54 protein-coding genes and 2 pseudogenes are annotated in these 48,061 nt (G+C 62.0%); 28 read left to right on the top strand and 28 right to left on the bottom strand.

Annotated features, from left to right (window positions below):
• Window positions 1–249 precede the first annotated feature (249 nt).
• The gene (locus VGP39_RS07450; protein ID WP_327567461.1) at window positions 250–615 is read left to right on the top strand and encodes a ComEA family DNA-binding protein; all 366 of its coding nucleotides are present in this window, start codon (window positions 250–252) and stop codon (window positions 613–615) included.
• Between the two features lie 147 nt (window positions 616–762).
• On the opposite strand, the gene VGP39_RS07445 is transcribed toward VGP39_RS07450, so the two are convergent.
• Window positions 763–1,365, bottom strand: a complete 603-nt coding sequence (locus tag VGP39_RS07445; RefSeq protein ID WP_327567460.1) for a septation protein A — start codon at window positions 1,363–1,365, stop codon at window positions 763–765.
• A 1-nt stretch (window position 1,366) separates the two neighbouring features.
• Entirely contained in the window at window positions 1,367–2,311 is a 945-nt protein-coding gene (gene ftsY, locus VGP39_RS07440; RefSeq protein WP_327567459.1) for a signal recognition particle-docking protein FtsY, read from the bottom strand.
• A 28-nt stretch (window positions 2,312–2,339) separates the two neighbouring features.
• Here ftsY and VGP39_RS07435 point away from each other — a divergent pair, with 28 nt between their 5' ends.
• The gene (locus VGP39_RS07435) at window positions 2,340–3,098 is read left to right on the top strand and encodes an RNA pseudouridine synthase (RefSeq protein WP_327567458.1); all 759 of its coding nucleotides are present in this window, start codon (window positions 2,340–2,342) and stop codon (window positions 3,096–3,098) included.
• A 24-nt stretch (window positions 3,099–3,122) separates the two neighbouring features.
• Here VGP39_RS07435 and VGP39_RS07430 read toward each other — a convergent pair.
• The 4 genes and pseudogenes from VGP39_RS07430 to dapF form a co-directional block, all read right to left on the bottom strand.
• Window positions 3,123–3,835 (bottom strand): annotated as a pseudogene (locus tag VGP39_RS07430) (nucleotidyl transferase AbiEii/AbiGii toxin family protein).
• Between the two features lie 109 nt (window positions 3,836–3,944).
• Window positions 3,945–4,523, bottom strand: a complete 579-nt coding sequence (locus VGP39_RS07425; RefSeq protein WP_327567457.1) for a type IV toxin-antitoxin system AbiEi family antitoxin — start codon at window positions 4,521–4,523, stop codon at window positions 3,945–3,947.
• Window positions 4,524–4,815: 292 nt separating this feature from the next.
• The gene (gene mtaB, locus VGP39_RS07420; protein ID WP_327567456.1) at window positions 4,816–6,084 is read right to left on the bottom strand and encodes a tRNA (N(6)-L-threonylcarbamoyladenosine(37)-C(2))-methylthiotransferase MtaB; all 1,269 of its coding nucleotides are present in this window, start codon (window positions 6,082–6,084) and stop codon (window positions 4,816–4,818) included.
• Between the two features lies 1 nt (window position 6,085).
• Entirely contained in the window at window positions 6,086–6,973 is an 888-nt protein-coding gene (dapF, locus tag VGP39_RS07415) for a diaminopimelate epimerase (protein ID WP_327567455.1), read from the bottom strand.
• Between the two features lie 253 nt (window positions 6,974–7,226).
• On the opposite strand from dapF, the gene VGP39_RS07410 reads away from it, so the two are divergent.
• Window positions 7,227–7,931 (top strand): GyrI-like domain-containing protein, encoded by a 705-nt coding sequence (locus tag VGP39_RS07410; protein ID WP_327567454.1) that lies wholly within the window; start codon window positions 7,227–7,229, stop codon window positions 7,929–7,931.
• 6 nt (window positions 7,932–7,937) lie between these two features.
• Entirely contained in the window at window positions 7,938–8,642 is a 705-nt protein-coding gene (locus tag VGP39_RS07405; protein ID WP_327567453.1) for an SIMPL domain-containing protein, read from the top strand.
• A gap of 177 nt (window positions 8,643–8,819) precedes the next feature.
• Here VGP39_RS07405 and VGP39_RS07400 read toward each other — a convergent pair whose 3' ends face one another.
• Window positions 8,820–9,884 (bottom strand): MBL fold metallo-hydrolase, encoded by a 1,065-nt coding sequence (locus VGP39_RS07400; protein ID WP_327567452.1) that lies wholly within the window; start codon window positions 9,882–9,884, stop codon window positions 8,820–8,822.
• A 76-nt stretch (window positions 9,885–9,960) separates the two neighbouring features.
• On the opposite strand from VGP39_RS07400, the gene VGP39_RS07395 reads away from it, so the two are divergent.
• Window positions 9,961–10,311 carry a DUF6614 family protein gene (locus VGP39_RS07395; RefSeq protein ID WP_327567451.1) on the top strand — a complete coding sequence of 117 codons (351 nt, stop codon included), beginning with the start codon at window positions 9,961–9,963 and terminating at the stop codon, window positions 10,309–10,311.
• A 7-nt stretch (window positions 10,312–10,318) separates the two neighbouring features.
• Here VGP39_RS07395 and VGP39_RS07390 read toward each other — a convergent pair whose 3' ends face one another.
• Complete coding sequence (locus VGP39_RS07390) at window positions 10,319–10,726, bottom strand: type II toxin-antitoxin system VapC family toxin (RefSeq protein WP_327567450.1); 408 nt, start codon at window positions 10,724–10,726, stop codon at window positions 10,319–10,321.
• A gap of 1 nt (window position 10,727) precedes the next feature.
• Window positions 10,728–10,973 (bottom strand): type II toxin-antitoxin system prevent-host-death family antitoxin, encoded by a 246-nt coding sequence (locus VGP39_RS07385; RefSeq protein ID WP_327567449.1) that lies wholly within the window; start codon window positions 10,971–10,973, stop codon window positions 10,728–10,730.
• Between the two features lie 330 nt (window positions 10,974–11,303).
• Between VGP39_RS07385 and ffh the strand changes: the two genes are divergently transcribed.
• The 8 genes from ffh to VGP39_RS07345 all read left to right on the top strand — a co-directional run bounded on the left by ffh (window position 11,304) and on the right by VGP39_RS07345 (window position 18,021).
• Complete coding sequence (gene ffh / locus VGP39_RS07380) at window positions 11,304–12,854, top strand: signal recognition particle protein (protein WP_327567448.1); 1,551 nt, start codon at window positions 11,304–11,306, stop codon at window positions 12,852–12,854.
• A gap of 62 nt (window positions 12,855–12,916) precedes the next feature.
• On the top strand, window positions 12,917–13,252 hold the full coding sequence (gene rpsP, locus VGP39_RS07375) for a 30S ribosomal protein S16 (RefSeq protein WP_327567447.1): 336 nt from the start codon (window positions 12,917–12,919) through the stop codon (window positions 13,250–13,252).
• Between the two features lie 15 nt (window positions 13,253–13,267).
• A complete protein-coding gene (rimM, locus tag VGP39_RS07370) occupies window positions 13,268–13,795 on the top strand; it encodes a ribosome maturation factor RimM (protein ID WP_327567446.1) in 528 nt (175 codons plus the stop codon).
• 1 nt (window position 13,796) lies between these two features.
• Window positions 13,797–14,522, top strand: coding sequence for a tRNA (guanosine(37)-N1)-methyltransferase TrmD (gene trmD / locus VGP39_RS07365; RefSeq protein WP_327567445.1), 726 nt, complete (start codon window positions 13,797–13,799; stop codon window positions 14,520–14,522).
• Between the two features lie 113 nt (window positions 14,523–14,635).
• On the top strand, window positions 14,636–15,025 hold the full coding sequence (rplS, locus tag VGP39_RS07360) for a 50S ribosomal protein L19 (RefSeq protein WP_327567444.1): 390 nt from the start codon (window positions 14,636–14,638) through the stop codon (window positions 15,023–15,025).
• A gap of 386 nt (window positions 15,026–15,411) precedes the next feature.
• On the top strand, window positions 15,412–16,827 hold the full coding sequence (leuC, locus tag VGP39_RS07355) for a 3-isopropylmalate dehydratase large subunit (protein WP_327567443.1): 1,416 nt from the start codon (window positions 15,412–15,414) through the stop codon (window positions 16,825–16,827).
• 652 nt (window positions 16,828–17,479) lie between these two features.
• Window positions 17,480–17,758, top strand: a complete 279-nt coding sequence (locus tag VGP39_RS07350; RefSeq protein ID WP_327567442.1) for a type II toxin-antitoxin system prevent-host-death family antitoxin — start codon at window positions 17,480–17,482, stop codon at window positions 17,756–17,758.
• Complete coding sequence (locus VGP39_RS07345; protein WP_327567441.1) at window positions 17,755–18,021, top strand: Txe/YoeB family addiction module toxin; 267 nt, start codon at window positions 17,755–17,757, stop codon at window positions 18,019–18,021. Before VGP39_RS07350 ends, VGP39_RS07345 begins: the two co-directional genes overlap by 4 nt.
• Window positions 18,022–18,320: 299 nt before the next feature.
• Here VGP39_RS07345 and VGP39_RS07340 read toward each other — a convergent pair whose 3' ends face one another.
• The 5 genes from VGP39_RS07340 to VGP39_RS07320 form a co-directional block, all read right to left on the bottom strand.
• Complete coding sequence (locus VGP39_RS07340; RefSeq protein ID WP_327567440.1) at window positions 18,321–18,872, bottom strand: hypothetical protein; 552 nt, start codon at window positions 18,870–18,872, stop codon at window positions 18,321–18,323.
• Window positions 18,869–19,282 (bottom strand): hypothetical protein, encoded by a 414-nt coding sequence (locus tag VGP39_RS07335; protein WP_327567439.1) that lies wholly within the window; start codon window positions 19,280–19,282, stop codon window positions 18,869–18,871. The genes VGP39_RS07340 and VGP39_RS07335 overlap by 4 nt, the downstream gene beginning before the upstream one ends.
• Window positions 19,283–20,234: 952 nt before the next feature.
• A complete protein-coding gene (locus VGP39_RS07330; RefSeq protein ID WP_327567438.1) occupies window positions 20,235–20,396 on the bottom strand; it encodes a hypothetical protein in 162 nt (53 codons plus the stop codon).
• 740 nt (window positions 20,397–21,136) lie between these two features.
• Window positions 21,137–22,009: a class I SAM-dependent methyltransferase gene (locus tag VGP39_RS07325; protein ID WP_327567437.1), complete on the bottom strand. Its 873-nt coding sequence runs from the start codon at window positions 22,007–22,009 to the stop codon at window positions 21,137–21,139.
• Entirely contained in the window at window positions 22,006–22,986 is a 981-nt protein-coding gene (locus VGP39_RS07320; protein WP_327567436.1) for a Bug family tripartite tricarboxylate transporter substrate binding protein, read from the bottom strand. Before VGP39_RS07320 ends, VGP39_RS07325 begins: the two co-directional genes overlap by 4 nt.
• Before the next feature lie 90 nt (window positions 22,987–23,076).
• Between VGP39_RS07320 and VGP39_RS07315 the strand changes: the two genes are divergently transcribed.
• Window positions 23,077–24,018: a LysR family transcriptional regulator gene (locus VGP39_RS07315; protein WP_327567435.1), complete on the top strand. Its 942-nt coding sequence runs from the start codon at window positions 23,077–23,079 to the stop codon at window positions 24,016–24,018.
• A gap of 405 nt (window positions 24,019–24,423) precedes the next feature.
• On the opposite strand, the gene VGP39_RS07310 is transcribed toward VGP39_RS07315, so the two are convergent.
• From VGP39_RS07310 to VGP39_RS07290, 5 genes are all read right to left on the bottom strand, one after another.
• Window positions 24,424–24,939 carry a hypothetical protein gene (locus tag VGP39_RS07310; RefSeq protein ID WP_327567434.1) on the bottom strand — a complete coding sequence of 172 codons (516 nt, stop codon included), beginning with the start codon at window positions 24,937–24,939 and terminating at the stop codon, window positions 24,424–24,426.
• A 96-nt stretch (window positions 24,940–25,035) separates the two neighbouring features.
• The gene (locus VGP39_RS07305) at window positions 25,036–26,175 is read right to left on the bottom strand and encodes a hypothetical protein (RefSeq protein WP_327567433.1); all 1,140 of its coding nucleotides are present in this window, start codon (window positions 26,173–26,175) and stop codon (window positions 25,036–25,038) included.
• A 201-nt stretch (window positions 26,176–26,376) separates the two neighbouring features.
• A complete protein-coding gene (locus VGP39_RS07300; RefSeq protein WP_327567432.1) occupies window positions 26,377–27,129 on the bottom strand; it encodes an SDR family oxidoreductase in 753 nt (250 codons plus the stop codon).
• Between the two features lie 74 nt (window positions 27,130–27,203).
• A complete protein-coding gene (locus VGP39_RS07295) occupies window positions 27,204–27,803 on the bottom strand; it encodes a thiamine pyrophosphate-dependent enzyme (protein WP_327567431.1) in 600 nt (199 codons plus the stop codon).
• Complete coding sequence (locus VGP39_RS07290) at window positions 27,800–28,366, bottom strand: thiamine pyrophosphate-binding protein (protein ID WP_327567463.1); 567 nt, start codon at window positions 28,364–28,366, stop codon at window positions 27,800–27,802. The genes VGP39_RS07295 and VGP39_RS07290 overlap by 4 nt, the downstream gene beginning before the upstream one ends.
• A 559-nt stretch (window positions 28,367–28,925) precedes the next feature.
• On the opposite strand from VGP39_RS07290, the gene VGP39_RS07285 reads away from it, so the two are divergent.
• Together VGP39_RS07285 and VGP39_RS07280 are read left to right on the top strand one after the other, a co-directional pair.
• The gene (locus VGP39_RS07285) at window positions 28,926–29,768 is read left to right on the top strand and encodes a tripartite tricarboxylate transporter substrate binding protein (RefSeq protein WP_327567430.1); all 843 of its coding nucleotides are present in this window, start codon (window positions 28,926–28,928) and stop codon (window positions 29,766–29,768) included.
• Between the two features lie 288 nt (window positions 29,769–30,056).
• On the top strand, window positions 30,057–31,034 hold the full coding sequence (locus tag VGP39_RS07280) for a tripartite tricarboxylate transporter substrate binding protein (protein WP_327567429.1): 978 nt from the start codon (window positions 30,057–30,059) through the stop codon (window positions 31,032–31,034).
• Window positions 31,035–31,163: 129 nt separating this feature from the next.
• Here the strand turns inward: VGP39_RS07280 and VGP39_RS07275 are convergent, their stop codons facing one another.
• The 6 genes and pseudogenes from VGP39_RS07275 to VGP39_RS07250 all read right to left on the bottom strand — a co-directional run bounded on the left by VGP39_RS07275 (window position 31,164) and on the right by VGP39_RS07250 (window position 35,466).
• Complete coding sequence (locus VGP39_RS07275; protein ID WP_422652985.1) at window positions 31,164–32,447, bottom strand: efflux RND transporter periplasmic adaptor subunit; 1,284 nt, start codon at window positions 32,445–32,447, stop codon at window positions 31,164–31,166.
• Window positions 32,430–34,201, bottom strand: a pseudogene (locus VGP39_RS28125) (FUSC family protein); the annotation flags it as partial. The gene VGP39_RS07275 and the pseudogene VGP39_RS28125, both read right to left, overlap by 18 nt.
• A gap of 109 nt (window positions 34,202–34,310) precedes the next feature.
• Window positions 34,311–34,451: a hypothetical protein gene (locus VGP39_RS07265; protein ID WP_327567427.1), complete on the bottom strand. Its 141-nt coding sequence runs from the start codon at window positions 34,449–34,451 to the stop codon at window positions 34,311–34,313.
• Window positions 34,448–34,642 (bottom strand): hypothetical protein, encoded by a 195-nt coding sequence (locus VGP39_RS07260; RefSeq protein ID WP_327567426.1) that lies wholly within the window; start codon window positions 34,640–34,642, stop codon window positions 34,448–34,450. The genes VGP39_RS07265 and VGP39_RS07260 overlap by 4 nt, the downstream gene beginning before the upstream one ends.
• A 13-nt stretch (window positions 34,643–34,655) precedes the next feature.
• Window positions 34,656–35,129: a hypothetical protein gene (locus VGP39_RS07255; RefSeq protein WP_327567425.1), complete on the bottom strand. Its 474-nt coding sequence runs from the start codon at window positions 35,127–35,129 to the stop codon at window positions 34,656–34,658.
• A gap of 10 nt (window positions 35,130–35,139) precedes the next feature.
• A complete protein-coding gene (locus tag VGP39_RS07250) occupies window positions 35,140–35,466 on the bottom strand; it encodes a hypothetical protein (RefSeq protein WP_327567424.1) in 327 nt (108 codons plus the stop codon).
• Window positions 35,467–35,568: 102 nt separating this feature from the next.
• On the opposite strand from VGP39_RS07250, the gene VGP39_RS07245 reads away from it, so the two are divergent.
• Window positions 35,569–36,501 carry a LysR family transcriptional regulator gene (locus VGP39_RS07245; RefSeq protein ID WP_327567423.1) on the top strand — a complete coding sequence of 311 codons (933 nt, stop codon included), beginning with the start codon at window positions 35,569–35,571 and terminating at the stop codon, window positions 36,499–36,501.
• 130 nt (window positions 36,502–36,631) lie between these two features.
• On the opposite strand, the gene VGP39_RS07240 is transcribed toward VGP39_RS07245, so the two are convergent.
• The gene (locus tag VGP39_RS07240) at window positions 36,632–37,312 is read right to left on the bottom strand and encodes an ankyrin repeat domain-containing protein (protein ID WP_327567422.1); all 681 of its coding nucleotides are present in this window, start codon (window positions 37,310–37,312) and stop codon (window positions 36,632–36,634) included.
• A 328-nt stretch (window positions 37,313–37,640) separates the two neighbouring features.
• On the opposite strand from VGP39_RS07240, the gene VGP39_RS07235 reads away from it, so the two are divergent.
• From VGP39_RS07235 to VGP39_RS07190, 10 genes are all read left to right on the top strand, one after another.
• Window positions 37,641–38,828 carry an ABC transporter substrate-binding protein gene (locus VGP39_RS07235; RefSeq protein ID WP_327567421.1) on the top strand — a complete coding sequence of 396 codons (1,188 nt, stop codon included), beginning with the start codon at window positions 37,641–37,643 and terminating at the stop codon, window positions 38,826–38,828.
• A gap of 233 nt (window positions 38,829–39,061) precedes the next feature.
• The gene (locus tag VGP39_RS07230; RefSeq protein WP_327567420.1) at window positions 39,062–39,856 is read left to right on the top strand and encodes an IclR family transcriptional regulator; all 795 of its coding nucleotides are present in this window, start codon (window positions 39,062–39,064) and stop codon (window positions 39,854–39,856) included.
• A 3-nt stretch (window positions 39,857–39,859) separates the two neighbouring features.
• Complete coding sequence (locus VGP39_RS07225) at window positions 39,860–40,744, top strand: branched-chain amino acid ABC transporter permease (protein WP_327567419.1); 885 nt, start codon at window positions 39,860–39,862, stop codon at window positions 40,742–40,744.
• Window positions 40,741–41,718 (top strand): branched-chain amino acid ABC transporter permease, encoded by a 978-nt coding sequence (locus VGP39_RS07220; RefSeq protein ID WP_327567418.1) that lies wholly within the window; start codon window positions 40,741–40,743, stop codon window positions 41,716–41,718. The genes VGP39_RS07225 and VGP39_RS07220 overlap by 4 nt, the downstream gene beginning before the upstream one ends.
• Window positions 41,711–42,451 (top strand): ABC transporter ATP-binding protein, encoded by a 741-nt coding sequence (locus VGP39_RS07215; RefSeq protein ID WP_327567417.1) that lies wholly within the window; start codon window positions 41,711–41,713, stop codon window positions 42,449–42,451. Before VGP39_RS07220 ends, VGP39_RS07215 begins: the two co-directional genes overlap by 8 nt.
• Window positions 42,448–43,170 (top strand): ABC transporter ATP-binding protein, encoded by a 723-nt coding sequence (locus VGP39_RS07210; protein WP_327567416.1) that lies wholly within the window; start codon window positions 42,448–42,450, stop codon window positions 43,168–43,170. Before VGP39_RS07215 ends, VGP39_RS07210 begins: the two co-directional genes overlap by 4 nt.
• 41 nt (window positions 43,171–43,211) lie before the next feature.
• Complete coding sequence (locus VGP39_RS07205) at window positions 43,212–43,430, top strand: 4-oxalocrotonate tautomerase family protein (RefSeq protein ID WP_327567415.1); 219 nt, start codon at window positions 43,212–43,214, stop codon at window positions 43,428–43,430.
• Window positions 43,427–44,320 carry an SMP-30/gluconolactonase/LRE family protein gene (locus VGP39_RS07200; protein WP_327567414.1) on the top strand — a complete coding sequence of 298 codons (894 nt, stop codon included), beginning with the start codon at window positions 43,427–43,429 and terminating at the stop codon, window positions 44,318–44,320. The genes VGP39_RS07205 and VGP39_RS07200 overlap by 4 nt, the downstream gene beginning before the upstream one ends.
• A 136-nt stretch (window positions 44,321–44,456) precedes the next feature.
• A complete protein-coding gene (locus VGP39_RS07195) occupies window positions 44,457–44,729 on the top strand; it encodes an AraC family ligand binding domain-containing protein (protein WP_327567413.1) in 273 nt (90 codons plus the stop codon).
• A gap of 378 nt (window positions 44,730–45,107) precedes the next feature.
• Entirely contained in the window at window positions 45,108–45,251 is a 144-nt protein-coding gene (locus VGP39_RS07190; protein ID WP_327567412.1) for a hypothetical protein, read from the top strand.
• A gap of 112 nt (window positions 45,252–45,363) precedes the next feature.
• Here the strand turns inward: VGP39_RS07190 and VGP39_RS07185 are convergent, their stop codons facing one another.
• Window positions 45,364–46,239, bottom strand: a complete 876-nt coding sequence (locus tag VGP39_RS07185) for an NAD(P)-dependent oxidoreductase (RefSeq protein ID WP_327567411.1) — start codon at window positions 46,237–46,239, stop codon at window positions 45,364–45,366.
• A gap of 120 nt (window positions 46,240–46,359) precedes the next feature.
• Window positions 46,360–46,782, bottom strand: a complete 423-nt coding sequence (locus VGP39_RS07180; RefSeq protein WP_327567410.1) for a VOC family protein — start codon at window positions 46,780–46,782, stop codon at window positions 46,360–46,362.
• 415 nt (window positions 46,783–47,197) lie between these two features.
• Here VGP39_RS07180 and VGP39_RS07175 point away from each other — a divergent pair.
• Window positions 47,198–48,061, top strand: an 864-nt coding sequence (locus VGP39_RS07175) for an IS110 family transposase (RefSeq protein WP_327567409.1), incomplete at its 3' end; no start/stop codon positions are given.

Below are 48,061 nucleotides of genomic sequence, written 5' to 3'. Positions count from 1 at the left end.
CCCCGCGCAGGCGGGGACCCATACGCCGTGTCGCCGATGTTCTGGTTTGCGTCAGTGGCCTTGTTGAATGACCTCCCTGCAATCATAACTGCCGGTGGTTATGGGTCCCCGCCTTCGCGGGGACGACACTGGGGAGGCGCTCCAAATAATCTTGCGCTTTTATCTGCCGTTCATTTCGCGGCCATGGCGCCGCCACGAATTCGAAGCTAGTTTTAACGCGTACTTAAACCGTCCTTGGAGGGACACCCAATGCGTCATTTCACGCTCGCTTCACTTGCCGCCACCGCGCTCACCCTCGGCCTGCTGACGGCTGCACCGTCGATGGCCCAGACCGCCCAGCCCGCCGCCAAGTCCGACAAGATGGCCCCGGCGCCGAAAGCTCCGGCCGCCACCGAATCAAAGATGGCCCCGGCGCCCAAGGCGGAATTGCTCGACATCAACTCAGCGACATCAGAGCAGCTCGACGCGCTGCCGGGCGTCGGCAAGGCCTACTCGGCGAAAATCATCGCCGGCCGTCCGTACAAGGGCAAGGACGAACTGGTGAGCAAGAGCATCGTCCCGCAGAAGACCTACGACGGCATCAAGGACAAGATCATCGCCAAGCAGAAGAGCTGAGCTTCGCGCCCCGGACGCAGCGCAGCGCGTAGCCCTTCGCGGAGCGGTGCGCTGCAGAGCCGGGGCCGTCACAAGCCGCAGCATCCGTAACTGCCCCGGCCCTGCGCAGCGGCATGAAGAATGCCGCAGCGCGTCCGGGACACGAGACTACCCCTTCCTCACATCCCCCGCTTCCGCCTCGCTCTGCTCGAGCGTCGCCGGCTCCAGGTGATAGCGCTTGACCAGCGGCATCTGCGTGACCGCGAACAGCATGGTCAGCGGCACCATGCCGAACACCTTGAAATTCACCCAGAAGTCCGTGCTCTGGGTGCGCCAGATGATTTCGTTCAGCACCGCCATGGCGAAAAACCAGAACGCCCAGCGCAAGGTGAGTGTCCGCCAGCCCAGCGGCGTCAGGTTGAACATCTGGTCGAACATGATTGCGATGAAGGAACGGCCGAACAGCAATCCGCCGCCGAGGATCGCCGCGAACAGCGCGTAGACGATGGTCGGCTTCATCTTGATGAAAGTCTCGTCGTGCAGCACCAGCGTCAGTGTGCCGAACACGATGACGACGACGGCGGTGACGATGGCCATCATCGGCACATGGCGCGTCACCACATAAGACGCCACCATCGCAATAACCACCGCCACCATGAACGCGCCGGTGGCGACGAACAGGTTGGCCTTGGCGTTGGCGAAAAAGAAAATCAGCAGCGGGCCGAGTTCGGTCGCCAGCTTGAACAGCGGATGCGGTAGTTTTCTATCCATATCAGCTTTCAATCCCTGCAATCGCTTTCGCAAACTCCCGCGCGGTGAACGGCGCCAGATCGTCGATCCCCTCGCCGACCCCGATGAAGTGCACCGGCAGTTTGTGCTTCTCGGCCAGCGCCACCAGGATGCCGCCGCGCGCGGTGCCGTCGAGCTTTGTCATGACAAGGCCGGTGACGCCCGCTGTACGGGCAAAGGCCTCGACTTGCGATAACGCATTTTGTCCCACCGTGGCATCGAGCACCAGCAGCACCGCGTGCGGCGCCGATGCATGGACCTTCCTGATGACGCGCACGACCTTTTCGAGCTCATTCATCAGCTCGGCCTTGTTCTGCAGCCTCCCTGCGGTGTCGATCAGCAGCACGTCGAGCTTTCCCTCGCGCGCCGATGTCAGCGCATTGAAGGCAAGGCTCGCGGAATCCGACCCCTGCGCGCCGGCGATCACCGGCGATCTGGTGCGCTCGCCCCATATTTTCAGCTGCTCGATCGCGGCGGCGCGAAAGGTGTCACCCGCTGCGAGCATGACCTTGCGGCCCTCCGCACTCAGCTTGGCCGCGAGCTTGCCGATCGTAGTGGTCTTGCCGGAGCCGTTGACCCCGACCACGAGAATTACGAACGGCTTTTGCGCGGAATCGATGACCAGCGGCTTTGCCACCGGCGCCAGCACCTTTTCCACTTCGGTTGCGACCACGGTTTTCACGTCATCGGCCGAAATCGCCTTGTCGTAGCGGCCAACGCCTACCGCCGCCGATATCCGCGCCGCGACTTCGGTGCCAAGATCGGCGCGCAGCAGCACGTCCTCGATATCCTCGAGCATGGCGCGGTCGAGCTTGCGTTTTGTCACCAGGTCGGCGACCGCCGTCCCCAGCGAAGTCGAGGTGCGCTTCAGGCCGCTGGACAGCCGCCGCCACCAGCTAAATTTGGGTTGTTCCGAGGTGTCGTTCATGTCGGGGGTGTGTTAGCCGTTTCACGCCATGAGCGAAAGTCACAACGAACGCGTCGAAATACCCCAGCTCACGGCCGAAGAAATTCAGTCGCGCGTGCTCCATCGCGACGGGCTGATGCTGGTGATCAACAAGCCCGCAGGGCTGCCGGTGCATCGCGGTCCCAAGGGCGGCGCCAATCTGGAGGCATCGTTCGAGAGCTTGCGATTCGGCCTGCCGCGCCCGCCGGTCCTCGCGCACCGGCTCGATCGCGACACCTCGGGCTGCCTGGTGCTGGGCCGGCACCGCAAGGCCACCGCGTCGCTCGGGCTGCTGTTCAAACACGGCAAAATTTCCAAGACCTACTGGGCGGTGGTCGAAGGCGGTCCCGCCGAGGACGAAGGCACCATCGACATGCCACTCGGCCGCCTCAACGCCGAGCGCGGCTGGTGGCAGAAGCCGGACCCGGAAGGGCAGAGCGCGTCCACCCGCTGGAAGGTGCTGGGGCGCGGCGGCGGTCTCAGCTGGCTGGCGCTGGAACCGGTCACCGGCCGCACCCATCAATTGCGCGTGCATGCTGCGGCGATGGGCTGGCCGATCGTCGGCGACAACATCTACGGCACGCAGGCAAGTTTACGCCGCCTGCGCAATGAACAATTTATCCCGCGCCTCGGCGAACCGAGCCTGCATCTGCATTCCCGCGCGATCGGGATTCCGATTTCGAAGAACAAGGAACCGGTGCATGTGGTCGCGCCGGCGCCGCCGCATCTGCATGAGCGGCTCAAGGCGTGCGGGTGGAACGGGGAGTAGCTTTTTTTACCCTTTTCCCTGCTGTTATTCTGGAATCCGCTGGATCAATGCCTTGGTAATCCGTCGCGCTGCTTCAGTCATATTCCATGCATATCCATTCGCAAGCAACGGACTGATATCGGCGGTAAATTGCGGGTCCGCAAGCTTCTTCTGAATATTTTGTTCGTACAGCACTCGCGTTATTCGATGACCATCATGCTTCATGTAGCCAAGGAATGTTTCGACAATCCGACCGGGATCAACATCGGCATGCCCCAGAGCCGTTGCGAGATCAAACAGATCACGACTCTTCTTGCGCTGATACAGGCGCGCATTTTTGTCCCGAGCAATTCATCAAGCTCGTATGTCGGGATTCGGCATTTTCCTTCGAACCAGCGTGAGGAAACCTCGAAAGGAACGTGCTTGTATCCCTGTACTGCAAAGTGTTCGCGCGTATTGGTTTCGACTTTCAGCCGCATACCGATGGGTGGCGTATCTTCCGAAGCGAAGCGATATACGAATGTTACCCGTCCTTCTGTCTGCTTCCATCGAGGCGCGCCAAGCCAGGGATCGAGAACGGAATGCAGGGCTTCCATTACCGGGCCGGCCGGCTCCGGGCGCATCTGGACGAGGTCAATATCTTCGGAGTAACGGGCGGGAGGTTTAATATAAAGTTTGTACAGCGCCGTCCCGCCCCTGAAGGCGAGCGATTGAGCAAGCACGGGATTTGAGAACAGCTCCACCAATGCACGGCACATGACAAGGTCCTGCTCAACCTGGACGTCCTGCACCCAGGGGGCTTGCGGACGCCACGAGGTTATGTAATCGCGCGGAATCACAATTCGGGCTCTATCTCCGCGTTGACAATCAGTTTCCAGGCATTTTTCGCATCGCTTCATTTATTTTCGCGGCTGGCAACAGGACTGCCGCCTGTCGTGCGTTTTTCTGCACATAGGATTTGAGCGGGCCTGCACGGTCCTCTTCGCCGAGCTTTTCAAGCAAATAGCCTAACCTCTGCCCCCACGGCACCGGCGCGTTCTGTGCCGCTATTGCGAGTTTCTTGGGATCAAGCTTTTCCGCAAGCTCGCTCAAGATCGTTGCGGCCTGATCGAGACCGCCGACGTGTCCGGGATAGCCCACCAGATCAACCGCCGTCGCCTCCGGCGTTGAAACCTTGACGGTGCCACGCGGCGTATTGAAGTTTTGAACCGGGATGCTGTCGATGTTCTTGCGCACAATGAAGGTTACGCGGACGGCCCCGCTGACGATCGCGCGCCGGCTTTTCGCAACCATGACCTGGAATTCCTGCGGGCGGTGATGCGCGGCGCCGTGATACTGCGCGGCCGACAACAGCCCTGCGTAGTAAGTGAGACCGAGCCGCTGCATCAACGCAGGAATAAACTGGTCGGCTGGAAGTGACTTCAAAGACCGGTATTCCGGCGGCACGATGACATAGAAGCCGCGTGCCGGCGATGCGATGAGTTGCTGCTTGGCCAGGCGGTTGAGTGCCAGCTTTGCGGCGGCTGGCGAAACGCCTAGCGCCTCCTGCGCGTCGAGAGAGCTAAAGTCATAGCGGCCGCCCCCTGCGAGTCGGGCGATGTAGTCTCGGGCACGAAGGCGATTTGCGGAATTCATAGGCGTAAAGTATCGATTTTCAATACTTTACGCAATCATTTTATAATTTATCGGTCTGGCTCAAACGGGCCCGCGAATTCGAGACGGAGAAGAAAGAGCCCCTTCACACCATCAACCGCGCGCCATCATGCCCAGTCATCACCAGCGTCCGCACCGCGCCCGGTGTCTCGCCCGCAATCCTCACCGGTATGAAATGTTCGGTGCGGCCTTGGGAAGCGCTCTCGATCAGCACCTGCCGCACCGAACCGACCTCCGTCGCCAGCCGCCGCTGCAGCGCCGCTTCGCCGGCCGCGCGCAGGCGTTTCGCACGCTCCTTGATCACACCGCCCTGCACTTGCGGCATCCGCGCCGCCGGGGTGCCGGGCCGCGGCGAATAAGGAAACACGTGCAGGAACGTTAGATCGCACGCCTCGACCAAGTCCTGCGAGCGCGCGAACATCGCCTCGGTTTCGGTCGGAAATCCCGCGATGATGTCGGCGCCGAACGCGATGTCCGGCCGCAGCCGCCGGACCTGCGCGCAGAATTCGATGGCGTCGCTTCGCGAATGCCGTCGCTTCATTCGCTTCAAAACAAGATCGTCGCCGGATTGCAGCGACAGATGCAGATGCGGCATCAGGCGTTCGTCATCGGCGATGACATCGAGCAGATCGCGGTCGACCTCGATCGAATCGATCGACGATATCCGCAAGCGTCTTAGCTCCGGCACATGGCGAAGAATCTGTTTGGTCAGCGCGCCGAGTTTCGGTGTGCCCGGCAGATCGGCGCCGTAGCTGGTGAGATCGACGCCGGTCAGCACGAGCTCGGCGTGGCCGCGCTCCACCAGCGCGCGTACCTGATCGACCACTGCGCCCATCGGCACCGAGCGCGAATTGCCGCGGCCGTAGGGAATGATGCAGAAGGTGCAGCGATGATCGCAGCCGTTCTGCACCTGCACGAAAGCGCGAGGCAGCCCGCCCTGAAATCCTTCCAGCAGATGCGGCGCCATTTCGCGCACGGCCATGATATCGGCCACCGCGATTTTTTCGCTGCCGGCGATACCGAAAGGCGATGCATCGAACGCCGCGCGCGAATCCCGCCAGGCCTTGCTACGCATCTTCTCTTCATTGCCGACGACGCGATCGACCTCCACCATCTCGGCAAACATGTCCGGCTGGGTCTGCGCCGCGCAGCCGGTGACGACGATGCGCGCCCGCGGCCGCTCGCGTTTCAGCCGGCGGATCGACTGCCGCGCCTGCGCCACCGCTTCATTGGTGACCGCGCAGCTGTTGATGACGATGGTATCGGCAAGGCCCGCGTTCTCCGCCTCGCGCCGGATCACTTCGGACTCGAAGGCATTGAGACGGCAGCCGAAGGTGACGACGTCGACGCTCATCTTACGCGCGATTTTCTTCTAAAGGCCGCGCAAACAGCGCCGGATCGAAACGGCCTTCATATTCGAACGTCGCAGTCCCAGTCATCAGCACATGATCGTCGCTCTCGCGCCATTCGATGCCGAGATCGCCGCCCGGGAGGGTGATTGTGACCGTGCGGTTGGTGCGCTTCAGCCGCGCCGCGGCCACCGCTACGGCGCAGGCCGCCGAACCGCAGGCTTTTGTCAGCCCCGCGCCGCGCTCCCAGGTGCGGATCGTGACATGATCGCGGTCAACGATGTGCGCCAGCGTGATATTGGCGCGCTCCGGAAAGATCGGATGATTTTCCAGCAGCGGCCCGAAGCGTGCAAGGTCGTAAGCATTCACATCATCGACCCAGAAGATCGCATGCGGATTGCCCATGTTGAGCACGGATGGCGAGTCCAGCACCGGCGCGTCGATCGGGCCAATCTGCAGTTCGATATATCGCGTGTCGCGAAACTCTTCCGCCAGCGGAATATCCTTCCAGCCGAATTTCGGCGGGCCCATGTCGACGGTATAGAGATCGGGCGAGGGTCCCTGCCAGCAATTCAAGAGACCAGCCCTGGTCTCGAAGGTGACGGCGGTCTGGCCGGTTTTCTCGAACAGCTGGCGCACCACGCAGCGCATGCCGTTGCCGCAGGCGCCGGCTTCCGAGCCGTCATTGTTGTAGATGCGGATGAAGGCTTCGGTGCCGTGCAGCCGCGGCGGGTGCAGCACCATCAGCTGATCGTAGTGTACGCCAGAAGGCTGAGCCACCGCGCGGGCCTCATCGGCCGTGACGGGCACGGACGAGTCGCGCAGATCGACCACGACGATCTCGTTGCCGATGCCGTTCATCTTGCTGAAGCTGTGATTTGCGAGCGCGCTCATGGCCTTTTTCCTGCCGTGTTATATGGCGAATGACGGCGGAATACTCAACCGTCATCCTTGAGGAGCCGCGCGCTTGCGCGGCGTCTCGACGGATGGCCGCAAGCACCGTCCTTGTGGCCATCCTTCGAGGCTCGCCCTGAGAAGGGCGAGCTCTGGATGACGGCGGGGTTACCGGGAATGCGGCTATGACGTATGGCATGGGACGAATGCCACGCCGGCGTGTTAGCCTGCCGGCGCTATGGAGAGCTTCCGAATGAATTACCGCCGTTTCTTTGGTCTGGCCCCGGTCGTACTCGCCCTCGCGCTGATTTCAGCGGGTGCTTTCGCGCAATCGCCCACAACCCCGACGCCGGCGGCGCCTGCAGCGCCAGCGCCCGAAACCCCTGCCCCAATAGCGCCCGCTCCGGCCGCGCCTGTGACCCCCGCTCCGGCACCCCCGCCACCGGCCGCGGAAGCCCCGGCGATCCCGTCCGCGGCTCCCGCGCCGGTCCAAACTGCCGATCCATTCGGCGAGGAAATCACCCTGACCGCGAAAACGGCGGTGGTCCTGAAAGGCAGCGCCAACTGGGATTCGGCATTCGAGACGCTGATCGACTCGTTCAAGAAGATCTCTGCGCTGCTCGACAAGCAGGGCATCAAGCCATCCGGCAATTCGATGATCGTCTACACCTCGACCGACGACAACGGTTTTACGTTCCAGGCGGAAATTCCGGTCGACCAGGAGCCGAAGAATCTCCCCAAGGACATCAGCATCGGCAAATCCCCCGACGGCAAGGCCCTGAAATTCGTCCATCGCGGCTCCTACGACAACATGGACAACACCTACGAGGCGATCACCAATCATCTCGACGACAAGAAGCTGGAAGCGAAGGACACTTTCATCGAGGAATACATCACCGACCCGCTGAAGACCGCGGAGGACAAGCTGGTGATCAACGTCTATGTGCCGTTGAAGTAGGACGAGATGAACCATCGCGCTATTTTGGTCATCGTGGCGCTCGCAGGCGGACTGCTCGGCGCGCCCGCGCTGGCCCAGCTCACACCGCCAGCGGCGATTTCCGTCACCGGCGAGGCAACCGTGTCGGTGCCGCCCGATCTCGCTCAGATCGACGGCGGCGTAACCACCGAAGCCAGGACCGCGCGCGAAGCCAGCGACACCAACAACGCCGCGATGGGCAAGGTGCTGCTGGCGCTGAAGGGCGCCGGGATCGACGAGAAGGATTTTCAAACCTCGCGGCTGTCGCTGCAGCCGCAATACGCGCCTAACCGCAGCGGCCCCAATGCCGTCGTCGGCTACCGTGCCAGCAACCGCGTGACCATCCGGCTGCGCGACGTCACCCAGGTCGCAAGCGTAGTCGATGTGCTGGTCGCCGCCGGCGCCAACGACCTCGGCGGCATCAATTTCATGGTGTCGGCCGCCTCAAAACTGCTCGACGATGCCCGCGAGCAGGCGATCGCCGACGCGCGCCGCAAGGCCGAGATTTATGCCAAGGCTGCCGGCGTCACGCTCGGCTCGCCCGTCAGTATTTCGGAAGAGGGCCTACCCGGCCCGATGCCATATCGCAAGATGTCCGCCGGCATGGCAGCGTCGGCGCCGGTGGCGCCGGGCGAAGAAACGCTACGCGTCGCCGTCAACGTGTCCTGGGCCATCAAGCCTGCGGGGCAGTGAGTCGTGTCCCGGACGCGCTGCGGCATTCTTCATGCCGCTGCGCGGAGCCGGGACCGCCAAAAACGCTGGAGTATGGCACCGGCTCTGCAGCGCACCGCTTCGCAAGGGCTGAGCCCGTGCTCGGGCCGCGCAACGCGCGGACCCGAGTGCGCTGCGCCGCGTCCGGGGCACGGGTCGTTAAATCTCCACCACCTGCCCCGGCTTCAGCACGACGAAACGCTCGCGTGGAATCTTGGCCGCCTCAAGCGCCTCACCCAGCGCGGTGACCGGCGCGTCGATCGCCTCGTCGGTCAGTTGAAACGTACCGTGATGGTTCGCCAGCGCCTGCGCCGCGCCGCAGTCGGCCAGCGCCTTGACTGCATCCGACGGATTCATGTGCTGGTCCCGCATGAACCAGCGCGGTTCGTAAGCGCCGATCGGCAGGATCGCCAGCCGCAGCGGGCCGTGGGCCTCGGCGGCGCGGCGGAAATGCTTGCCGTCGCCGTAGCCGGAATCGCAGACGATGTAGATTTGTCCCGCCGGGGTCTCCAGCACAAAACTCGCCCATAGTGATCTGTTGCGGTCGAACAGTCCGCGCGCCGACCAGTGTCGCGTCGGTACCAGTGTCACCGCGACGCCGTTTCCGAGTTCAATACGATGGTGCCAGTCGAACGCCTCGGCGCGGATCGCGCCGTCGGCGCTGCGCATGGTGGCGTCGTTGCCCAGCGGCGTGATCACGCGGGGCGAGAATTTCGTGTTCAGTCTTGAGAGCGTGGCGACGTCGAGATGATCGTAATGGCCATGGGACACCAGCACCGTATCGATCCGCGGCAGCGCGTCGAATGCGATGCCCGGCGCGTTGTGCCGCTTGGGACCGGCGAAGGTGAACGGCGAGACGCGGTCCGACCATACCGGATCGATCAGGATGTTCATCCCTGATGTCTGGACCAGCCAGCTTGCGTGACCGACGAACGCCAGCCGCACCTTGTCCCCCGTAACGCGCGGCGGCGGCGTGTCGGCGTAGGGGCTCGGCACCCACTCCGGCCACGGCTGGCGCTGCCGGTCAGGACCGAACTGCCAGCGCAGCAGTTCACCGAGACTTTTCGGCGGCGAGCCGTCGGGATCGAAAAAATGCCTGCCGTCGAAATGATCCGACACCGGGCCTTCATAATTTCGCATGCGGGAAGCCCAAAAGGCCGACAGTCCAGCGGCCGCCGCAAGGCCGGCGATCAGAGAGAAAAGCCGGCGGCGGGTGAGGGACACGGAGCGGGCCACAAATCGGGTGGGAGAGCAGGAAGGATAGGCTGTATATCTAACGTGAATTCAAATGGGATTGGCGATGGATATTTACAACGCGTGGTTCGACCTCAAACCCGGCGTATCCGATATGGAATTTTCCGACCGGCTCAAAGCCTACATGGGCGGCCTGGAGAACGATGGCCTGATGCAGGGCTGGCGGCTGATGCGGCGCAAGCTGGGCTTGAGCGCAGCCCCCATCGGCGAATTCCATTTGATGATGGAATTTACCGGCATGGCCCAGCTCGATCAGGCGTTTAACCGGGTCGGCAGCCGGCGCGAGCCGGTCGAGAGCGTCCATTTTGGCGTCAATTCGCTGGTCCAGAACGTGCAGTTCGCGCTGTATCGGGATTTTCCGGATTCCGTGCGGCATCGGGGGGACGAAAAGTTTTAAACGCGGATCAATCGCCGATCAGCGGCACACCCTCAGCTGCCGCGGCGCGGGTAAGCGCCTTGTCCAAGGTCGCAAGCGCGATTCCGTTGCGGACCGCTACTTCCAGGTAACATGCATCATAGAAGCTAAGTCGGTGATTGTGTGCAATCCGGAAGACGGCTTCCTCCGCGGGAATCGCGTCGAGATCGATCGATGCGGTTCTCGCGTGGGCGAGAAAGGCATGTACGCGTTCGACAGTCAGAAGCTGACGGCGCGTTCCTGTAACCATCACATTGCGAATCTCGAACCACCAGACGAGAGGCACGATTGCATGTTCATCGCGGAGAAGGAGTTCAGCTGCGATATCGGCGATGCGATCAGTCTCATCCTGAAAGAGCCAGCAAAGGGTGACGGAAGCATCGAGGACGAATGGCACGCTAGAAGCGCCGACCTTCGTCGCGCCACTGCAGAATTTCTTCCACGGTAGCGCCGGGAGCCGTCTTTCTTAGCTCCAGAATGTCCTTGATAGCCTCACGGGCTCTTTGCCGTTTTGCTTCCTCGTCGGGAGTGATACGCGCTACGATCCTGCCGTGACGCGTAATCGCGATCGTCTCGCCCCGCTCGACCTGATCGAGCAATTCGGAGAATTTGGCCTTGGCTTCGGAGGCTTGGATATGTTTCATATAATTGACCGGTCAATTTGATCGGTCAATCATAGGCGTTCAGGGCGAGCATTTCAAGCGCTCTCTGAAAAAGTAAGTCGGTATTGACTTACTTTGGCTGTGGCGTATGTCACCGTCATCTCGGAAAGACGTTCTTTTCGACCCGCCGCCTGGTCCTTGAGACCGGAGGTCAACGCCCGACAGCGCGATGCGCCCTCGGGCGCAAACGCGTTTGGAATTCCTCATCCTGAGGAGCCGCGAAGCGGCGTCTCGAAGGATGGGATAAAACAATCCACCCTTCGAGACGCATGCTGCGCATGCTCCTCAGGGTGAGGCAGCAGGAAAAGCGACGTGTTCGACAATCTGTCGGAAAAGCTTGGTGGCATTCTCGATCGGCTGACGCGGCGCGGGGCGCTGACCGAAGCCGACGTCGACGCCGCCATGCGCGAGGTGCGCCGCGCGCTGCTGGAGGCCGACGTCTCGCTCGACGTGGTCAGAAGCTTTACCGAAAAAGTCCGCGAACAGGCGATCGGCGCCACCGTGGTCAAGTCGGTCACTCCCGGCCAGATGGTGGTGAAGATCGTCCATGACGAGCTGATCGCCACGCTCGGCTCCGACGGGCAGGCCATCGACCTCAACGCCGTGCCGCCGGTCGCGATCATGATGGTCGGCCTGCAGGGCTCCGGCAAAACCACCACCACCGCGAAACTCGGCCGCCGGCTGACCCAGCGCGACAAGCGCAAGGTGCTGATGGCCTCGCTCGACATCTATCGTCCCGCGGCGATGGAGCAACTCGCGGTGCTCGGCCGCGATGTCGAGGTCGATACGCTCCCCATCGTGGCCGGTCAGAAGCCGGCGCAGATCGCAAGGCGCGCGCTGGAAGCCGCAAAACTCGGCGGTTACGACGTGGTGCTGCTCGATACCGCCGGCCGCACCACGCTCGACGAAGAGATGATGGCGGAAGCCGCCGAGATCAAAACCGCCGCCAGTCCGCACGAAGTGCTGCTGGTGGCGGATGCGCTCACCGGCCAGGACGCGGTCAATCTCGCGCGCGCGTTCGACGAGCGCGTTGGCCTGACCGGCATCGTGCTCACGCGCGTCGACGGCGATGGCCGCGGCGGCGCGGCGCTGTCGATGCGCGCGGTAACCGGCAAGCCCATAAAACTGATCGGCACCGGCGAAAAGACTGACGCGCTGGAAGATTTTCACCCTGATCGAATCGCCGGGCGCATTCTCGGCATGGGCGATGTGGTCTCGCTGGTCGAAAAAGCCGCCGCGCATATCGATGCCGAAAAAGCCGCGCGCACCGCCGAGCGCATGCGCAAGGGTCAGTTCGACCTCAACGACATGCGCGAGCAACTCCTGCAGATGGCCAATATGGGCGGCATCAGCGGGCTGATGGGCATGATGCCCGGCATTGCCAAAATGAAGAACCAGATCGCCAATGCCGGGCTGGACGATAGAATCTTGAAGCGCCAGGTCGCGGTGATCGATTCGATGACACGGCAGGAGCGCAAGAACCCCGATATCCTCAAGGCGAGCCGCAAGAAGCGCATCGCCGCGGGCTCCGGGCAAAAGGTCGAGGAAGTCAACAAGCTGCTGAAAATGCACCGCAACATGGCCGACATGATGAAGGCGATGGGATCGGGCAAGCGCGGCCCGATGGCCGGCATCGCACAGGCGATGGGGTTTGGCGGCGGCATGCCGTCGCCGGAACAGATGAAGGCGCTCGCCGAGAAGATGCCGGGCGGACTGCCGCAAGGCGGCATGCCCTCGCTGCCGAAAGATTTGCCCGCCGGTTTGCGACCGGGCCTGCCGAATTTGCCCGGCCTTACCGGGCTCAGCGGCAAGCCAACCCTGCCGGGCCTCGGCGGCTTTCCCGGACTGGGTAAGAAGAAATAATCGCGATCAATTCACTCACACTCGAACACACCTCTGCGAACACATCTTTGAAGGAGAACTCAATGTCAGTCGTTATCCGCCTCGCGCGCGCGGGCACCAAGAAGCGTCCGGTCTACCACGTCGTCGTCGCCGACTCCCGCTATCCGCGCGACGGCCGCTTCATCGAGCGGCTTGGCCATTTCAATCCGCTGCTGCCGAAGGACAATGAAGCGCGGCTGAAGCTCGACCTCGACAAGGTCAAGGCATGGATGGCCAAGGGCGCGCAGCCGTCGGATCGCGTCGCGCGTTTCCTCGATGCCGCCGGCGTCAAGAAGCGCGAAGCCCGCAACAACCCGGAAAAGGCCGTGCCGCGCAAGGAGCGCAAGGCCAACGCCGAAGCCGCCGCCAAGTCGGCATAAGCGCGACGCGCGGCGATGCCAGCGCAAATCTGCGTCGCCCGCATTGGTGCTGCGCATGGCGTGCGCGGCGCGGTAAAGCTGTGGACCTTCACTGAAGACCCAGTCGCCGTGAAGCGCTACGGTCCGCTCGCAACCAAAGACGGCGCGCGGCAGTTCGAAGTGACGCACGCCCGCGTAGCGAAAGGCCATCTGGTAGCGACGCTGAAAGGCGTCGCTACCCGCGAAGACGCCGAGCGGTTGAACGGCGTCGAACTCTACATCGCGCGCGAAAGATTGCCGGCGACCGACACGGACGAATATTACCACGCCGATCTGATCGGTCTTGCTGCGGTGAATTCCACCAGCGAGCCGATCGGCCGGGTCATCGCCATCCATAATTTCGGCGCCGGCGACATCATCGAAATCGCGCCGCCGAAGGGTGCGACCTTGCTGTTGCCGTTCACCAACGCCGTGGTGCCGACGGTCGATCTCGCGAGTGGCCGCGTGGTGATCGAATTGCCCACGGAAATTGAGGGCGACGATCCGGCCAACGCGGACTCCTGAAATGACCTGGCGCGTGACCGTGCTGACGCTGTTTCCGGAAATGTTTCCGGGCCCCCTTGGCGTGAGCCTTGCGGGCAAGGCACTGGCGTCCGGGCTATGGGCGCTGGAGGCGCGGGATATCCGCCACTCGGCCACCGACCGCCACCGCAGTGTTGACGACACCCCGGCCGGCGGCGGGCTTGGCATGGTGCTGCGCGCGGACGTGCTGGCGGCAGCCATCGATGCATCCGACGTCGCCCCGGATCGTCCCCGCCTCCTGATGAGCCCGCGCGGTCGGCCATTGACCCAGTCGCGGGTGATGGAACTCGCGGCCGGGCTGGGGCCCTTGATCGTCTGCGGGCGTTTTGAGGGGGTCGACCAGCGCGTGATAGAGGCCCGCCGGCTCGAGGAAGTCTCGCTCGGGGATTATGTGCTGTCCGGCGGTGAAATCGCCGCCATGGCGCTGTTGGACGCCTGTATTCGGCTGCTGCCGGGTGTGATGGGAAAGCTCGCCTCCGGAGCCGACGAGAGCTTCTCCGACGGACTACTGGAATACCCGCAATATACCCGCCCTCAGGCGTTCGAGGGCCGGCCAATTCCGGACATCCTGCTGTCGGGGGACCACGCCCGGGTCGCCGCCTGGCGCCTGGCCGAGGCTGAAGCCCTGACAAAGGCCCGGCGGCCGGACCTGTGGGCCGCAGCGGCAAAGGCCCGCCAAAAACGCCCAAAAAACACGACGGACGGGTGACAACGCTCCGCCTTTGCCGTATACGAGCGCCAAATCCGCGCAATGGCAGGATAAATGGACGACCGCGTTAGCTCGCGCCTTGAGGGCCGCGGCGCGCCGATGGAGATTTTACCATGAACCTCATTCAACAGCTCGAAAAAGAGCAATTCGACAAACTGTCCGCGGGCAAGGAAATTCCGGAGTTCGGTCCCGGCGACACCGTGATCGTCAACGTCAAGGTGGTCGAGGGCGACCGCTCGCGCGTGCAGGCCTATGAGGGCGTCTGCATCGGCCGTTCCGGCGGCGGCCTCAATGAGAGTTTTACGGTGCGCAAGATTTCCTACGGCGAGGGCGTCGAGCGCGTATTCCCGGTGATGTCGCCGATGATCGATTCGATCAAGGTGGTGCGCCGCGGCAAGGTGCGCCGCGCCAAACTTTATTACCTGCGCAACCTGCGCGGCAAGTCGGCCCGCATCGTCGAGAAGAAGACCGACCGCGCGCAGACCGCCGCCGTCGGCGAGTAATTTCGCACCGCGAGGCGATGACCGAAAAGCGCGGGCTCACCCCGCGCTTTTTTTGTTGCCCCAGCGAAAACCGTCATCCTGAGGTGCTCGCCGTTCACGGCGAGCCTCGAAGGATGGGCCACAAGCGCCTGCGGCCATCCTTCGAGACGCCGCTCCTCACGGTGACGGGGTGGTGTGCATTGTCGCGGGCGTGCGACGTGCTATATGGATGGAATGGTTCCAGACCGCCCGATCACCACGGCACGCATCGTGCTCGACGACCGCAGCCGCCTGCCATGGCGGTTCTTCGGGCGGCTGACGACGGCTGCGCTTGACGCCTGATTTGACGTGCCCGCGCCGGCGCGCGGATTCGCATCTTCATTCAAAATGATTCAAGGCCCAACACCATGTCCGATTCAAAGTCGCCATCCACGCTGTACGACAAGATCTGGCACGACCATCTGGTGCACGAAGCCGATGACGGCACCTGCCTGCTCTATATCGATCGTCACCTCGTCCACGAGGTGACCTCGCCGCAGGCGTTCGAAGGTCTGCGCGCGACCGGGCGAAAAGTCCACGCGCCGGAGAAGACGCTGGCGGTGGTCGACCACAACATCCCGACCACTGACCGCTCCAAACCAAATCCGGATCCCGAGAGCATCGAGCAGATGCGGGTGATGGCCGAAAACGCCCGCGAATTCGGCATTACCTATTACGACGAGCACGACAAGCGGCAGGGCATCGTGCACATCATCGGCCCCGAGCAGGGGTTCACGCTGCCCGGCACCACCATCGTCTGCGGCGACAGCCATACCTCCACGCATGGCGCGTTCGGCGCGCTGGCGCACGGCATCGGCACTAGCGAAGTCGAACACGTGCTGGCGACGCAGACGCTAATCCAGAAAAAGGCGAAGAACATGCGCGCCACCGTCGACGGCAAACTGCCCGACGGCGTCACCGCGAAAGACATCATCCTCGCCATCATCGGCGAGATCGGCACCGCCGGCGGCACCGGCCATGTGCTGGAATATGCCGGCGAGGCGATCCGCGCGCTGTCGATGGAAGGCCGCATGACGGTGTGCAACATGTCGATCGAGGGCGGCGCGCGCGCAGGCCTGATCGCGCCGGACGAGAAGGCGTTCGCGTTTCTAAAGGGCCGTCCGATGTCCCCGAAGGGCGAGGCCTGGGACGCCGCGATGCGCTACTGGGAAACGCTGCGCAGCGACGACGGCGCGCATTTCGATTCTGAGATCAGGTTAGATGCGGCAAAGCTGCCGCCGATCGTGACCTGGGGCACGAGCCCCGAGGACGTGGTGTCGATATCAGGCGTCGTGCCGGATCCCGACCAGATTCCCGACGAGGCAAAGCGGCTCTCGAAACATCGCGCGCTGCACTACATGGGGCTGATCGCCGGCACGAAAATTACCGATATAAAACTCGACCGCATCTTCATCGGCTCCTGCACCAACGGCCGCATCGAAGACCTTCGCGCGGTGGCCAAAGTGGTCGACGGCAAGACCGTCAACGGCAACCTCAATGCGATGATCGTGCCGGGCTCGGGTCTGGTGAAAGCGCAGGCCGAAGAAGAAGGACTCGACAAGATTTTCATCAAGGCCGGATTCGAATGGCGCGAGCCCGGCTGCTCGATGTGCTTAGCGATGAATCCCGACAAGCTCTCGCCGGAAGAACGCTGCGCCTCGACCTCGAACCGCAATTTCGAGGGCCGCCAGGGATTCAAAGGCCGCACCCATCTGGTGTCGCCGGCGATGGCGGCGGCGGCGGCGATCGCCGGGCATTTTGTCGATATCCGCGAGTGGCGGTAGTTTTTGTTGGACGTGGAATCGGTCGCCAGCTGAAGGGCTTAAGCCGCATGGCGGCGTGACCGCGCGCGAACACGCGGGTCTTGCGGCAGCGTTGCGGCACTTGCGGCGGGATTGCGGCGCCGGGCGCCATTTCGCAGCTTCGCGGAGCGCCGGCCCGGGGGAAAAAGCGTTGCTTGAGGCGCTTAGGCCGCGTGAGCAGGCGAGCATGCCGCTGCGAGGTGAAATCCAGCGTCGATTCAAGCGCTTGATTGTGATGCGCGCGTCGCCGCAGCACGGGGCCCGCGCGAAATCCGACGCCCGGTGAGCCACTTACATTGGGTTGTCCACGCTGGCCGCGCTTTCAACATTAACCTCATGCGATCTCGTTGCGACGAACCGAAGGCAAAACTGCGGCGCGTTTTTTTCATGCGGCAAGAGCCGGCTTTTTCGCGGCGAATGCGTGGCGGCGGCCGATGCCGCGGTCGCCGCGGATAAGCGGCAAAATTTCCGCAGATTTGCCACGCGGCGGTAAGGTTGGAGCCGGGGTTCGGACCAATAACCAACGAGCATTGCTATCCCCACAGTCCTCTGGGGATGAAGTGACTGCGGGCGAGCTTCTATTGACAAATATCCGTACGCGTACATATTATTGTACATATCGAGGAACCCCGCCATGGCTCACGTCTCCTACAGCGAACTTCGCAACAACCTCGCCTTCTGCATGGAAAAGGTGTGCGACGACCGCGCGCCGCTGGTGGTGACCCGGCAGAATGCGCGCAGCGTCGTGATCATGTCGGAGGAGGACTACGACGGCCTGATGGAAACCGTCCACCTGCTCAAGAGCCCGGCCAACGCCGCGCGGCTGTTGCGATCGATCAAGGATGCGGATCGCGGTAAGCTGAAAAAGCGCGAGATCGTCGAGCCCGGGAAGGCCGGCTCAAAGCGGAAATGAAGATCGCCTGGACCGAAGATGCCTGGCAGGACTACCTGCATTGGCAGCAGCGCGACGAAAAAATCCTCGCCGCCATCAACGAGCTGATCAAGGACATCAAGCGCAATCCCTTCAAGGGCCTCGGCAAACCGGAGCCCCTCAAACACGCGCTGCAGGGCTGGTGGTCGCGCCGCATCTCAGGCGAACACCGTCTGGTCTATCGCGTTTCCGGAAAGGGCGGGGAGCAGCAGATCGAGGTCGTGCAGTGCAGGTATCACTATTAAAGCGCTGCAACAACATCGCCAGAATTGTGAATTATCCTCTTCAAGGTACGCTAGAAAGAATTGAGCATCCACAAAATGGAGCTTTTGCTCGAAAATTGCTGCACGGCAGGAGCTAGCATTCAGCTACATTACAAAATAGAGTCGATCGACCACGTTTTTTAAGAACAACAGGCCGGAAAAGTCTCCTCCCGTATAGAGGTATTGGAGTTGAACAAAGACAACCCGTTCCTCGACCGCGACCATGAATCCCAACACGTTCAGCGTTGCGTCGGTCTCAGCACCATCAACAATAACTTTTCCTAGGCGGTGACTTGCTTCGAACGATGCGATACCCGTGCCTGATCCATCTTTAGATTTCGAAGCGTCCCTGTTTCAACATAATCTAAGGTGAGCGCTTGATAAGCTCGATCTAAAGGAGTGCCGCCTTTCCTTAATGTCTCAAACCAATTTTTCTCTTTCGGCCTCGTGAGTTCAAACGTCGAAACATACACGCCGTTTTGTATTCTTTTGGTAATCGGAAATGCCGTTTTTAGTCGTTCATCGAATCGATCCGACAATTGCGCGGAGAATCGGTCCGCTTGCTCTACCGTTGTTCCGGTAAGCGCCATGGTCTGATTTATCTGCGCTTCGAAGAGCCTACTTAGTAGATCCTTGTCTGAAAACGGATTGATATCCATTCTCGCGCCTCTAATCTCAGAGTTTGCATTTAGAACAACGGCGTGGCTTTTCTTTTCTCGAATAGCGAAAATAGGATGCGATTTTAGTCCCGCAGTCACAAATGGCTTGTATGCAGCAACGACAATCTGCATTGCAGGAAGGTCGCCGAGGGTGATGGTTTCAAATGAATTCAACCTTCCGGCAACCAGGTGTCATCCGGCGGTTGAATTAACGCAACGCCCAACTCTCCATCAACAGCATAGTTATTCCTATCCAACCTATCCAATTCGGCGCTCGATACTCGCTGGTCACCGGCTGAAATGGAAACATTTACTCGTTCGCCCAACACACCTTTCTGTGCAGAAATTGTTTGGCTGGCCCGCGTTTCGGCCAGTATTCCGTCGCGCATTCCTGGTACGTATGCATTAAGCATGAAAAACATCGCGATAAACATCGCCGCGGCGCCCCGGAATTGGCTGCCCCTATTCTTAACCGCTGCGGTGCCTTTCAATAAGCGCAAGACAATCCACGCGCCTAGGATCGACACGACGAAGAACGCCATTTGAATTGCGACGGCTTCAAGGGTCGCATCAAACTTCGACATAAATCTTAGCCTCGATCGAGTGGACCATGTGGTGACCCAGGTAAGCTGCCCTTTATCGCGGATCGAACGTCATTGTGTAGGGGCATCTTGGAGAACTATGTAACACCGAACTTATACTTTTTTAACGCGACGACGTCGGCTTCCGATGTCGTGCGTTCTATCCTGCTAGGTCAGTATTACGAATGATCCTGCCAAATGGCGATTATGCCTAGCGTCGGCGTTTTAACAATGCTTGCCCTACGCGCGGCACGGGCCGGATCACGCGCGTGACAACAAAAGAGTTGGGGTCATTCACGTATACACCAAGTTCCGCCTCGAACGTCTGTTTGTAAGTAAGCTCTGCATCGAGTGCGTCGCCAGAGCCGAGAAGGTGTTCGCGCCTGTCCAATTGGTCTAAAAAATCCTTGTCAGCAATGGGCGCTGAAATTGGCACACCATTCCATTCGAATGACCATTTGCGCTTGGCGTGATTCAGCCATGCTTTCAGTATGACGAGGCGGGCGCGTTCTTTTCTTGACCGTTCTTGGGGTTGTTCTTCGATAATCGGAGTTACAACAAGGGGAAAATCTGTCCGAGGAATAGTGATGAGGGGGCGAGGACTCCAATACTACCTGTGATTCCAAACTCGGTGATATGGGGGTGGGCTTCCAAAGCTTCGAAGGTCTTCTTCAACCCTTCTGAACAGTCGGATTTTTCTTCGCATTCTCGGTTGCGTCATGGACTGTGCGAGGAACGATGATTGTATCGTTGCCGTGCTTGATGATAATTTCTGTCGTGATGATTTGTGGCTTTGGGTCGGCGCCTTTCAAGGTGGCATCATAGATGACATTCGAGACAACGTTCCAAAGGATGGTACCTGCTATGCCGGAGAGCACTCCGCCTGTAGAACCCTTCTTGAGTTTTCGAATAACGGTGCGGTAGCTGCTGGGGCCGGTCGTCTCGACGATTATCTCTATTCCTGCCCGGGATCGATCGTTGCGTTGACGGCGTATGCGGTGTCTGCAAAACCGATCAGGGCATTTGCCAATGTATAGGCGTCGATCGTGCCTTCGGGGCCGCCGAAGTGCAGAACGATAGTCTCTTCGTGAAATTCGTCGAGTCGGATAACTGCCATGGATACCCCAGTGTGGTACCGCTTCTCCGACAAAGCCATAGGATAGATTGAGCACAGCGAAAACCAACTCTTTGCCGCGGGACCGAAGATGGGTTTCGCTGTACTCAAGCGCCTCAGTTAGCGGCCTCTACCCTTCCCTTGCCGTCGCACCTCTCGCACCGCGCCGCGTAGATTTTGCGGCCGGGCTCCTTAGGCTGCTTTACTGGCGGAAACCCGGTCCCCTTGCATACCGGGCATTTGTGCTCAGGCGACTTCGCGAGAAACGTCGGCATTTGATCCCTCTCAACACCTTAACGGTAGTAGGCCACTTTGGGTCGACCACTAATCGGCGGTTGTAGATTGCAAACCGCCGATTGGCCGCCTTTTACTCCTTTGCTACAAAAGGTGCTGTCCTGTTTTGACCTCAGCCCGTAGGGCGATCGCTTTATTGCGCCGCTTCGAGCCTCGTCTCGACAGTCGATGTGTTGCAAGCCTCCCGACGGCGCAATGCGCTTCGCTTATTGCGCCCTACGTGCTTCGGCGAGCCTCGAAGGATGGGCAACGAGCGCGGTGCCCGTGGCCGATCCTTCGAGACGCCGCGCAAGCGCGCGGCTCCTCAGGATGACGGTTGAGGATGTGGCAGCCCGTAAGGCGCAATCGCTTTATTGCGCCGCTTTTAGCGCTCGCGGCAGTCGACTTGCTGCAAGCGGCTGAGACGGCGCAATGCGCTTCGCTTATTGCGCCCTACAGGCTAATCGCTTCTACCTCGCCTTGCGCGCCACCATTGCGACCGGGGCGATTTTTCCCGTCGAGATGCCTTCGATCATGTTCTTGATCTGGGCCTGACGTCTTTCACCCATCAGCGTGTGCAGACCCAGCGGCATGGCATCGCCGGCTGCCTCGGCGCGCGATCGCAGATCGTCGAAGTAGGAAAGCGCAAATTCCCGTCGATTGCGTTCCGACAGGATATCGAACCCTGCAAGTTGCAATGCACGCCTGTATCCTTGCGCGGTATCGACCGCGCTCGATTCACGTGTGGTGGCCCATGGCACGGGGAAAGACAGATCGCCGTCGGCCGTCCGCATGACGTCGTACACGGCAAACCGCGATCCGGGGCGCAGAACGCGGGCGGCTTCGAGGAAGAGGTTTTCCTTGTCCCCGATGTTCATGCCGACATGGATCATATAGGCCGCGCTGAACGCCGAGTCCGGAAAGGGCGTCGAAAGCGCTGTCGATTGGTAAAGCTTGACGCGGTCGCTCAGGCCTGTCCATTCGCACAGGCGGTTGCCGGTCTCGACATAATCCGGCGTCAGGTCGATGCCGCTCACCCGGCACTTGCATCGATCGGCGATGAAACGCGCCGGGCCACCCAGTCCGCAGCCGATATCGAGGACATGATCGCCGGGGGCGATTCCGAGCTGCTCCACGAGTTCTTCGGTCGCCTTGCGGCCGCCGATATGGAATTCATCGACCGGTGCAAGATCGTCGATGGTGACGGTGTCGATGGTCTTGCCCATTCGAACGATACCGTTCTCGATCGCTTCGATCAGGCCATTGCATGCATAGTGACCGGAAACGCTGGAGCGATCTGCGGCCTTGTCTGCGGCGGCCGGGTCCGTCGGGCTTGATGTCATGATGCCTTGATACCAGCCTCTCGAATGACTCTTCCCCATTTTGCATATTCAGCCGCCATATGCGCGGCGCATTGATCCGGGGTATTGGCGACCGGTTGATATCCCAGCGAAGCCAGCCGGTCCTTCACGTCCGGTTGTGCCATCAGCTTTGCAATCTCGCGCTGGAGCAGACCGGTGAGTTGCCCCGGCGTTCCGGCCGGGACCAGCACGGCCGTCCAGATGTCGGCGGCGATATCAGGATATCCGGCTTCGCCGATGCTCGGGATTCCGGGCAAAACGTGCGAATTGGTCGTGCTGGTGATGGCGAGCGCCCGCAATTTGTCTTCCCTCACGTGCTGAACGGCGGGCGGGAGCGCGCCGAACGACACCGGTGTGTGGCCGGCTAGCGTCGATCCGATCGCAGCGCCACCGCTGCTAAAGGGGACGTGCACGATATCGAGTTGCAGGGAAAGCCGGAACAGTTCTCCGAGCAGATGCGGCGGTGTGCCTGCACCGGGGGAAGCATAGCTGAACTTGCCGGGGCTGCTCTTGATGAGCGTGACAAGCTCCCTGACCGTCTTCGCCTGAACGGATGGGTGCACGGTCAAGACCGTCGGCGCGGTTGCCGCGAGCGTCACCGCATCGAAACTCTTGTGGAAATCGTAGGGAACGGTCTCGAACAGCGTGGGATTGACGACATAGCTCGGTGAAGCCACGAAGATCGTGTAGCCGTCGGGCGCCGCCTTCGAAGCCTGCCCGGCGCCGATATTGCCGCCGGCGCCGCCGATATTCTCGACGTAGAATTGCTTGCCGAGCCGATCGGATAATCCTTGCGCGATAATGCGCGCGGCCAGGTCGTTTGGGCCTCCGGCGGCAAAGGGGACGATGACGCGCACGGGCCGGGCCGGATATTGTTGCGAAAAGGCCGGACGCGGCAGGGTTGCAGCTGCGAGAGCCGACCCGGAAGCGATCAGGAAACGGCGGCGGTTCAGTCTCATGTGATGGCCCCACTCATTGTCTGGTTTCCCGAACAATAGCTTTCCGCGCCCGCCCGAGCCATAATATGCTTACAGCAAGATGCATATCTAATGGATATGGCAATGGAATTGAGGCACCTGCGCTACTTCATCGCCGTGGCCGAGGAAAGGCACATCACGCGGGCGGCGGAGCGTCTCGGCATGCAACAGCCGCCGCTGAGCCAGCAGATCAAGGCCATCGAACGCGAGCTTGATGTGCAGCTGTTTGTTCGCAAGGCTCGCGGCGTCGAATTGACCGATGCCGGCCGAGCTTTCCTGGAAGAAGCCCGCGCCACGCTCAACCAGCTCGATCGGGCGTTCGAGACCACGCGGCGGGCGTCGCGCGGTGAACAGGGCCGCCTCTGCGTCGGAGTCACCTCTACGACGCCCTTTCATCCATTGGTGCCGCGCGCCATTCGCGCATTCAGGGAGGCTTGCCCGATGGTGTCCCTGACACTGGAGGAATGTCTCAGTAACGAATCCGTCGACCGTCTGCGGAATGAACAGATGGACGTCGCATTCATTCGCGCATCGTCGGGCGATGGGCGCGGGCTTGTGGTGAACGCGCTGCTCGAAGAACCGATGGTTGTCGCCTTGCCGAGCACGCACATCCTGGCTCAAGGCAAACCCGAAACCACGGTTTCGCTGGAGCGGTTGGCCCGCGAGACATTCATCCTGTACGGACCGCCGGGCACGGGAATGTACGATTCCACCATTGCCGCGTGCCAGGCCGCAGGATTCAGCCCGCGCGTCGGCAATCTAGGCGCATCCACCCAGTTGGCGCCGCGCATCACGTCGACGCTGAGCCTGGTTGGCGCCGGTCTCGGCATCACATTCGTTCCGTCGTCGCTGCAACGCATGAACATGGAGGGAGTGACGTATCGTGCGCTGAAGGGTCCGAACCGGCCCAAGGCTACGCTCAGGCTTGCTTCGCGCCGAGGCGACCACTCTGCCGTCGTAAAACAGTTCATCAATTTCGTCAGGAAAGAAGCAAACGACTTTGCCGCGAAATAGCCCGTAGCCCGTAGGGCGCAATCGCTTTATTGCGCCGCTTTGAGGCCTTCGCGGCAGTCGATTTGTTGAAAGCTGTGCAGAGGGCGCAATGCGCTTCGCTTATTGCGCCCTACGGACTAGCTGCCGAAGAGACCAACTCCGCCGTCATCCTGAGGTGCTCGCCGCGCAGCGGCGAGCCTCGAAGGATGGGACACAAGCGCCTGCGGCCATCCTTCGAGACGCCGCGCAAGCGCGCGGCTCCTCAGGATGCCGGTCGAATGTGTGGCTCGAAAATGTGCTTGGCGTGGGCCATCAGCCCGTAGGGCGCAATCGCTTTATTGCGCCGCTTCGCGCCTTGTCTCGACAGTGGATGTGCTGGAAGCGCCCACACGGCGCAATGCGCTTCGCTTATTGCGCCCTACGCTCTCAAATCCTCCGGCTGTCATAGGCCCAGTGCAGCAGAGCCTGGCGCTGACGCTTTCGGCACAGCAAGTCGCCGGGTTCACAATGCCGCCTGATCTGCGCAACGTGCCGCCGCATCGCCTTCCAGCGCGCGATCTGACGCCGATCCTCATGCGGCATGCGGCGTCCCATATGGTAGCGGCAATACCACTGAAACCAGCCGCGCGGGTCATCGGGGTGGATCCATCCCTTGGCCCGCCAGACCGACAGCGGCTGGCTGGCGTCGACGCCGAAATAGTTCAGCGAAGGATCGCGCCGGTCAGGCGACAGCCGGGCGCGGGCAAACCAGCCGGCGGGAAATTCGTCGCGGCAATCGGTCATGTACTTGCCGCCGAATACGCCGAGCGCGAGCATTTGCCTTGGCGTCAGCTCGGGGCGGAATTCCGCGTCAAAGCTTCGTCCGGCGCGAGCGTCAAGCGCGTAGACATAGCCGCGCTGCATCCGGTCGTTTACAACGACGGTCCTTGAACTTTTCGTCATGTCGGCTCGCCTGCTTGTTCCATCTATGGCCCGCTCGCGGCCTGGGAGGGCTGCGGCGGGTTATGCGATCAAATGGACGTCCGAAAAAGGCCGGAACTAAAGGCGAGGGATCCAACCTGGACGGCTCAACAGGTAGTCCAGCATCCGCGGAGGAATGCTTAAAGCTCCGGCTATCTCGAGTTCATCCTTCGGCAGTCCAGCAAGGATCGATGCTTCACGCTTGCTTCGGACTTTGCAAAGCCACTCCGGATCAACCACCACGGCGCGTCCCACCGCAACCAGATCAGCTCCCATGTTGATCGCCCCCTCGGCATCACTGCAGGTTCTGATCCCGCCGCTTGCCATCACCGCACTGCGGCCCGCGATGACGCGGGCAAATTCCGTGATTGGATTCTCTGCCGGGGCATCATTCCTCTCGACCGCACCATCATAAACACGGGTCTCCCGCATTGGCCGGCTGCTGCGATAATCGTCGAGCGAAACGGAGATGTAGTCGAGATTCAACCCGGCAAGTTCATGACAAAGCAGTTTGGCGTCCTCAAGCGTATAACCGCCCGCCTCGGACTCGAATGGCGTAACGCGAAACCCCGCGATCAGCTTTGGGCCGAGTGCGTCGCGAACGGCCTGCGCGACAGCGAGAGGAAAATTCATGCGCTTTGAAAGCGTGCCTCCCCAATGATCGACGCGATGATTGGCCCTGGGTGAAAAAAACTGATGAATCGCGTAGTGGTTGGCACCGTGAATCTCGACGCCGTCGAAACCGGCTTTTCGAGCGCGGCAAGCAGCCTCCCGAAAGTTTGCAATCAGGCTTTCGACCTCATTGGCCGTCATCGCCCTTGGCGTCTTTGCTCCGGGACGCAACGATGCAACGGCAGAAGGCGCACGCAGACATTGCTCCCCTATCAGCTCGGGCTTCGCGATGCGGCCGCCGTCATATATCTGGAGGATCGCAAGACCACCTGCGGCACGCATTGCTTCAGCGAGCCGATGCAGGCTGGACAGGTGTCCATCATGTGCCGCACCTATTCCCTGCCAGGAGCGCCCGTCCTGTTCGACGTAAGCGGCGGAAGAAATGGCGGCTCCGAATCCGCTGGCGGCACGTCGCCGAACAAATTCGAGTTCGTGTTCGGTAGCCGTGCCGTCTTCATGGGAGGAATCGGTCGTCAGCGGAGCAATCGCAAACCGATTTGCCATCTTAAGTCCGCTGTTGAACCTGAAAGGAGACCAAACGACCATCGATCAAACCTTAAGATATTCCTCAAGTGAGCTCCGTAGGGCGCAATCGCTTTATTGCGCCGCTTCGAACCTTGTCTCGGCCACCGATTTGTCGGAAGCCGCCCAGACGGCGCAATGCGCTTTGCTTATTGCGCCCTACGCGCTTAGACCCCCCATATCGCTGCGCTCATGCGGGCTACGCTTGCTGTCCGGCCCGTCGTCCTAGTGGAAGATGCGTCCGGAGTCGATGACGACGGTCTGGCCGGTCATGGTCTCGGTGCGGCACATGGCGATCACCATGTCGGCGCAGTCGTCCTTGTCGGCTGGCCTCTTCAGCAGCGAGCCCGATGCGGAGCGCTCGATCTGCTCGGGCCGGAGATTGGCGGTCGCGCGCGTGCCGTCCAGCAGGCCAGGCGCCACGCAGTTGACCAGCGTCTCAGGCGCCAGCGCCACCGCCATGCACCGCGTCAGATGAATGAGCCCCGCCTTCGACACGGCATAGGCGATGGACGAGCCGGTGGGGCTGAGCCCTGCCACCGACGCGATGTTGATGATACGGCCTCGCCCCTGGGCCTTCATGACAGGGGCTACCGCCTTGGTCAGGCGCATGGGCCCCGTCAGGTTGATGGCCATGATCTTGTCCCATACCTCCAGCGTCAGATTGTCGAGATCGCCGAACGGGATCGAGACGTTGTAAGCGGCGTCATTGATCAGAACATCGAGGCGGCCGAAGGCCTGGGTTACCTCGCCTACCAGCCGATCCACGGCCGCGCCGTCGGTTATGTCACAGGCGAAAGCCTGGGCGTTGATTTGATAACGCGACGTTAGTTCGCTGGCGACGCTTTCCGCCTGGTCGCGGCTGCGAGCGTACATGACAGCCACATGTGCGCCCTCCTGCGCGAGCGCGTGGCAGATGCGCTGCCCGAGCCCGCCATTGCCGCCCGTCACCAGTGCGACCGCGCCCTTCAGGTCCATCGCTTCTCTCCTTTAGCTGATTTGGTGGGCACGCCGCCGGACGCGTTCGCGCCCGGCCGCTTTGCCCACCCTACTCAGTTATAAAGTGCCTCATCGCCGAGAACGGATTGCCGGAAGCGCGTGGTCAGGATCACGCCGTCGGCCGGCGGCATCACAAAGGGCAGCGCCTCGGGGCTGATCTTGACCAGCGCGAACACCGGCCCCTTGCCCTGATGGGCAAGGTCGCGGATCGCCGTCACCTCTTGCTGAGTTCGCACGATGCGCGACGTCCGGATGCCGGCCGCCAGCGCCATTCCGGCGAGATCGACGCCGCCAGCGGTATGGGTCTTCTGCATGCCGGTTTCGCCGAACCGCTCATTGTCGAGCACCGCGATCGTCAGGTTCGGCGGCCTCTCGACGGCGATGGTGGCGAGCGCGCCCAGACTCATCAGCATCTCGCCGTCGCCGGTGATCACCAGCACGTTCCTTTTGGGCTGCGCCAGCGCAAGACCGAGGCCCATCATCGAGGCCGCGCCCATAGCGCCCCAGAGTGGAAAATTATTGGGGTGGTCGCCGGCGGCGGAGACGTCCCAGTTCGGCGCGCCGAGACCGGCGATGACCAGAAGCTCGCCGCGTTCACGTAAGAGTTCGACAACGACGTCGCGACGATGCAGCAGCGCGTTCGGATTGCTCATTTGCCTGCAAGCTCCTTGAAATTCTTGGCGCCGAGCACGCGCTGCCCGATCAGGACGGCCGCCGGCCGCCAGGTGTTGAAGGCAAGGTTCGCAGCCCCCCCGACCGCCGGCGCGACAAGATCCGGTTCGTCCGCGCGCGTGACGATGACGCCCATGGCCTCAAGGGCGCCTTGCGTTCCCTGGCCCATCGGTATCTGCCAGGGATTGAACTCGCCCCAGTCGCCGCGCATCGTCACCAGCATCAACAGCGGCATGTGACATATAACGGGGAGCGACAGCATGTTGATGCAGTTGCCGACGCCGCTCGACTGCAGCAACAGCACGCCGCGTTGTCCGCCAAGCCAGGCGCCGGCGAGCATGGCCACGCCTTCCTCTTCCGTGGTTAGCGTAACGAGGCGTGTCTCCGGGTCAGCCTCGAAGGCGCGAATGAGCCGGCTATGGCCGGCATCGGGCACCATCCCGACCTGCCGTACGCCCGCTTGCTTGAGGACGCGGTAGACCTCGTCCGGCCAAGAGGGCTGCGCGAGAGCCTTGTTTTCCGGTTTCGCCCCCAAACCTGCCATCAAGCTGCGCTCCTCATGTAATTTCCGAGTTCGAACATCGGTCGGATTAGACCTGTTTTCGCGAATTGCGCAAAGCTCAATCTCGTCATGGCCGAACGCGCAACCTGCGGACACCGTCGGCCCAGCCCGCAGCCCGTAGGATGGGTTGAGCCGTTGCGAAACCCATCGCTTTCGCCCTCGGATCGCAAGATGGGCTTCGCTGTGCCCAACCGACCTTACGAACTAGAACAGGAAGCTCGACGAACGCTCGACCGAACAAGCGTACGAGTTTGCCTTCGCCATGGAGCCGGTAAAGATGCAGGACGGCACAGGCTCGACAGTCGCGCCGGTTGCCATTCGCTGAGTTGAGCGGTTACAAGATGCGCTTGAATTATCGGTCGCGCTGCCAGGCGGCGACCTGCCAACAACAGCAACAGGGCGGATTGTCGTGCATCAAAAAATCCTCGCACTCCTCGCAGCATTCGGTGTCGCAGCCTGTGGACCAGCCTCCGCGGCATGGCCGGACGACAAACCGATTGAAGTCATTATCGGCTTTGCTCCCGGCGGGGGAACCGATGTCATGGCGCGCAAGCTGCTGCCTTTCGTCGAAAAACGACTCGATGGAAAGGCCAAGTTCGTGGTGCTGAACAAGCCGGGCGCCGGTGGAGAGATCGCATTCACCTCGATTGCCCGCGCGGCGCCCGATGCCTACACGATGGGCGTGGTCAACGTGCCCGGCTACAACTTCCTGCCGATGACGAGGAAAACCCAGTACAGCATGGATGAAATACGTTTGGTCGCCCGCGTGGTCGACGATCCCGGCGTGATCGTGGTGGCTGCGGAAAGCAGATTTGCAAATCTTATCGACGTTCTCGGCGCATTGCGCAGCAAGCCGGGGTCGGTAACCTTCGGTCACAACGGCGCAGGTACCAACGGTCATTTGGCGATCCGCATGCTGGCGGGCGCTGCAAACGTCCAGCCCAACGAGATTTCCTATCGCGGGACATCAGCGCAAAGGACCGACCTTCTGGGCGGCCATCTGGAGGTTGGGATGGTCAGCCTTAGCGAAATTCCGGAGCTGCACGGCACCAACAAGGGACCGCTCCGCGCACTTGCGATGATGTCAAAGAAGCGTTCTCCGTCACTTCCCGACGTTCCGACGGCAGAGGAAGCGGGCGTGGCGATCATATCGACGGCGGAACGCGGCTTTGCAGTGCCAAAGGGCGTTCCCGACGACGTGGTCAAAAAGCTCGAAGCTGCAATTGCCGAGAGCGTGCGCGATCCCGACTACATCAAGAGTTCGCCGGGCGACGAGCCCGTTCTCGCTTTCATGCCAGGCGCGGAATGGCAAAAGCGCCTCGATGACATGGGCCAAGCCTTGCGGCCTTTGGCCGACGAGTTGAAGGCAAGCGAGCAGAAATGAGGGAAGCTCTCGGACATGCTCCGATCAAGATCGGGCGCGGTCTGTAGCCCGTAGAGTCCGTGGGTGGGCAAAAGCGCTCTTGGCGCCGTGCCCACCATTTTTCGTATCGAACGTCTTCGCGCTGAATGGTGGGCACGCTTCGCTTTGTCCACCCTACGGTCAGTAGTTTTGTGCCAACAGGAGACATTGGCCCCTTCCACCTCCGCACAAGACGGATGTAGTCTGTTCCCTTAAGCGCATCCTGGCGGATTGCACGTCCGCGACTCTGCGCACTGTGGAGGGAGCATCATGAAATTTCCGCGCCGCAGATTCCTGCAGCTGGCCGTGGGCGCCGCGGCGGTGCCGGTCGTGCCCCGCATGGCGCGGGCGCAGGCCTGGCCGTCACGGCCGGTGCGCATCGTCGTCGGCTTTCCCGCCGGCGGGGCTACCGACATCCAGGCGCGCCTGATGGGTCAATGGCTGTCGGATCGCCTCGGCCAGCAATTCATCATCGAGAACCGCGCCGGCGCCAGCGGCAACATCGGAACCGAGGCGGTCGCCAGAGCGCCGGCGGATGGCTACACCCTGCTGCAGATCGTGACCCCGCATGCGATCAATGCCGCGCTCTACTCTAATCTCAGTTTCGACTTCATCCGGGACATCGCGCCGGTTATCTGCGCCGCGCGGCTGGCCTACGTCGTCGTGGTGCATCCGTCGGTCCCCGCCACGACGATCCCCGAGCTCATCGCTTACGCCAAGGCCAACCCGGGCAAGCTCAACTACGGCTCGGCCGGCCCCGGCACCCCGCAAAACATTGCCTGCGAACTCTTCAAGATGATGGCCGGGGTGAATCTGGTCCACGTCCCGTATCGGGGCGGCGCGCCTGCGACCACCGATCTGGTCGGCGGCCAGATACAAGTGATTTTCAGTCCGGTGTCGGAGTCGATCCAACACATCAAGGCCGGTAGCCTGCGCGCTTTGGCGGTAACCACCACGGCCCGCCTGGACGTGCTGCCGGAGGTTCCAACGGTGGCGGACGTCGTGCCCGGTTATGAGGCCAGCGGTTTTGCCGGCATCGGCGCGCCAAGGAACACCCCGGCCGACATCATCGAGTTGCTGAACAAGGAGCTCAATGCCGGCCTCGCCGACGCCAAGATCAAAACCCGGATCGTCGAGCTCGGCGGCACGGTGCTCGGCGGCTCGCCTGCGGCATTCGGGACGATCATCGCGGATGCTACCGAAAAGTGGGGAAAAGTGATCAAGCTCGCGGGCATCAAGGCTGAGTAGGGCCGCAGGGCGGGCAAATGCGCTGTTGCGCCGCGCCCACCATTTTTTTGAATCGAACGTCTTCGCGGTAAATGGTGGGCACGCCGCCGGACGCGTTCGCGCGCCCGGCCGCATTGCCCACCCTGCGCATTATCTTGCAGCGATATGCCGGGCCGATCCCAGCACCTCGACGGTCGCGGTGGCTCCGGCAACGAGTTCGCTTGCATCAGTGCGATCGAGCGCGATCCGGACCGGGACGCGTTGGGCCAGCCGCACCCGGTTGAAGGTCGGGTTGACGTTGGCGAGCAGGGTTGCACTGGCGCTGCGATCGCGATCTTCGATGCCGGCCGCGACGCTTTCCACGCGGCCTCGCAAAGCGTGGTCGCTGCCCAAGAGCCGCACATTGACGGCGTCGCCGAGGTGAATGCGCGGCAGCTTGGTCTCCTCAAAATAGCCCTCGACGCGCAGCGTGTCGGAATCGAGCAGCGCCAGCACGCCCTTGCCGGGCGTGAGATAGGTGCCCGGACGCAGCTCCATGTTGCTGACGACGCCACTGACGGCGGCGCGCACCTCGCTGCGCTCAAGGTTGAGTTTCGCAAGACCGAGGTCGGCGACGGCCTGGTCATGGGCGGCCTGGGCCGAGCCCTGGGTGGCGATGACCTGGTCCATCCGCTGCCTGGAGACGACGACGCCCGGCGTCAGCGCGCTGTAGCGCGTCAGGTCGGCATCGGCCGCCTCGAGCATCGCGCGTTTGCCGAGCAGCACCGCCTCGGCCTGCTTGCGCGCGATGTCGTAGCGCGCGCGATCGATCCGGAACAGCACGTCGCCGCGCTGGACCCGCTGGTTGTCCCTGACCAGCACCTCGGTGACGAAGCCCGAGACATCGGGCGCAACCGGAACAACGTCGGCCCTGACGTGGCCGTCCCGCGTCCACGGCTCGTTCATGTAATAATCCCACAGCCGGGTACCGGCCCAAAGCGCGACCAGAACCACAAGGCCGGTCAGTGCGAAGCGACGTAGCGAATTCAGAAGGGCTTTCATGACAGGAACTCCTTGGAAGCGAAAACCAGGCTGGCAAACAGGCAAACGTAAAGTGCGAAATCGAACAGCGCGCTGTGCCAGACGTGACGGTAAAGACCGGCCCGCGCGATAAGCTTGCTCGCGGCGCGCGCGAGCGCGTAGGCAACAACGGCCCAAAGCAAGAGGCTCGGAACGATCACACCGAGCAGATCGAGTTGGTATTTCATGCGGCCACCCTCCTTTGCTCGTGCGCGTGCGGCTGATATGGCGCAGCTTGCGGGAACAGCCCGGCGCGAATCCCGGCAAGGCCGATAAGGGCCTCATTGCGGTCGTATTGTCGAGCCGTCCGACCAGTTCGTCGGGGAGCCGCCCGGCCGCGTGTGCCCGGAAAGCGGTAGCAAGACAGCCAAGCAGTTCGTCGATATCAGCCATTGCGCGGCGTGACAGGCCCCCGCTCGCCTGCCGGAGGTTGATGATGCTCAGCGCCGTTCGCAGCTGGCGCAGATTGGCGGCGTCGCGCGCGGCTTCCGCAGGAACCATGGCGATGCGCGCGGCAAGCAGGGCCATGCGGTGCTGCATCAGACTGGCGATCGCGACGCGATCCGCGGGCGAGGTGCGCTCAGTGACTGCGGCGAGCGTTCGCCAGTTGCTTCGCAGCAACCGGCTTGCGATCCAGCCGGTTCCAAGGAAGCGAACGACGCCGCATGACACGGCCGTTAGTGCCACGCCGACGAACAGCGCGACGCTGGCGTTGGTGAAGGAAGCGAAGCCGCCCACGTAGGACGACTGCAGCGCCAGCTGCGCGGATGTGAAGATGGCGAACCAGGAGCCGGCGTGGGCGGTCGCGGGCCGCGCCGCCATCCAGCCGAACAGCAGGAAGGCCGGCGCCAGCGCGGCGATCAACATCTCGATCGTCGAGAGCCGCGGCAACACAGCGAAGGTGTAGATTCCGCTGATCGCAATGACGACGAGAATCACCAGGCCGAAGGTGCGGAATGCCGGACGGGGATCGTCCAGGCCGGCGAGGAACGATCCGGCCAGAGCGGCGAACAGCGCGGCGGATGCGCCATCGGCCCAGCCGGTCAAGATCCAGAACGCACAGCAGGCAAGCACCGAAAGCGCTGTCGCCGCGGCGGCCCAAAGCGCAAGCCCATGATCGCGGTGCGGGACGGCGACCGTCAACGTCTCGGAGTTGAAAGCGAGGTTAAGCTGGTCCGGATCGCGGCCATCCGCGATCGCATCGCGTAGGCGCCGGCAATCCTGCATGACATCCACAAGATCGCGAAGCCGGGTAACGAGGCCGGCGACCGTGATGTCGATCCAGCCGGCATCGGCGTCCAGGTTGGGGCGGATTTCATCAAGCGCCGCGCGCAACGCATCGGCTTCCCGTCCGTCGTGACCGCCCGCTTCGAGCCACCGCGCGACCCTTGCGCAGATTCCGTCCACAAGCACTGAGGCCTGTTCGTGCGGGCCGAGCGCGCTTCTGCGGTCCTCGATCGATCCGAGCAGGGGAAGCAGCGACAGCGTGTGTTGCCGCAGCCGCTGCAGGCCTCGCGCCATGTTCGCGGAAGTGGCGACCTCATAGTCGAGATGCCCGCTCAACTGGTCGATTTCGGCAGAAGCGGCGGCAAGACGCATGCGGGTATTGTCACGCGCCGGATTGCTGCCGCCGCCGGTCAGGACATCGATGCCAAGCCGGCATCGGCGAGCCAGGCGTCCGCTCTTGCTGCGATTGCAGAGGCGACGTTCTGCGGCATCACCAGCATCGATACGACGCTCGCACAGACGATACCGAGCATAATCTCCTGCACGCGGGAGGAGACGATGTCGAACGTCAATTGGGGCGCCGAGAGGATGGGAAAGCCGAGCAGCGCGACGGTGTAGCCGGACAGCATGAACACATAGCTGCGCGGGGTGCCGTCGATCAGCGAAAAATACAGAAAAACGCCGACCCACAGCGCGATGGCGAGGCTGAGCAGTTCGGGTGCATCCACGAGGTTGGGGACCAGCGCGATCGTCCCTGCCGCGCCGATCAGCGTTCCCAGCATGCGATAGAGCGCCTTCGACGCTGTCGCCCCGGTCAATGGGCTGGAGGTGATATAGACCGACGTCATCGCCCAATAGGGGCGCGGCATATCCAGCCAGAACGCAATCGAGAGCGCCAGCATTGCCGCCGCAAACGTTTTCAGCGCAAAGACAAGAGCGGCATGTCGAGTCCAGAATGTTGAGGGTTGGTTCATGGCGATCACGAGCTTGCGAAGGCGCGGTTTTCAGGTCTCAGCGATATGCGGTCTGCGGGATCATCCAAACGGAAACCGTCTGCCAAACGCCGCCGCCTGACTTGTGTTGATAGGCGATGAAGTCGGCGTCATCGCCGTGCATAACTTCGTAGCGATAAGACTCGATGCTTTTCGTCATTGTACTTCTCCTTGTCGGTGGTTGTTCGCTTGCTGTACTAGCCGCCCGTTCTCTGCGCATCCCGCCGATGTCGTCTGCGGCTTCCGAAGCGCGCGGTCCTTGCGCTGGACAAACCGGCCGGTCAGAGTCGCCGCCAGTTCGAAGCTCGTTCCCAGAAACGCCACGACTGCAAAAAGATAGGTCAGGTCCATTTCCTGATTCCTGTTAAGCGGCGAACCGATCGCGGTGACCGAAGGCGCCATTCCGTGCCTCGATAGCCTTGACGGAATTTTCGAAGGCTCTTTCCAGAACGCCTCTGCCGAGGGTCCCAAGAACCAGGCCAAGTATCCAACCCTTAAGGTTTTTGCCGTCGCGCACGACGGCCACGTCGATGTCGGTGGTCCCATCGGGCCGACGCGTGAAGGTGTAGGTGTGGCCCGACCCGCGTCCCCACACATTGGAGTCCAATGTCGTCAGGACGACGCGGTTGGGGTCGGACCAGCTGTAGTGCAGGCGTTCCCAGATGCCTCCCGAGCCCTCCGTCACGTCGGCCTGAAAGCGCCCGAGAAGATGCACCTTGAGAACTTCGTCGGCGGAATTGCCAAAGAGTTTGGAGCGGCCGGGCCCGAAGTCTGTGAGACCGGCGATGTATTGTTCCGGCGTCAAGGTGGTAGTCTGATGAAGGTGAATCGTGGACATCTGTGGCTCCTCAGTTGGCGAGCGCGTTTGTCTTGTGGACGAGCAGGCTGTCGCCGTTCCGGCTGATTTCGAGCGCGCCTGCCTGGTGCGGCGTCGAGAGAACGACGCGCTGGCCGGACGCCAGCACCGATACAAAGCGGATCGGCGTTCCTGCCTCACCTTGCGCAAGCGTCATGACGACGCGGAATCCGTCGGGCTCAACGGTGTAATAGGCGACGCCAGAAACGTCGCCGAGATTAACGCTCTGCCCCTGGATGGGCCGTAGGCCGCTCGCGTGAGCGGCTCCCAGTGAGGCCAAAATGAAGGCGGTTGCGAGAAATGTGCTGCGGATCGACATAGGACCCTCCGTTGGTTTGAGGGGCGGGCCGGTCGCCCGTCTGCTCCCTTGCCGAAGGACATGGGCAGGCTATGATCGTCGATCAAACAGGTTGGATCGATAATGGGCATCGATGCCGTCAATCTAGGTCGTATCGACCTCAATCTCCTCGTTCATCTCGATGCGCTGCTTAACGAGCGGAGCGTGACGCGCGCAGCCAGCCGCGTCGGCATCGGTCAGTCTGCGATGAGTCACAACCTCGCGCGGCTGCGCGAGTTGTTCGGTGACGAACTTCTCACGCGCGGCTCCGATGGAATGCGCCTCACCCCACGCGCGCTGACGTTGCTCGAGCCGGTGCGGACCATGCTGGCGCAGGTCGAGGCGCTGGTGTCGCGCGACCAAGCCTTCGATCCGGCAACGGCGGTGCGAACGTTCAGGTTCGGACTGTCGGACAGCATGGAGGTCCTGATCATGCCGGCGCTGCTGGCGCGCATGCGTGAGGTCGCGCCCGGCATTCACCTCAGGCTTGCCAATTTCGACGCGTCCCGGCTGCTCGATGAGCTCGACGCCGACGAAATGGACCTCGCAATCGGCTATGACCTGATGCTGCAGGGACAATTCCACCACAAGCGGCGCAAGCTGTTCACCGAGACATGGCTGTGCATGTTCAATGCCGAGAAGACGGGCATCACGCCTCCGATCTCGCTCGACGACTATCTGCGGCTTCCGCATGTGGTGACCAGCCTCCGGCCCGGGCGGAACGCGCGCGGCATTGTGGACGGTGCGCTGGACAAACTCGGCTTGCGCCGTTCCATCGCGCTGACCACGCCGCGTTTTCTGACGGTCCCGTCTTTGGTGGCGCAGGCACCCGTCATCGTCACCGTGCAGTCGCGGTTGGCTCACCGGTTCGCCGCCGAACTCGGGCTCAGCCTCAGCCCGCTTCCGGTGGAGCTGGGCGAGATCACGATGTCATTGCTGTGGCATGCGTCCTACGATCGCGATCCGGCCCACAGCTGGTTACGGGAGCAGGTCACCGGGCTGGCGGCCGAACTGTGAGCCGGCATGTGCGCCGCCGTGCAAGTCCGCAGGATGGGTTGAGCCTTTGCGAAACCCATCGCTTTGCCGCGGGATCGGAAGATGGGTTTCGCAAGAGCTCAACCCATCCTACGGGCTACGACGCCAACCCTCATTTCGCCCCGGCCTTTTCCAGGATCGCAACCATTTCCCGATAGCCGCGATTTTTCGCGAGCTGGAGCGGCGTCGATCCGCTGCCGTCGGGAATGTTGACGTTAGCGCCGGCGTCGACCAAGGCGCGCAAGGTCTCCGTGTGGTTGTTGCCGCCATCGCCGAGCACGATCGATTCGATCACCGCGGTCCATTGCAGGTTGTTGACGTGATCCAGCGGCGCCTTGGCGGCAATCAGCGTTTGCACGACTTCAACGCGGCCGAGATGGGCCGCCGCGATCAGCGCGGTACCGTCATAACGGCTGGTGATCGCCTTGGGATTGCCGCCGCCTTCCAGCGCGAGCTTGAGCATCGGCACGTCGCCAGCGACCGCGGCGATGGTGACGATATCGTAGCGATCGATTTCAAGCTTGTTCGGATCGGCGCCGAGCCGGATCAGGGCGCGGGCGGCATCGTGCTGCTTGCGGTAGACCGCGACATGCAGCGGCGTGCGCCGGCGGCCGTCGGTCGCTTCCTTGTTTTCACCTGAGGCAATGCGCCTTTCGATATCGACGACGTCGCCGCTGAAGGCGGCGGCATGCAGGCCGCCATATGAGCGCGATTCGGCCTCGCTCGGCGCGACCTGGGCGGACGCGGGCAGCACGGCCAAGAGCGCGAGAAAAAAGCCGGCGAGGATCTGCATGGGAAGAAAGCTCCGGCCGCTGGACGCCAGGAAACATAGCATCGGCAGCAAGCGTAGCCCGCATGAGCGCCGCGATATGGGGCCGCCGTGACTGGTCCCGCTTACGTTTTTGATATCGACCTATCAACCCCGCATATCGCTGCGCTCATGCGGGCTACGATGCGATCGACTGCGACCAATTCACGCGCCTTTCTGCAAGGTGTTGCGTGCCTGAAGTCCTCATGCCATCGTTTCAATAGTTAAGATGTTATTTCAAAATGTGAAATGAAAAGCGCCGCCGTCCACCGAAGAGGCGCTTCAAGAAAACCATCCGCCCGGGGAGGCAACCATGAAACGCCTGATATCGCTGGCGATTGCAGCGCTGCTCGCATCGCAACTGGCCGCCACCGCTGCCGATCAGATCAAGATCGGAATGCCCATGATTCTGTCCGGGCCCGGGGCGCTGTTCGGGGAACCGACGCTCAAGGGCGCGCAGATGTATGTCGAGGAGATGAATGCCCAGGGCGGCGTGCTCGGCAAGAAGCTGCAGCTGATCTCCAAGGACAGCAAGGGCAATGCGGACGAAGCGGTCCGCGTCGCGCGCGAAATGGTGCTGAAGGACGAGGTCGATTTCATCGTCGGCACGTTTACGGCGGCCGAAGGCCCGGCGGTCTCGCCGATCTCCAAGGAAAACAAGATCGTGTTCATCGCGCCGGTGTCCAAGCCGGAAGCGCTGATGTCGCCGGCGAACATCCATCCCTATATTTTCCGCACCTCCACCACGACCACCATCGAAGGCCGCTCGGCGGCGGCGCTGATCGCGAGGCTCGATGTCAAGCGCGTCGCGACCATGAGTCCCGACTATGCCTACGGACAGGAAGTCACCGCGGCGTTCGTCGCGCATCTGAAGAAGATCAAGCCGGAGGTGGAGATCGTCGATCAGCAATGGCCCAAGCTCGGCGAGGCGGACTACACGCCGTTCATCAACGCCCAGCTTTCCAAAAAGCCGGAAGCGGTGTTCAGCTCGCTGTGGGGCGGCCATTTTGTGACCTTCATCAAGCAGGCCAAGCCGCTCGGCTATTTCGACGCGATCAAATACAACTTCGTGGCGGGCGGCGAAGCAGGCTCCATCGAATCGGCCAAGGCGATCGGCGAGGATTATCCGCTGGGGATCTGGGGCAACGCCTACGACATATTCTACTGGGATGAAGGGCCGAAGCAGCACAAGGAATTCATCGAGCGCCTGAAGAAATACACGGGCCAGGAGCATCCTTCGTCCTGGCCCGCGATCGGCTATGTCGCGATGCAGGTTCTGGTCGAGGGAATCAAGAAAGCCAACAGCACCAAGTCCGACGATGTCGCCAAGGCGCTGGTCGGACTCTCCGTCGATACGCCGATCGGCAGGCAAACCATCGATCCCAAGACGCAGTCGGCCAATCGCGGCCAGTTCTGGGGCAAGATGGTGAAGGACCCGCGCTATCCGTTCCCGGTGATGGAGAAGCCTGTTTATGTCGATCCCACGGCATTCGTGAACTAGAGCATGATGGTTTCAAGTCGAATCGCCACGACGCTCACCTCTCCCCGCAGGGGAGAGGTCGACGCGCATCGTCAGATGCGCGGCGGGTGAGGGGCGCCTCCGCGAGTCCGAGTGTGTGGAGAGACCCCTCACCCGAAGCCTGCGCTGCGCTCCGGCTTCGACCTCTCCCCTGCGGGGAGAGGTAAGAGCGAGCCGCCAACCTGTATTCGTGCTTTAGAGGATCGAAGGCCAGCGTGGTTCGCCCCGTCAGTCGCAAACTGGAAGGCTCGGCAGTCAAGACGGTCGCCAAGGTGCTCGATATCCTCGAGCATCTCGGCACCATCGGCAGACCGGCCACGGTATCCGAGGTCGCCATGACCACCGGCATCAATGTGAGCACCGCGCATCGCCTGCTGCAGACCTTGGCGCGCCGGCATTATATCGAACAGAATCAGGAAACACGCGCCTATGCGCTGGGTCCGCGGTTGTTCGAACTCGGCAGCGCCTATGCCAGGAACATGGATCTGGTCGGCATTTCCAGGCCCTTCATCGAGCAGTTGCGGGATGCGACGGGCGAGACGGTCCATCTTGCGATCTTAAGCGATCGCGAAGTGGTCGAGGTCTGCACCGCGACCGGCAGCCAGACGGTTACGGTGTCGCGAGGTACCGGGCGGCGCGATCCCGCGTCCTGCACCGCGACCGGCAAGGTCATGCTCGCCTTCCTGACGGCGGCTGAACTGCAGCATTTTTTCGCGGCCGGCCCGTTGCCGGCGGCGACGCCGAGAAGCATCACCGACCCGGCGCTGTTTGCCGCCGAACTGGCGCGCGTGCGGGGAAACGGCTTTGCGCTCGACGAACAGGAATTGTCGGACGATGTCTGCTGCGTCGGCGCGCCGATCCGCAACGGGCCGGACCGTGTCATTGCAGCAGTCAGCGTGGCGATGCCGAAAGCGCGCTTCCGGCAGGACAAGGTGCCGGAATGGACGCGTCTTCTGGTCGAAACGGCGGAGCGAATCTCCAGCGTCATCAGATTGTCGAGCGCCGGATAACAAATGGATTCATCATTCCTGTTCGGCCAGTTTCTCGGCGGTCTCACCGCAGCGATGTTCCTGTTTCTGATCGCCTCGGGACTGTCGCTGATTTTCGGCATCCTGCGCATTCTCAATTTTGCGCACGGCTCCTTCTATATGATCGGCGCCTACCTCGCATGGCAGCTCGTTCACGTCCTGGGGCCGGCTTCCGGCAGCTTCTGGTTCGCCGTGTTCGCCTCGGCTCTCACCGTCGCGCTGCTGGGCGCGCTGATCGAACGCTTCCTGCTCCGCAGTCTCTACGGGCGTGAAGAACTTTATCAGCTGCTGTTCACCTACGCCGTGGTGCTGGTGCTTGCCGACGCCACGAAAATGATATGGGGCACGCAGCAACTGTCGCTCTCGCGGCCAGCGAGCCTGGCCGGCTCCATGACTCTGTTTGGCGCGGTGATCCCGCACTACAATCTCCTCATCATGCTGCTCGGGCCGGTGCTTGCCTTCACGATATGGCTGGTGCTGCACCGGACCAATATGGGCCGGATGGTGCGGGCAGCTGCCCTGGACCGGGAAATGCTGGGCGCGCTCGGCGGCAATGTCGGGCGCATCTACACCTTGGCCTTCGCCGCCGGATCGTTTCTTGCCGGATTGGCGGGCGCGCTTGTGACGCCGATCAAGACGGTGGTTCCCGGTATGGATGTCGAGATCATCGTCGAGGCCTTTATCGTGATCGTGATCGGCGGCCTCGGCTCGCTCTGGGGCACCTTGATCGGCGCGCTGATCTATGGGCAGTTTCTCTCCTTCGGCATTCTGATTTTTCCGCGCTTTTCGATCTTCGCGGTCTATGCCCTGATGGCCATCATCCTGATCATCCGGCCGTGGGGCCTGTTCGGAAGGCCGCTCTCGCGATGACGGATCGCCTGATCGGACGCGTGCCGTGGACGCTGCTCGCATTCGCAGCGGCGCTGTGCATTCCGCTGCTGGCCTCGCGCTTCTACACCTCGCTCGCGACCGACATTCTCATTCTTGCGCTGTTCGCGACCAGCCTGAACCTTCTGCTCGGAACCACCGGGCTGGTCTCCTTCGGACACGCCGCGTACTTCGCGGCCGGCGCCTATACCTGCGCCATCCTGATGAAGAACCACGGCGCGCCGTTTGCCCTGGGATTCGCCGCGGCCGGTATTGTCGCCGGCGCGATCGCGCTCGCATTCGGTTTCTTCTGCGTCCGGCTGACCAAGATCTATTTTGCGATGCTCACCCTCGCCTTCGCGCAGATCGTGTGGGCGATCTGCTTCAAATGGAACGACGTGACGGGCGGCGAACAGGGACTTTCGAATGTGCCTTATCCGGATCTCGCATGGATGGCGGGGATCCCGGGCCTCGGCGGCATGCGGGTAGGCGAGCACTATTTTTATGTAACGCTGGTGCTGGTCGGCCTCTGCTTTCTGATCCTGCGGCGGATTTCGGAATCTCCGTTCGGGCGGATACTGACGACAATCCGGGAAAATCCGGAGCGCGCCGAATTCATCGGCATTCACGTGCGCCGCTATGAACTGGCGGCGTTCGTCGTGGCCGGCGTGTTTGCCGGGCTGGCCGGGGCCCTGTTCGGAATCTTCAACCGCGGCGTGTTTCCGGATTTCGGCTACTGGTCGAAGTCGGCCGAAGTGCTGATCATGGTGATCCTCGGCGGCATGGGGCAATTCTGGGGGCCGCTGGTGGGCGCGTTCACGCTGACCGCGCTCAACCAGCAGATCACCTCATACACCGAATTCTGGCCGATGGTGCTGGGGCTGGTTCTCATCGTGCTGCTCTACGCTTTCCCGGCGGGCATTCTCGGAACGCTTGCCGGCATCGCCGGCGGGCGTCGGGAGCGGACCGATGCTTGAGGTGAGCCACCTGCGTAAGACCTTCAGCGGATTTGTCGCGATTGCGGATGTCAGCTTCTCGGTCGAGCGGCGTCAGATCGCGGCCGTGATCGGCCCGAACGGCGCCGGCAAATCGACGCTGTTCAACCTGATCACGGGGCACATCCGCCCCGACACGGGGCGCGTGCGTTTCGACAATAACGACATCACCGGCGCGCAGCCGCCCGCCATATGCCGAATGGGCGTCGGCCGGTCGTTTCAGCACGCCAACATTTTCCCAAAACTCACCGTGTTCGAGAATGTGCAGGCCGCCCTGATCGCGCATCGCGGCGCGGCCACGAATTTCTGGGCGAAGTCGCGCAGCATATTCAGCGACGAAACCCGCATTCTGCTAAGGTCCCTTGGGCTGCATGGCCAGGCCAATACGATTGGCGGAACGCTGTCTTACGGAAACCAGAAGCAGCTCGAACTCGGCATCGCGCTTGCCGCCGATCCCAAGATGCTGCTGCTTGATGAGCCGACCGCAGGCATGTCGGCCTCCGAAACACGGGCTACGATCGAGCTGCTTCGGCAAATCGCGCTTGAGCGGGAACTGACGCTGCTGTTCACCGAACACGACATGGATGTGGTTTTCGCCATCGCGCAGAAGGTCGCGGTGCTGCATCAGGGGAGATTGATCGCCTCGGGATCGCCGACGGAAGTGCGCGGCAATCCCGAGGTTCGGCGGGTCTATCTCGGGGAGCGGCGGCAATGACAGCGCTGCTCGATGTCAGGGACATCAACGCCTCGTACGGCCACTCGCGCGCGCTGTTTGGCGTGTCCATCGAGGTTGGTCGGGGAGAATGCGTCGGCCTGCTCGGCCGTAACGGCGTCGGCAAGACCACGACGATGCGCTCCATCATGGGACTTACACCAGCTTCCTCAGGACAGGTGTTGTGGAAGGGAAGAGACATCACGCCTTGGCAGCCCTTTCAGATCGCGCGGGCAGGAATTGGGTTCGTTCCCGAAGATCGCCGCGTGTTTTCCGACCTGACGGTGATCGAGAATCTCGACGTCGCGCGCCGGGCGTCGCAACGGCCGGGCCCATGGACCATCGAGGCGGTGTTCGATTTCTTTCCGAAGCTGCGCCAGCTCGCCGGCCGCCGCAGCGGCTTTCTTTCGGGCGGCGAGCAGCAGATGCTGACCATCGGCCGCACACTGATGTGCAATCCCGAATTGCTGCTACTGGATGAGCCGTCGGAAGGTCTGGCGCCGCTGGTGGTGGAATCCCTGCTGCAACAGGTCTCGAACCTCAAGCGTCAGGGACTGACGATTCTTATGGCCGAACAGGCGCTGGATTTTTGCCTTGACCTGGCTGACCGGGTTTACGTCCTGCAGAAAGGCGCCGTGCGCTTTTCCGGACCGTCATCGGCATTGCGCGACGATCCCGGGTTGCGCGAGGAACTGCTCGGTCTTGCGCCACCCGTCACTTGAGGTTCGCTTAGGATCAACACATCACAGGGAGGAAAGTCCACATGCCATTCGTCAACATCAGAATTCTCAAAGGTCATTCGCAAGCGCGCAAGGACGAAATCTCCCGGCGCGTCACCGCGGCCATCAGTGAGGTCGCTGAGTTGCCGAGCGAAGCCATCTGGGTGGTGTTCGAGGATGTCGGCGCCGACGACTGGTATGTCGGCGCGGCACGCGTGAGCGAACTTCAGAAGGCGGCAGCGGCGGGAAAGACCAAAACATGAGCGTTGAAATTCGTCATCCGGCGTTCCGGTCGGTTGTCGGCCCGTCGGTCGAATTCGAACAGCTCGGCACCGGCTTTCTGTTTACCGAAGGCCCGTTGTGGAATGCCGCGGGCAGCTATCTGCTGTTCAGCGACATGCCGGGGGACCGGATACGCCGCTGGTCCGCGGATGGCGGTGTCGTCGAGTTCAGGAATCCGAGCAACAAATCGAACGGCCTGACCTGGGATCGCGAAGGCAGGCTGCTCGCGTGTGAGCACGCGACAAGCCGCGTGACACGCACCGAGCCCGATGGACGCATTACGGTGCTGGCCAGCCACTATGAAGGCAAGGAGCTGAACAGTCCCAACGATATCGTGGTGAAGCGGGACGGTTCGATCTACTTCTCCGACCCGACCTATGGCCGGATCGAGTTCTACGGCGTGCCGCGACCGACCGAACTCAGGTTTAGGGGCGTCTACAGGCTCGATCCCGACAGCAAGGCATTGAAGCTTCTCGCCGACGATTTTGGGCAGCCGAACGGCCTTTGCTTCTCGCGTGATGAGAAACACCTGTTCGTCAACGACACCGAGCGAGGTCACATTCGCATATTCGACGTTCGGCCCGATGGGACGCTGCATCGCGGCCGCGTCTGGGCGGAAACCACCGGCGAAGGTCCGGGCGCTCCCGATGGCATGAAGATCGACAGCGAGGGGAACGTGTACTGCTGCGGGCCGGGCGGCATCCACGTCTTCGACCCATCGGCTACTTGTCTCGGCGTGATCAAGGTGCCGGAGGTGCCTGCAAATTTCGACTGGGGCGATGCGGACAATCGCAGCCTTTTCATCACCGCGTCGACGTCGCTGTATCGTGTCCGGGTTGGCGTGCCGGGCCGCCGACGGTTCAGCCCGTAGGATGGGTTGAGCCTTTGCGAAACCCATCCTTTGCCACGGACCAGAAGATGGGTTTCGCCGTGCTCAAGCCATCCTACGAACTTTATTTTCCTGGATCAATCGCGCATCATGGACGAACCTGCGATGGAGCATTGCAATGAACACCAGCGATTTCGAGGCAAATCTCAAGGCCGACGGCTACTCCGAAATTGAGACGCAAAGCCTGCAGCCGCGACCGGGAAAAGGGCATCACGGCCATCATTTCGCGATCCGCGGACTTGTCCTGGCCGGCAGCTTCACAGTCACTCAGGACAACCGGCGGGTCACATACGGTCCCGGAGAAATTTTCGCTGTCGCGCAAGACCACCCGCATGACGAAGAGGTCGGTCCGGAGGGTGCCCGCGTCCTCGTCGGACGAAAATATGCTTGAGCAGATAGGGTGGGCAAAGGCGCCCTTGGCGCCGTGCCCATCATTTTTTGATCGAACGTGTTCGCGCCGAATGGCGGCGCGCGCGGAGTTTATCATGGGGCGCGCATTCGCGGCACCTGTTGGCCTTGCCCACCCACGATAATGCTTCCTGGCGACGCGCAGTAGTCCGCAGGATGGTCGAGCCTTTGCGAAACCCGTCGCGTTGCCGCGGATCAGAAGATGGGTTTCGCTGCGCTCAACCCATCCTACGAACTGCTTTAAGCAACAAGGCATGCGGCGTAGCAGCCGCTTACGATTTCGTCGATCAGCGACGGCCTGCTCGGGCGCCAGCCAAGCTCTGCTCTGGCGCGGACCGCGCGAACCCGGCTATTGGAGCCCATGGTATTCTGCGCCGTGCCCTCGCCCCATTCGCGTTACGCTTCGTCCAGCGACATCGGCACCGTGCCGGCGTTGACGCCGAGCCTGCGATTGATCGCCTCGCACACCTGCCGCATCGAATTCTCGCCATTCTCGGCAAAATAGAATGCGCCCGCCGGGGCTCACGCCAGGGCGAGAAGATAGAGTTCAACCAGATCGTCGAGTTGCACGTTCGACCAGACTTGCCTTTCGAGGTTCTGCCCGAGCTTGCGGCTGACTATTTGCGCGTCCCGTCCTCGATGATCTGGACGACGCGTGACATGTCTTGCTGTGCGCGACCCTGAAAGACGCCGTGCTTTAGCACGAGCCGTACCGCCTGGCTCACCCACATTGGAACGCCGAGTTCTTCGCCTTGCGCGATGGCGAGATCGACATCCTTCATGAGTATCTCGATGGTCGCGCCAAAGTCGAAACTGCGTGGCAGCACCGTTTCGGGGAAGATGTGCATCGTCGCAAAATTGCGGCCGGTGCCATTGTTGAGAATTTGCAGCATGGCGTCGTCCGGAATACCGGCCTTGCCCGACATCGTCATTGCCTCCGACGTAGCGACAAGGGCGACGGCACAGAGCATGTTATTGGCGAGCTTCATGGTCTGCGCGGACCCCGGCCGGTCGCCGGCAACGACGATCGTCTTGCCCCACGACTGGAACACCGGCATCAACTCGGCGACCTTGGCCGGATTGCCGGACACCATCATGGCCAGCGTGCCGGCCTTGGCTCCCGCGACACCGCCGCTGATCGGGATATCGATGACGGTGACATCGGTCGCTGCGCATTGTGCCTCGACCTCGCGGATGAACCGCCCGCCGACGGTGCAGGTGTTGACCAGCGTCTTCAAGGCCTTGCCTGCGAGCAAGCCATCGGGTCCGGAAAGCGCACGCCAAAAAATTTCAAGCGTCGGCAGCGCGACAATGACCGTGTCGCAGGTGTCCGCCAATTCCTTCAGCGAGGCCGCGCGCCGCGCCCGACGCTCGAGAAGTGGGCGCATGGCGTCCTCGCGCACGTCATAAAGCCAGAGCTCGTGCCCGGTGTCGAGCAACTTGCCCGCCATTGGCTGACCCATGTTGCCAAGGCCGAGGTAGCCGATACGCATGGTGTAACTCCGGTAAAGCAGGTAGGAGGGTAGCGCTGAAAGCGCGTAACCCACCGGGCTATCGCTAGTTGCAACCACGGTGGTGGGTTACGGCGCTTCGCGCCTAACCCACCCTACGGGCTATGCGCTAGGCTTCTTATAATCAGTCTGGTGTACTTCGACGATGGTGCCGTCAGGATCCTGCAGGAAGATCTGATACCAACCACCCATCGCCCAAACGCCGTAGTCGGCGAATTGAATATTTTTGTCTCTCAGCATGGCCTTGAAGGCCTCGATATCGTCTGTACGAAACGCGATGTGACCGCGATCGACCGGATTGAGACTCTGTTTGGTCCGGAATGCGACGCCGAGATCCTGCGGTGAGATGTGAAACTCGGTCGTGCCATCGGTCAGAAACTCGACTTTGCCGTCGTAGCCTCGCGACGTGATTCGCGCGTCCTGGTAGCTTGGGACCGGCTTCATGTTGAACAGTGACCGGTAGAATTCCGTGACCGCGCCAACGTCCTTGGTCGAATAGTTCACGTGATGGAGCTTCAGTTCCATGGGATGCCTTTCTGTCGATCAGACAATGAACCTGCGCCAATCCGTAGGGCGGATTAGCGTCCACGACCACCGCAGCGTCAACAAGCGAGGCGGAAGCGTAATCCGCCGCTTCGCGCACCCGTTCGTGGTTGGTGGGTTACGCCTTCCGCCGTCATCCGTTGAGCTTGTCGTGCGCGGGGCGCGGCTAACCCACCCTGTACCCTTCCTGATGTTTGGCGCCGGTCTAACGGTGTAGACTGGTAGCGCGGGCCGATCTGCCGGGAGCAGCCTAGCCCACCTGTGCCGAGAGTACCGACGTAGGACCAGCGCCCCGGCAGAGCGGCCGCGATCGAGATCCAGTAGGAGGTCGCGCCGAGAGCGCCGGTACAGGGATCGATCAGGATCGCGGTGGCCCGCTTAAGCAAGGAGGTCAACAATGATCGACGATGTGCAATGGTTCGTCGGGATCGACTGGGCAACGCAGAGCCACCGCGTCTGCCTGCTTGATGTCGAAGGACGACATGTGAGTGAGCGCGACTTCGCGCATGGCGGAGCCGGGCTGACGGAGTTGCGCGATTGGCTGCTTGAGAAGACCAAAGCCGAGCCGGGACAGATCGCAGTGGCGATCGAGACCCCGCACGGACCGGTCGTCGAGACGCTTCTCGATCACGCCTTCCAGGTCTTCGCCATCAATCCCAAGCAACTCGACCGTTTCCGCGATCGCTTCACGGTCGCCGGGGCCAAGGATGACAGCCGCGACGCCCGTGTGCTCGGCAGCGCGCTGCGCACCGATCGGCAGGCCTTCCGCCGGCTTGTGGTCGATGATCCCTTGGTGATCGAGTTGCGCGAGTGGTCGCGCATGGCCGACGAACTGCAACAAGAGCGCGTTCGTCTGGCCAATCGGGTCCGCCAGCAGCTGTGGCGATACTATCCGCAGGCCGTCGAGTTGACCGACGATGTGGCGGACGATTGGTTCCTCGCGCTTTGGCAAAAGGTGCCCACACCCGCCACCGCCGCAAAGGTGTCCGAGAAGACGATCACGCGCATCCTCAAGGACCATCGCATCCGTCGCCTCGACGCCGCGACGGTGCTGCAGACCTTGCGGAAGACACCGCTGTTCGTCGCGCCGGGCACCACCGAAGCCGCCTGCGCACATATCCGCGCGGTGGCGGCGCGACTAAGCCTGGTCAATCTTCAGATCAAGGAGGCGCATCGGGCGCTGGACGGCCTCTGCGCCAAGCTCGAAGCGGCGACGGAGAATCCATCGGGGCAAATCCATGAGCAGCATGACGTGACGATC

The sequence above is a fragment of the Bradyrhizobium sp. genome, assembly GCF_036009065.1.
Classification (GTDB): Bacteria; Pseudomonadota; Alphaproteobacteria; order Rhizobiales; family Xanthobacteraceae; genus Bradyrhizobium.
Note: the sequence above shows the minus strand (reverse complement) of the source record. Positions and strands in the feature narration are given on the sequence as shown.

Coding starts and splice junctions, on each gene's coding strand:
- VGP39_RS07260 (WP_327567426.1), bottom strand. CDS start 34,642: ATGGACCTGACCTATCTTTTTGCAGTCGTGGCGTTTCTGGGAACGAGC.
- VGP39_RS07335 (WP_327567439.1), bottom strand. CDS start 19,282: ATGTCGAAGTTTGATGCGACCCTTGAAGCCGTCGCAATTCAAATGGCG.
- VGP39_RS07180 (WP_327567410.1), bottom strand. CDS start 46,782: ATGGAACTGAAGCTCCATCACGTGAACTATTCGACCAAGGACGTTGGC.
- VGP39_RS07445 (WP_327567460.1), bottom strand. CDS start 1,365: ATGGATAGAAAACTACCGCATCCGCTGTTCAAGCTGGCGACCGAACTC.
- VGP39_RS07200 (WP_327567414.1), top strand. CDS start 43,427: ATGAGCGTTGAAATTCGTCATCCGGCGTTCCGGTCGGTTGTCGGCCCG.
- VGP39_RS07195 (WP_327567413.1), top strand. CDS start 44,457: ATGAACACCAGCGATTTCGAGGCAAATCTCAAGGCCGACGGCTACTCC.
- rimM (WP_327567446.1), top strand. CDS start 13,268: ATGCCAGCGCAAATCTGCGTCGCCCGCATTGGTGCTGCGCATGGCGTG.
- VGP39_RS07290 (WP_327567463.1), bottom strand. CDS start 28,366: ATGGCAGGTTTGGGGGCGAAACCGGAAAACAAGGCTCTCGCGCAGCCC.
- rpsP (WP_327567447.1), top strand. CDS start 12,917: ATGTCAGTCGTTATCCGCCTCGCGCGCGCGGGCACCAAGAAGCGTCCG.
- VGP39_RS07325 (WP_327567437.1), bottom strand. CDS start 22,009: ATGACATCAAGCCCGACGGACCCGGCCGCCGCAGACAAGGCCGCAGAT.
- VGP39_RS07245 (WP_327567423.1), top strand. CDS start 35,569: ATGGGCATCGATGCCGTCAATCTAGGTCGTATCGACCTCAATCTCCTC.
- VGP39_RS07345 (WP_327567441.1), top strand. CDS start 17,755: ATGAAGATCGCCTGGACCGAAGATGCCTGGCAGGACTACCTGCATTGG.
- VGP39_RS07300 (WP_327567432.1), bottom strand. CDS start 27,129: ATGGACCTGAAGGGCGCGGTCGCACTGGTGACGGGCGGCAATGGCGGG.
- trmD (WP_327567445.1), top strand. CDS start 13,797: ATGACCTGGCGCGTGACCGTGCTGACGCTGTTTCCGGAAATGTTTCCG.
- VGP39_RS07280 (WP_327567429.1), top strand. CDS start 30,057: ATGAAATTTCCGCGCCGCAGATTCCTGCAGCTGGCCGTGGGCGCCGCG.
- VGP39_RS07205 (WP_327567415.1), top strand. CDS start 43,212: ATGCCATTCGTCAACATCAGAATTCTCAAAGGTCATTCGCAAGCGCGC.
- VGP39_RS07255 (WP_327567425.1), bottom strand. CDS start 35,129: ATGTCCACGATTCACCTTCATCAGACTACCACCTTGACGCCGGAACAA.
- VGP39_RS07405 (WP_327567453.1), top strand. CDS start 7,938: ATGAACCATCGCGCTATTTTGGTCATCGTGGCGCTCGCAGGCGGACTG.
- VGP39_RS07220 (WP_327567418.1), top strand. CDS start 40,741: ATGACGGATCGCCTGATCGGACGCGTGCCGTGGACGCTGCTCGCATTC.
- VGP39_RS07265 (WP_327567427.1), bottom strand. CDS start 34,451: ATGACGAAAAGCATCGAGTCTTATCGCTACGAAGTTATGCACGGCGAT.
- VGP39_RS07385 (WP_327567449.1), bottom strand. CDS start 10,973: ATGAAACATATCCAAGCCTCCGAAGCCAAGGCCAAATTCTCCGAATTG.
- VGP39_RS07395 (WP_327567451.1), top strand. CDS start 9,961: ATGGATATTTACAACGCGTGGTTCGACCTCAAACCCGGCGTATCCGAT.
- VGP39_RS07435 (WP_327567458.1), top strand. CDS start 2,340: ATGAGCGAAAGTCACAACGAACGCGTCGAAATACCCCAGCTCACGGCC.
- VGP39_RS07305 (WP_327567433.1), bottom strand. CDS start 26,175: ATGGTCGTTTGGTCTCCTTTCAGGTTCAACAGCGGACTTAAGATGGCA.
- VGP39_RS07190 (WP_327567412.1), top strand. CDS start 45,108: ATGGTATTCTGCGCCGTGCCCTCGCCCCATTCGCGTTACGCTTCGTCC.
- VGP39_RS07320 (WP_327567436.1), bottom strand. CDS start 22,986: ATGAGACTGAACCGCCGCCGTTTCCTGATCGCTTCCGGGTCGGCTCTC.
- VGP39_RS07185 (WP_327567411.1), bottom strand. CDS start 46,239: ATGCGTATCGGCTACCTCGGCCTTGGCAACATGGGTCAGCCAATGGCG.
- VGP39_RS07310 (WP_327567434.1), bottom strand. CDS start 24,939: ATGACGAAAAGTTCAAGGACCGTCGTTGTAAACGACCGGATGCAGCGC.
- VGP39_RS07240 (WP_327567422.1), bottom strand. CDS start 37,312: ATGCAGATCCTCGCCGGCTTTTTTCTCGCGCTCTTGGCCGTGCTGCCC.
- VGP39_RS07350 (WP_327567442.1), top strand. CDS start 17,480: ATGGCTCACGTCTCCTACAGCGAACTTCGCAACAACCTCGCCTTCTGC.
- VGP39_RS07295 (WP_327567431.1), bottom strand. CDS start 27,803: ATGAGCAATCCGAACGCGCTGCTGCATCGTCGCGACGTCGTTGTCGAA.
- VGP39_RS07315 (WP_327567435.1), top strand. CDS start 23,077: ATGGATATGGCAATGGAATTGAGGCACCTGCGCTACTTCATCGCCGTG.
- VGP39_RS07410 (WP_327567454.1), top strand. CDS start 7,227: ATGAATTACCGCCGTTTCTTTGGTCTGGCCCCGGTCGTACTCGCCCTC.
- ftsY (WP_327567459.1), bottom strand. CDS start 2,311: ATGAACGACACCTCGGAACAACCCAAATTTAGCTGGTGGCGGCGGCTG.
- rplS (WP_327567444.1), top strand. CDS start 14,636: ATGAACCTCATTCAACAGCTCGAAAAAGAGCAATTCGACAAACTGTCC.
- VGP39_RS07330 (WP_327567438.1), bottom strand. CDS start 20,396: ATGGCAGTTATCCGACTCGACGAATTTCACGAAGAGACTATCGTTCTG.
- VGP39_RS07225 (WP_327567419.1), top strand. CDS start 39,860: ATGGATTCATCATTCCTGTTCGGCCAGTTTCTCGGCGGTCTCACCGCA.
- VGP39_RS07215 (WP_327567417.1), top strand. CDS start 41,711: ATGCTTGAGGTGAGCCACCTGCGTAAGACCTTCAGCGGATTTGTCGCG.
- VGP39_RS07285 (WP_327567430.1), top strand. CDS start 28,926: ATGGCGCGCAAGCTGCTGCCTTTCGTCGAAAAACGACTCGATGGAAAG.
- dapF (WP_327567455.1), bottom strand. CDS start 6,973: ATGAGCGCGCTCGCAAATCACAGCTTCAGCAAGATGAACGGCATCGGC.
- VGP39_RS07450 (WP_327567461.1), top strand. CDS start 250: ATGCGTCATTTCACGCTCGCTTCACTTGCCGCCACCGCGCTCACCCTC.
- VGP39_RS07235 (WP_327567421.1), top strand. CDS start 37,641: ATGAAACGCCTGATATCGCTGGCGATTGCAGCGCTGCTCGCATCGCAA.
- VGP39_RS07210 (WP_327567416.1), top strand. CDS start 42,448: ATGACAGCGCTGCTCGATGTCAGGGACATCAACGCCTCGTACGGCCAC.
- mtaB (WP_327567456.1), bottom strand. CDS start 6,084: ATGAGCGTCGACGTCGTCACCTTCGGCTGCCGTCTCAATGCCTTCGAG.
- VGP39_RS07250 (WP_327567424.1), bottom strand. CDS start 35,466: ATGTCGATCCGCAGCACATTTCTCGCAACCGCCTTCATTTTGGCCTCA.
- leuC (WP_327567443.1), top strand. CDS start 15,412: ATGTCCGATTCAAAGTCGCCATCCACGCTGTACGACAAGATCTGGCAC.